We start from the raw sequence: 57,671 nt of genomic DNA, 5'->3' as shown, positions 1-57,671 counted from the left end.
ACTGATGTTGCGGCGGTAGGCCTCGATCAGATTCGCCACCAGCTCCTGCATGCGCTGTTTGGCCTCGGGCGGGAAATGTTCGGCGACATAGATTTTCGCCACCGCTTCGCCGAGCAGATCCTGCACCAGCGATACGCCGCGCTTCCAGCGCTCGCGATTCTCCTGGGCGCCGGTGAGAGTGCGCCCGTAGAAGTCGAAGCTCTCCTCGACCACGGCGGCGGTCAGGTACGGCGCCCGCGACCGCAGCACCCGCCAGCTCGCCCACGCCTGCCAGTCCTCGAGCGGCTCCGCGGACCACACCTGCGCGAAGGTGCGCGCGTAATCGGGCTGGCGCACAATCACTTCGGCGAACAACTCGGGCCCCGAGGCCGGGACGCCCTCGGCCAGCGCCTCGGTCCACGCGGTCCAGTCGAATTCGGGATTCGCGGCGGCGAGATCGGCGAAAGTGGTGAGGTTGTAACTCAATTCGGCATCGCGGCGGCGCACCACGTCCCAATGTCCCGCGGCCAGTTTGCGTTCCAGTTCGAAGACGCGCTGCGGGTCGTACTCGATCGCGGCCAGCTGGAACATGCGCCGGATGTGCTCGACATATTTGGTGCGGATCTCGGCGTAATCGTCGTTGCGATAATATGATTCGTCCGGCAGCCCGAGCCCGGACTGGGTCAGATTGATCAGATAGCGCTGCGAATTCTTGTCGTCGGTATCGACGTAGGCGCCGACCGCCCCGCCCACACCGGTGCGTTGCAGCCGGCCCAGCAGCGCGGCGAACTCGGCGCGATCACTCACCTCGCGCACCGCCGCCAATTCCGCGGCGATCGGGGTGAGCGCGGCGGCCTCCACCGCCTCCTCGTCCATGAAGCTGTTGTAGAGATCGGCGATCTTGCGCGCCTCTTCCTCGTCCGGCACCGAGGCCGCGGTTCCGGCCGCCAGATCCTGGATGATCTTCTTGACATCCAGTTCGGCCTGGTCGTAGAGGGTACGGAACGCTCCGTCGACCGCGCGATCGGCGGGAATGTCGTACGTGTCCAGCCATTTGCCGTTGACGTGCGCGAACAGGTCGTCCTGCACCCGCACAGCGTCGTCGCGATAGGTCAGATCGATGCCCGAGGGAGTCGTCACGTCGAAAGTCACGACCTCCAGTATGCCGACGACGGCGTCGCGCCGCCGCCGCATTCAGCCCTGCGCAGCGGTCGCCGCGGGGATGCGGTCGAATTCGCCGTCACGGGCGCCGGCCAGGAACGCCTGCCACTCACCGGGGGTGAAGGACAGCTGGGTGGTGCCGTGGACCAGTACCGCGGCACCGTCCGCGGCCGGGCGAACGTGCAGGTCACCCTCGCTGCCACCGTGCACGACCGTGCCGAGGAATGCCATCCAGGCGGGCGCGCCGACGGAGATCACCGGCTCGAGTGCGGGGCTGTTCGCGGGGTCGCGGCGGTATTTGCTGTCGCGGATCAGCACCGCGTCACCGTCGAAACGCACCTCGACACACTGATTGCCGTTGTTGGTACGCGTGGAGGTGAACCAGGACGTGACCTCCGGCCGGTACCTCGCGGGGGTGGGCATGGGCAGGAGTTTACACGGCTGCGTATTTCTCGATCAGCGCCAATGACTCTGTGCGAGTGAGGGATTGATCGAGTGCTCGCACGAATGCGAACGCCAGATCGTGCACCTGGTCGGGATTGTCGACCGGTGCGCCGAAGACGGCGCTCTCGGCCCAGCCGAAGGTCGGCAGGTACTCGGAGGCGAAGTCCAGCAGATGAAAACTCGCCCCGCCGAGGATCGCGCCGTCGGGAGCCGCGAACGGGATGACCCGGATGTCCACGTTCGGCCTGGTGCGCAACAACCCGGCCAGATACTCCAACTGAGCGCACAACACGGCCTGCCCACCGACCTGCTGCAACAGTGTCGCCTCGCCGACCACCGCGGTGAGCGCGACCGGGTCGTGTCCGTGCAACCGCTTGCGGCGCCGCATCCGCATCGCTACCAGCTGTTCGATCTGCGCCGGGCGGATCATCACATCCGCGGTGATCAGCGCCCGCGCATACGCCTCGGTCTGCAGCAGGCCCGGAATCACGAGGCTGTCGTAGCTGCGAATACGGTCCGCACCGTATTCCATCCCGTAGTAGCGCTGTAGTTCCGGCCCGATCAGACCCGATCGCGTCCACCAGCCGCGTTCTCGCCCGGCGGACAGCAAGGCGAGCAGTTCCGCGCGTTCCTGTTCGCCGACCGCGAGCAGATCCAGCACCGGGCCGATGGTGTTGGCGGTCAGCACCCGGCGGCCCTTCTCGACATGCGACCAATTGGCCGGGGTGAAGCCGACCGCGCGGGCGAAGCCGGCCGAGTCGAAGCCACGTTGTTCGCGAAGTTCGCGCAGGCGAAGGACCAATTCCCACCGAGCGACCACTGGCGAGGGAGGGGCCATGCGGGCAGATGCTACGCCGGCCGCCGCGACACGCCCGTGACTATTGTCATTTCAACTGTACGGCGATACGGTCTGCGTATCGGTGGCACTGCACTCGACGACGAGACGAGGTTCGCCATGAGCACGCGCGACCCGATGGCCGGCGCGATCGAACCGAATATCACCACCATCACCACCGCGCCGCGCGCTGTCACCCAGGAAGCGCTGGTCCGCTGTCGTCGCTACCGCAAAGAGAACGGGCTCTACGGGATCGTCGAACCGGTACGAGGTCGCATCCTGTTGGAAATAGGCCCGGTCGGCGCGATCACCGTGCCGGCCGCCCTCGGAGCCCCTATTCGCGAATACCTCACCGTGCGTGGACATCGCGGGCCGATCATCGGACATCCGCGATCGGCGCGATGGACGTTTCTCACCGGACACGTCGACGAATCGGCAACCGACGCCGCGATCGCTTCCGATATGTTCCATCGCTGCGCCGCACTGGTAGCCCCGGGCACCACCATCGTGCTGCCCTCACCCGCCGACGAACGCACCGGATACCGGGTGTGGATCGATTCGCCGCACAGCGACTACCGGCCGGAACTGGCCGAGGTGCTCACCGCAACCCGCCAGTGCCGGCCGGACCCGTACTGACCCGGCCGATCAGGAGGTCGGCCGCGGGCTCAGCGTCACGCTGTACTTGTTCTCCAGCGTCTGATTCCAATCACGTTGGCACTGATCGATCTTCGACTGATCGCCGTTGGCCTTGTTCACGCAGTCGAGGAAATCCTTGCCGCCGTTGTTGACGAAGAAGTTGACCCCGATCGCGGCGATCACGATTCCGGCGATGAGCCCCAGCAGGCCCAGGACCAGGCCGGCCATCGCCATACCGCCGCCGGCCGCGGTGCCGCGCCGAGCCTTGACCGTCGCGATGATGCCGAAGATCAGGGCGACCAGGCCGAACAGGATTCCGCCCACCACTGTCCAGCAGGTCAGCAGCGCGATGATGCCGAGGACCAGCGCCGTGATGGCCAGCCCCTTGCCCTTGGGCTGCTCCCACGTGCCCTGTCCCGGCGGGCCGGGGTAGCCGCCGGCCGGCGGCGGGGGATATCCGCCCGGATACTGTCCCGGCTGCTGGCCGTACTGCCCCGGCTGCTGGCCGTACTGACCGGGTTGTTGTGGGTACTGCCCCGGTTGCTGGGGATATTCGCCGGAGTGGCCGGGATACTCGCCGGAACGACCGGGGTACTCGCCCGAGCGTCCGGGTTGTTCGCCGCCCGACTGCGGATACGGTTCCGGCGGGGGATAGTTCCCGGGCGGTGGATTCTCGGTCATCGCTGTCCTCTCCTCGGACGCACGGGCCCTCGACGGCCGCGTCTGCCGACTCTATTGGCCGCCGAGACGTGCGTGCATTTCCCACACCAGGACTTCCGCCGGAACTTCGGCGACGATGCGCTGCCCGCCACTGCGCGTCATCCGCACCGCGTCGCCCTCGTAGAGGGTTCCGACCCCCTCCATCTCCACCTCGCCGCGGGCGACGAAGACATGCAGGTAGGGTGCCTCGGGCAGAGTGATGCCCTGCCCCTTACCGGTTCCCGCCGCGCCGGGCATGCGCCCAACGTGCAGGGCGGAATGGCTGCTGCTGATCGCGATCGCGGTTCGATCGCGGTAGCGCGGCATCCCCGTGGCGACCGTGATCAGGCCGCCGCGGTCCAGTTCGTCGTCGATTTCCAGTTGCTGATATCCCGGCGTAATTCCCGGCTCGTCCGGTACTACCCACATCTGCACGAAATGAACCGGTTCGGAATGCGGCGACGTGCCGCCCTGTTCGGGTGGGAGCCGCCACGAATCATTCTTTTCCGAATGCAGAATTCCGGTTCCCGCGCTCATTCGCTGCGCCAATCCGGGATAGATGACACCGGCATGTCCCAGCGAATCCTGATGCACCAGAGAACCATTCAGAACCCAGGTGACAATTTCCATATCGCGATGCGGATGAGTTTCGAATCCCTCGCCCGGCAACACGATGTCCTCGTTGTTCACCAGCAGCAGCCCGTGATGGGTGTTCTCCGGATCGTAATGCTCGCCGAACGAGAACGAATGCTTCGAATCCAGCCATGCCACACGGGTTTTCATGCGATCGCCGGCGCGATGAACATCGATGTGTGGTGTCGTGAGTGTGGACAACGGGGGTCCTCCTCTCGAGCTGCTGTCGAGGCCGCCGGGTAGATTCTACCGTGGCTGTGCACCGGCCCCGCACATTGATCCGGAGGTGAACCGAAATGCGACCCGACGCTGCGCGGCGGGCCGCCGTGGCCGCCGCCGTCCGCCGGCCCGGAATGCCGCGGCTGGCGCTGATCCGGTTCTCCGGACAGTTCGGCGACGGAATGTTTCAAGCCGCACTGTCGGGAGCGATTCTGTTCAATCCCGAACGTGCCACCGATCCGCTGGCGATCGCGGGCGGGTTCGCGGTGCTGCTGCTGCCGTATTCGGTGATCGGGCCGTATGCCGGAGCGATGCTGGACCGCTGGGACCGCCGGATGGTGCTGCTGGTCGCCAATGCGCTGCGCGCGGTGTTGATCGTGGTGACCGCCGTCGGACTGTGGGCCGGAATCCGGGATACGCCGCTGTTGCTGCTGGCGCTGGCGGTGGTCGGGATCAGCCGCTTCGTCCTGGCCGGGATCTCGGCGGCGCTGCCACGGGTGCTGGAACAGCGCTGGCTGGTGCCGATGAATTCGGTCCTGGCCACGGTGGCGTCGGGATGCGCCGGAGCGGGAGCCGCGGTCGCGGTGGCGATCATCGGCGCGATGGGAGCGGGCGATGTCGCGAGCGCGGTGGCGGTGGCGGCCAGTGCCTGCGGGTCGGTGATCTCGGTCGTGGCGGCGATCGGTTTCGCGCGACACCGACTCGGACCCGAACATCGCATAGAAACACCCGGGCGCAGTGCGGCCGCCGAATCCGTGCGGGCCGTGCTGACCGGTCTGCGCACCGGTGCCCGGGCGGTCGCCGAATCACGGGATTGCACCACCGCGATGATCGGCGTCGGCACCCACCGCATCGTCTTCGGTGCGAACACCCTGCTCATGGTGCTGGTTTTGCGTCGTCCCAACGAATCCGGGATGTCGGCCGGTTCGGGACTGATCGGCTTCGGGGTCGCGATCACCGCGGTCGCCGCGGGCATGCTGGCCGCCGCGGTACTGACGCCGCTGCTGATTCCGCGGCTCGGGCGCCCGCGCACGGTGGTCGCCGGTCTGTCGGCGGCGCTGCTGGTGCAGGCGACACTGGTCCCGCCGATCACCGTCGCCACCGGTGCGGCCGAACACCGTGCCCATCAACTGTTGCTGGTGGGCGCGTTCCTGCTCGGCCTGGCCGGGCAGATGGTGAAACTGACCGGCGACGCCACCCTGCAGATCGATGTCGACGACGCCCGGCGCGGACAGGTATTCGCCCTGCAGGACACGATTTTCAACATCACGTTCGTGGTCGCCGTCGCGGTGACGGCCCTGATCATTCCCGCCGACGGCCGTTCCCTCGGCGTGGTGGCGGCCGGCGCCGGACTGTATGCGCTGGGTATCGCGGCGATCGCGGTCAACAGTCGCCGGCGTGCGCCACGCGGTTCCGAACGATCGCACACGCATCCCGAGTGATCGGTTAGATTGTTAGCCGCTGTGCTCGGTCCCAGCTGATGCGGTGACTGACAGTGCATGTCACCAGCGGTGCGAGTGGTAGTCGAGGAGTGCGGTGTTCGGGAACAACGCGACGGGGAGAGCGGCTGCCGGTCGACCGGCGGCACCGCGCGGCTCCACCCGCACCGGAAAGCGCTGCGCCTCGGTGATTTTCACGCCCGCGGTCACCGGACTGCTGTTGTTCGGCGCGGTCGCCCCCGTCCCGGCCTCGGCCGAACTCGCGCCGTGGGCGCCACCGCCGAAGAATGCCTGCGGCGAAACGGGATTCGATCCACTGGCCCGCCAGCCCGATCCGAATGCGCCCGCGCCGCCGATCCTTCCGCCGCGAATCGACATTCCGGTGCCGGTGCCGGAGATCGTGCCGGTGCCGGTGCCGGGCCCGCGACCGGACAACACCCGCATCGTGCCGCAGCCTCTGCCCGCGGACCCGTGCCGCAACCCGTGCCCCGATATTCGCGATACACCGAAACCACCGGCCGAGGACCCTGCCGCGCCGGGCGAGCCCGCACCGGACTCCGGTTCGGCATCCGGCTCGAACAACGGCTCGGGCACCGGTTCCGGGTCCGGGTCCGGTACGGGCTCGGGGTCGAATTCCGGTCCGTTCAATCTGCCGAACATCAACATCAATCCGGAACCGGAACCGATTCCGATCCCGATTCCCGGGGGCGAGCCGCCCGCACCGGAGACCCCGCCGCATCCGGTGCACCCGTCGACCGACCCGGGCGCGGTCGTCGAAGCACCCGCACCGCGCACGGTCGAGAACGTGAAGCTGATCAATCAGGTGACCGGCCACGGCTCGGTCAACCGCACGGATATGCGCTGGCAGGTCGACGGGACCGACCTCGGCATCATGTGGGAGACCAAGCCCGGCCAGGTCGCGGTGCTGTTCGGCGACACCTTCGGCAAGGGCTGGGAGTACGGCCAGGCCGGCGGACCGGACTGGCGGTCGAACGTGCTCGGCTTCAGCTCCGAACGCGACCTGTCCAAGGGACTGATCATCGACGACATGGTGCAGGACAGCCGCTGCCACGCCGCCGAACTGCTGAACAGCCGCAAGATCAAGAACTTCGAGACCACCGTGATCCCCACCTCCGGATTCGCGCTCGGCGACCGGCAGTACATGAGCTACATGTCGGTCAATCACTGGAGCAAGATTCCGGGGATGTGGTGGACCAACAACGGTGGTCTGGCCTATTCCGACGACGGCGGCAGCACCTGGGTCAAGGATCAGTACGCCAAGTGGGACAACATGTTCGGCATCGATCGCTTCCAGGTCACGACGATGGTGCCGCACGGCGACTACGTGTACATGTTCGGCACGCCCAACGGCCGCATCGGCATGATCGGCCTGGCGCGGGTGCCGAAGAAAGAGGTACTGAACAAGTCCGCGTATCAGTACTGGGTCGACGGGACCTGGGCGCCGGCGCAGGAGAACCGCGCGACGCCGCTCATACCCGGCATCGCGGGCGAACTGTCGGTGCGCTACGACGAGTCGAGCAAACAGTGGCAGATGGTGTACCTGGACCCGGCTCGGCATGCGATCGTGCTGCGCACCGCGACCGAACCGCAGGGGACCTGGACCGACGGCACGCTGCTGGCCGATACGAACGACTACCCGAAGGCCTACGGCGGATTCATCCACCCCTGGTCGACGGGTAAGGACCTCTACTTCACGATGTCGGCCTGGGACAGCTACAACGTCTACCTGATGCACGCGACGCTGAACGACCCGGAACCCGCCGATCCGTAGGTCCGCGCCGCCGCCCGATCGGGAAATGTCACCCACATCCCCTGGCGTATTCACCGGCGGCCAGTACTCTCGAATCAATCATGGCCACCTATTTCGATCCCAAATCCTGGTCGCCGTTGCGCGCAGTGGACCTCGGCCGGCGGCTGTTCGACCCGGAGTTGCTGGATCAGTGGACGGCTTTCACCACCGCGTGGCTCGACCCGGTGGCGGATCTCGGCGCGGGAACGGTCACCGCGCTCATGCCGGATGTGCTGATGACGCTGCTCAGCGAGGGGATTCTGAGTCGCTTCGGCGGCCGGGAGGTCACCGCGACCCTGCTCGGACACGATCTGACCGCGATCCTGCAAACCCTCAAGGTGCGCCGCCGCGGCGCCCACTTCCAGACCAAAACGGTGCTGACCGAGCTGCGCTGGAACGGGCATCCGATCGAGGAGATGACGGTGATCGCGCACGGGGTGCGGCTGATCCCGGGCGTCCCGACGAAGGTGCGCACCGCGGGACTCGACGTCACCGGCACCGTGACCACCGCGGCCCTGGTCGAGTGGCTCAACGAGAAGCGGCTGGACTGGCGGTTCGAGGTGCATCCGAGCGGACTGATCAGCGCGCGTCATCGCACCCGGAAGTTCCAGGCGCTGGTCGACGCCGCGATCAGTGACAACCTCGTCACGATCGCGGTCCATCAGGCCGCCTGGTCGGGCGTCCGGGTGCCGCGGCGCTGGGTGACGGTGGCGCCCGTCACCCTCTCGGACCTGCCCAACGACGTACGCATCGTGCGGGCCGACCGGCAGGGCGACCGGGTGCATTTCCGTCTCGAACTGCCGCAGATCACCGGCTCGTTCGACCTCGGGCAGATGCGGGCGGCGATCGTCGCCGGCACGACGCTGATCGTGTTCTGAGGCGTTTCGGTCCGCCGATTCCGGACGCTACTGGCCGCCGGCGTTCCACCATTCGCGCAGCGCGGCCTCGGCCTCGTCGCGAGTGAGTGGACCGCGATCCAGCCGCAGTTCCTTCAGGTAGCGCCAGGCACGGCCGACCTGCGGCCCCGGCTCCAGGCCGAGCAGTTCCATGATCGCGTTGCCGTCCAGGTCCGGGCGCACCCGCTGCAGATCCTCCTCCTGCTGCAGGCGCTCGATCCGGGCTTCCAGATCGTCGTAGGTCGAGCGCAGCAGTGCGGCGCGGCGCTTGTTGCGGGTGGTGCAGTCGGCGCGCACCAATTTGTGCAGCCGCGGCAGCAGGTCGTCGGCATCGGTGACGTAGCGGCGCACCGCCGAGTCGGTCCACTGGCCCTTGCCGTAGCCGTGGAACCGCAGGTGCAGATACACCAGCCGCGCCACGTCCTCGGTGAACTGCTTCGGATATTTCAAGGCGCGCATGCGCTTTCGCACCATCTTCGCGCCGACGACCTCGTGGTGGTGGAAGCTGACCCCGCCGCCGGGCTCGTTGCGCTTGGTCGGTGGTTTACCGATGTCGTGCAGCAGCGCGGCCCAGCGCAGCACCAGATCCGGATCGCCCTGCTCCTGGTCGATGGCCTGGCGCAGCACGGTCAGCGAATGCTGGTAGACGTCCTTGTGTTGATGGTGTTCGTCGATCTCCAGTTTCATCGCCGGAACCTCGGGCAGCACGCGTTCGGCCAGCCCGGTCTCGCACATGATGTCGATACCGTCGGTCGGATGTTCACCCGCGATCAGCTTGTCCAGTTCGGTACGGACCCGCTCAGCGGTGATGCGGCGGATCTCGTCGGCCATCAGCGCGATCGCCACTCGCACCCGCGGCGCCACCTCGAAGCCGAGCTGGGAGACGAAGCGGGCCGCGCGCAGCATGCGCAGCGGATCGTCGTGGAACGAATCCTCCGGCGCCGCAGGCGTATCCAGCACTCCGGCCAGGAGCGCTGCCATGCCGTCGAGTGGATCGACGAATTCCAGTTCGCCGACCGCTCCGATACGGACGGCCATCGCATTGACCGTGAAGTCGCGGCGAACCAGATCGCCCTCGAGGTTGTCACCGAAGGTCACCTCCGGATTGCGGGAGACGCGGTCGTAGCTGTCGCTACGGAAGGTGGTGATCTCCAGCTGCCAGCCCGATTTCGACGCGCTCACCGTGCCGAACGCCAAACCGCCGGTGTCCCACAGGTTGTCGGCCCAGCCGCGCACGATCTCCTGCACGACCTCGGGCCGCGCATCGGTGGTGAAGTCCAGGTCGGTGCCGAGCCGGCCCAGCACCGCATCGCGCACGCTACCGCCGACCAGGTACAGCTCGTGGCCGCGCGCGGCGAACAGGCCACCCAGCGGAGTCAGCACATCCGAGAGCCGGCCCAGGGTGATCGCCGCCGCGGCAAGCAATCGCGTCCGGCGATCATGGTCGGGGTCGGACACGGCCCTTCCTTTCACTTGTGTGCCGTCCTCCACTTCTGCGTCAACGGACTTCGGCGAAACCACGGAAACGCAGCTTAGTTGGTACGCACCCGCCGGTACCCGCCCGGACCGGCCGGACGACACCACCGCGGTGCGGCATGACACTCGGCATCGAACACGTTCAGTGCATCGATCCGGCGCGGCTAGACTGACCCGGTGTCTCCGGCCGATCGCGCGAACAGTCGACGCCGCCAGCCCCGGCGCCGCGGTTCGGCCGGTAATGCGGCGAAACCTCGCATGCGCACCGTCCGGGAAACCTCCGCGGGCGGATTGGTCGTCGACGGACTCGACGGGCCCGCCGAACAGCGCTGCGCCGCGCTCATCGGACGCACCGACCGCCGCGGCCGGCTGCTGTGGTCGCTGCCGAAGGGCCATATCGAGGAGGGGGAGACGGCCGAACAGACCGCCGTCCGGGAGGTCGCCGAGGAGACCGGCATCAACGGCCGGGTGGTCGCGGAACTGGGAAGCATCGACTACTGGTTCGTCACCGAAGGCCGTCGGGTACACAAGACCGTGCACCATTACTTGATGCGGTCGTTGGGGGGTGAGCTCTCCGATGCCGACGTCGAGGTCACCAAGGTGGCCTGGGTGCCGTTGAGCGAACTCGATTCCCGGCTCGCCTACGCCGACGAGCGGCGTCTGGCCGAGGTCGCGAATCGGCTGATAGATCGGATGGAGAGCGGCAGACAATGACGCGTGCGAGTCGCAGTCGGCACCGCTGGGTGCTACTGCTCGTCTCGCTGGCGCTCGCCGTATTGAGCGTGCCGTCGGCCGGGTCGAGCCATGCGCAGCCCTCCGGGTCGGGAGGTTCGACCGCCGCGCCGAAATTCCTCAAGCTCACGCTCGATTCGGTGTCGCCGAGCACGATCACCACCACCAGCGATTCCGTCCTCGCGCTGACCGGCACGGTGACCAACATCGGCGATCGCGTGGTGGACGACGTCAGCGTGCGGGTGCAGCGCGGGACGGCCATCGCCGAACCCAGCGAATTGCGATCCACGCTGCGTCAGGATCAATCGAATTTTCCGGTCAGCGCGCAGTTCCAGGACGTCGCCGACCAGTTGGGGCCCGGGCAGCGCAAACAGTTCACGCTGCGGATCGGGGTGCGCGAGGGCATGTTCAACGCGGCCGCCAATCCGCCGGTCACCGACTCGCTCGGGATCACCGAACCGGGCGTGTATCCGCTGCTGCTGAATGTGAACGGCGAACCGGCCTACGGCAATCAGGCACATCTCGACGATGCGCGGTTCCTGCTGCCGGTGCTCGGCCTGCCGGCCCTGCCGAACGGCTCCGATGCCGCCGCGGAGGGCGCACAGCCGGTTCCGGCCGCGCCGCAGCCGCCGGTGGCCACCACCATGCTGTGGCCCCTGGCCGACCGGCCCCGCATGGTCGCGGGCATTCCCGGGTCGGTGGACGGCAGGGCGCTGCTCACCGACGACGAACTGGCCGGCGAACTCGCCGCGGGTGGCCGCTTGGATCAACTGCTCTCGGCGCTGGAGTCGGCCCTGCGGCCCGACCCGTCGCACGATTCCGGCCGCTCGGGCGCCGGGCTGGCCGGATCGCTGTGCCTGGCCGTGGACCCGGATCTGCTGCTCACCGTGTCGAGGATGACCGAGGGATACCGGGTGCTGGCCTCGCCGTCGGATCCGGACGGGCCGACGCGCGACGGAACCGGACCGCAGGCCGCGCGGACCTGGCTCGACCGGCTGCGTGCGCTGGCGCCGACGATGTGCACGGTGGCGCTGCCGTTCGCGCAGGTCGACCCGACCGCGTTGGCCGGCGTACACGATGCCGATCTGGTCGCCCGCGCGATCACCGCACCCGCGGATATCGTCGATTCGCTGCTGTCGGTCAAATCCGTGCGCGGGGTGAGCCTGCCCGCCTCCGGAGCCATCGGAGCCGATGCCGCGGCCATGCTGACCGAGCGCGGTTTCACCACCGCCGTCCTCTCCGGTAACGCCGTGGCCGAGGGCGGTTCCGTCAGCGCCGCAACGGGTTCCGGGCGCGGCGAGGCGACGGTGCGCAGTACCGCCTCCGTCGCCGCGGATATCGCACCGGTGGTGCCGGAGATGGTTCGCCTGCCGGCCGCCGCGCCGGCGAAGCCCGAACTCACGCCGCCGGCGCCCGATTCCGGGCTGAAGGTCGCCACCTTCGACATGTGGTCGGCGACCGCGCTGGCCGCGGTCGGATCGAATCCGCCGACTCCGGCGTTCACTCCCGACCGGGTCCGTTACGCGGTTACCAACGACTCCCGCACCGCTCGACTGCAGGACGCACTGGGCGCGCTGACCTGGCCGGTGCTGAATACGACCGAGACCCGCCCCCGGGCGACCCTGCTGATGCCGCCGCAACAGTGGGGCGCCGACCGCGACGAGGCCGGAGCGTTGCTCTCGCATCTGGAGCTGATGTTCCGCAGCGGTTTGGCCACGCCGCGTTCGTTCGCCGATCTGCTGGCCCAGCCGGTCGATCCGCGCCCGTACGACCTGGACTACTCCGGTGATGCGGTGGCGCAGGCGGTGCCGGACCAATTCGTCGCGCCGGTCGGGCAGCAGGAGCATCGGATCGACGATCTGATGAGCGCCCTGGTGGAGATCCCTCAGCAGGAGCCGACGCCGCGGACGTTCCTCACGCCGCTGCGCGACGATCTGATCCGGGTGCTGACGCTCTCGGATCGCACCGGCACCGATTCGCAAGCCGATACCGTCGCGCAACGACGACTCGAACAGACCACCCGGACCATGGACGGTTTGTTCTCCTCGGTGAGTGTGCTGCCGCCGGGCGGGGTCTACACGCTGGCCTCGGAGCAGAGCCCGTTGCTGCTGGTCGCGCGCAACGACCTGCCGGTCGCGATCCGGATCCGCTTCAAGATCGGGGTGCCCGCCGAGACGAATATCACCGATATCGGTGAGCAGCAGCTTCCGGCGGAGGGTACTCGATCGTTCCAGATTCCGACCAAGGTGAGCGACAGCCGTAACCTGGTGATTCCGATATCCCTTACCACACCGGCCGGAGTGCCTCTCGGCAATGCCACCTCGGTTTCGGTACGTTCGAACGCTTACGGTCAAGCGTTGGCGATAATTACCGCATGTGCCGGTGCACTGCTGCTCCTGCTCGCCGGTCGCCGCTTGTGGCGCCGCTTCCGAGGACAGCCGGATCCGGCCGACAAGGGTTTGGACCCCGGAAAACGACGCAGGCTGAACCGATACCTGCGCGCCCGCAAACGAGTACTGCAGGAAGAGGAGGCACAGTGAGCAACAATCGCGCAGCGGCTTACTGTGCCGACCGGGTGCGGGTGTCCCGCAGGTCACGCGGCACAGTGAGCGACCATCGCGCAGCGGCTCGTTGTGCCGACCGGGTAGTTCACGGGCCGGCCCGAATGCCGAGCAGACCGGAGGTCCGGTGACCGAGTACGACGGCCCCGTCGTGCCCGATCAGGCCGACGACGAGCAGTTCCCGCGACGCGCACCCGCCGCGCCGTGGGAGCGTGGACCGCGTCGGCTGAGTCCCGATCCCTCGATGCCGCCCTCGGGCGCCAACGGTGTCGTGCCCAACGGCGCGCCGCCGCATCGCTTGCCGAACGAGGCCCGCCCCGATCCGGCCGATCCGCGGCGGCCGCTCAGCGGCCCGATTCCACAGGTACCCCCGGCCGGCCGGATGCCCGGCCCGAACGGGGCCCGGCCGACACCGCCGCCGCGTCGGCAAACGCCGCCCAGCGCACCCATGCGCCCGATACCGGGTGCCGTCCCGCGCCAGGTTCCGCCGGGAGCATCGCCTCGTCCGGGACCGCCGAACCCGCCCGACGGGTCCCGGTATCCGGGCCCGCAGAATCCGCCGCGCCGGCAGAGCCCGCCGAGCGCGCCCATCCGCCAGACGCCGCCGAATGCGCCGCGCCCGCCGCTACCCCCGAACGCCCCGCCGAGCGAGCCGTTCCGTCAAGTGCCCCCGACGGATCCTCGCGGTGCTCGCCCGCAGCAGGACACCCCGCCGCCGGGACGTCCCCGTCCACCGCAGCGCGGCCCGCGCCCGCCGGTCGAGCCGTCCGACCAGGAATCCCGGTACCGGGCCCCTGAGTACCGCGACCCTCAGTATCGCGAGTCTCAGAATCGGGAGACCCAGCGCCGGGATGTGCCCCGTGCGGATCCCCGGCGGTCCTATCCGCCGGGCCCGCCGAGCGGTCCGGTCGACCGAGTCCCTCGCCCGCCCCGCGCGGAGCGGGCGATGCCGCGCCAGATCCCGCCCTCCGAGGCGGCCGAGCCGCGTCGCCGGTCGGCAGCGGAGCGTCCAGCTGCGGCGCGCCCCGACACGCCACGGCCGACACGCGCGCGCGGTGATTCGGCAGGTCCTCGTACCGCCCAGCAGGCCGTGATCGAGCAGGAACCGGAAGAGTCGTCGACTTCGCGATTGGTCCGCGATTCCGGGTCCATCGCAGTCGCCACGTTGGTCAGCCGTATCACCGGCTTCGTCAAGCAGCTGTTGCTCGTCACCGTGCTCGGCCCGGCCATCGCCAGTGCGTTCACGGTCTCCAGCACGATCCCGACCATGATCTCCGAGCTGCTGCTCGGCGCGGTGCTCACCGCCATCGTGGTGCCGACCCTGGTCCGTGCGGAGAAGGAGGACGCCGACCGCGGCGCCGCCTTCGTCCGCCGCTTGGTCACCGCGGCATTCACGGTGCTGGCCATCGGAACCGTCCTCGCCGTCGCCGCGGCGCCGGTGATGACCACCCACATCTTCCTGTCCCACGACGGCAAGGTGAATACCGCGCTGACCACGGCGCTCGCCTTTCTGCTGCTGCCGGCCATCCTCTTCTACGGGATGTCGGGCCTGCTCATGGCGATCCTGAACACACATCAGGTGTTCAAACCGGGTGCCTGGGCGCCGGTGCTGAACAACGTGGTCGTGCTGGCGATTCTGACCCTGTACGCGGTCACGCCGGGTGAGATCAGCCTCGATCCGGTCCGGATGAGCGATCCGAAGCTGCTGGTCCTCGGCGTCGGTGTGACCGTCGGTGTCATCGTTCAGATGGTTAGCCTGCTGCCGGCCATCCGGCGGCTGGGAATCGATCTGCGCCCGCTGTGGGGGGTGGACGCCCGGCTCAAGCAGTTCGCCGGAATGGGCGCGGCCATCATCCTGTACGTGTTCATCAGCCAGATCGGCTGGACCATCGCCACCCGGGTCTCCTCGCACGCCGATGTCGCGGGCCCGACCATCTATCAGAACGCCTGGCTGCTGCTTCAGCTGCCGTACGGCGTGCTCGGCGTGACCCTGCTGACCGCGATCATGCCGCGGCTGAGCCGCAATGCCGCCGCCGACGACAATCCGGCGGTCGTCGACGACCTCGGCGTCGCCACCCGTCTGACCATGATTTCGCTGGTCCCGGTGGTCACCTTCCTCACCATCGCGGGTCCGCAGATCGGCCAGGCGCTGTACGGATACGGCCATTTCGGTAGTTCGGATGCGGGCCGTCTGGGCGAGGCGGTCTCCTGGTCGGCGTTCACGCTGATTCCGTACGCGCTGGTGCTGATTCACCTGCGGGTGTTCTACGCGCGGGAACAGGCCTGGACGCCGACCTGGATCATCCTCGGCATCACCGGCGTCAAGATCGTGTTGTCGCTGCTCACGCCGGTGTTCTTCAGTGACGATCACGTGGTCATCGCCCTGGGCGTGGCCAACGGCCTGGGCTTCGTGACCGGCGCGGTGATCGGCGGCTGGCTGTTGCACCGCAGTCTCGGCGACCTGCGCATGGCCAACGTCGGCCGCACCGTCACCCGTGTCGTGCTGGCGTCGGTGGCCGGCGCGGCGGTGACGCTGATCATGGATCAGGTGCTGGGCCTGTCGCGGCTCGACGGCGGCCTCGCCTCGGTCCTGCGGGTCGGCCTGGACGCGATCGTCATGTTCGGCGTCGCATTCGGCCTGATGCGCCTCGCCGGAGTGCCGGAGATCGTCGCGCTCACGGTCGCGGTGTCGCGCCGCCTCGGTTTCACGCCGCCGGCGCCCGACCTCGGCTTGGACGACACCGCGGCCGATATGCACGACACGATGGTGCTGCCGCGCCCGGATCTCGCAGCTCCGTACTACTACCGCTACGACCCGTATACCGACGCCCAGACCATGGTGTTGCCGGTAATCCGTCCTGGTGCGGTTGACCGCACCGGTCAGGGCGAGTTCCCGTACCCTGTTCGGCAGAGAAACGCAAATGCCGGTGCTGCACCGGCGCAACAAACTTCGACATATCAGGGCGAAGGAGGAGCGAGGGTGAGCGACGACGCGGCGGAGGGTCAACCTTCCGCCGAGGCTGCCGACGCGGCAGGCGCAGTGCGCACCGACGACGTCCCACCCGGGAGTGTTCCGCCGGCCGACCGCACTCGGGACTCCGCATCCGACCATACGGAAGCGTCGAACGCCGCTGCGGCGCCCGACGCCGAGGCCGGTGTGCACGGGGATGCCCCCGACGCGCCGAACGCCGTGGACGCGGTGGGCGGCAACGGCGCGGAAGCAGTGCCGCCCGGAGCGGTGCCGCCGCGGGATCCGGCCTACGACACCGGCATGCTGCCGGTCGGTTCGCCGGAGATGCCCCCGATGCGGGTGGAACCACCGGCCCGGCGGGTGCCGCGCGGTCCCAAACTGATTCCGGGCGCCTCCGTGGCGGGTGGCCGCTATCGGCTGCTCGCCGACCACGGCGGCGCGCGCGGACTGCGGTTCTGGCAGGCCTTGGATGTGAAACTGGACCGCGAGGTCGCGCTCACCTTCGTCGACGCCGATCAGAAGGCCGCCGACAATCCCGGCCACGACGGCCCGCAGGCCATCCTCTCGCGCACGCTGCGCCTGGGCCGGATCAACTCGTCCGGCCTGGCCCGCGTGCTCGATGTGGTGCGCGGCAGTTCCGGCGGCATCGTGGTCGCGGAGTGGACTCCCGGCCGTTCGCTGCGGGAGATGGCCGAGACCCAGCCCTCGCCGATCGGCGCGGCGCGGGCCATCCGCGCCCTGGCCGCGGCGGCCGAACTGGCCCATCGCGGCGGCGGATCGCTCTCGATCGACCATCCGGACCGGGTACGCATCAGCGCGTCCGGCGATGCGGTGCTGGCGTTCCCGGGCACCTTGGCCGATTCCGACGCCCAATCGGATGTGCGCGGCCTCGGCGCGATGCTCTACGCGTTGATCACCGCCCGCTGGCCGATCCGCACCGGCGGTGTCACCGGTTCGGCGGCGACCGTCGGCGGGCTGAAGCTGGCCGATTTCGGAAGCGACGGCTCTCCGGTGGAACCGCGCCAGATTCGCCCCGAAGTGCCGTTCGAGATCTCCGCGGTGGCAGTCCGCTCGCTCGAGGCCGACAAGGGCGTGCGTACGGCGGCGACGGTGCAACACGTGCTCGAGCAGGCCTCGGTCGTGGACCAGAAGACCGACTTCATCCCGGTCCTGCGTCTGGGCCAGCGCGCGGTCGCGAATCCGGACGAAAGCCTCGCCGATCCGGAACTGCTCGCCGCCGAGCGCGAGCGGTCGCAGCGCATGCTGTGGATCCTGGTCGCTTTGGGTGTGCTCGCGGCGCTGGTCGTCGGCGTGATCATCTGGTGGCTGCTGAGTATCTTCGCGCCGGGTTCGGCCGACGAACCGCTCAACGAACAGCGCAAACTGGGCCTGACCACGGCCAGCGTCGCACCGACGACGCCGGCCGCGCAGTCGGCGGGACCCGCGCCGACCACGGCCGCCGGACTTCCGCTGCAGGCGACGGGCGTATCGGTGTACTCACCGGAAGGGACCCCGGACAGTCCCGGCAACGTGTCGGCCCTGCTGGACGGCAATCCGACCACCACCTGGCACACCGATCAGTACTTCCAGCAGTTCCCGGCCTTGAAGAAGGGGATCGGGGTGCTCGCGACGCTGCCCGGGCCCAGCAAGGTGAGCAAGGTCGTCATCGATTCCGCGTCGCCGGGCACGGTGGTCGAGGTGCGTACCTCGCCCACCGCGGTTCCCACCCTGGATCAGACCCAGCTCGTCGGCCAGGCCACCCTGGCCGACGGCACCACCACGATCCCGGTGCAGTCCGACCAGCCGGCCCGCTACATCCTGATCTGGATCACCCAGCTGGCCAACAACGGCGGCCAGTTCCAGTCGTCGATCGGCGACATTCACTTCGAGGCAGCTTCCTGATTCGTGCCGTCGCGGCCGGCGATTGTTCCGGCCCGTGATATCGCCTCGCTCTGGTTGCTACCGATTCGTAATAAACGTTATGATTCACAGCGCGCTCTCAGCAGGGGAGCTTCCTGGGATCTGGTGTCTCGGTCCTGGATGATGCGGAATTTGCGGCCGGTCCGGTGTAGGACTTCGTGCCGCCGTGAGCGCTGTCCAAGGGGTTTGTGTGTCGTTCGAAGCGATCGCCAGTGGGGGGACACCGGAGTCGTCTGCTGTTCGTCGTCGCTCGATCGATCCGGACGAAACCACCGATTTCGAATTGCTTTCCGCCCATGTCGCCGGAGACCGCGACGCTTTCGGCATTCTGTTCCGCCGCCATTACAGCCGGCTCTGGCAATTGGCGCTGCGCACCTGCCGAACTCCGGAGGATGCCGCCGATTCGCTGCAGGACGCGCTGCTATCCGCGCATCGCAATGCCGCCACCTTCCGCGGGGATGCGGAGGTACGCAGCTGGCTGCATCGCATCGTGGTCAACGCATGCCTGGATCGCATGCGGCGCAACAAATCCCGTCCCGCGACGTCACTGTCGGACGAATCGGTGGCCGAACCCGCAATGGAACGCGACGACATCGCGCAGCGCGAGGTGAAAATGGTCGTCGCCGCGGCCCTGTTCACGCTGCCGCCCGATCAGCGAGCAGCGCTGGTTGCGATCGACATGGAAGGGTATACCGTAGCGGAAGCGGCGCAGTTGCTGGGCGTCGCCGAGGGGACGATCAAAAGTCGCTGCGCCCGTGGCCGAAAACGGCTGGAACAGGAATTGGAATTCCTGCGAAATCCGGGGAACCGGACGTAGCCGAGAAGCGTCTTTACTAGCAGACGGACAAATATTCGTTGTGCCTGCCTCCGCATCGCTGCGATGACAGGCGCTACATCATGAGGCCGGACCCGGAGAGGCGATGGACGACAAGGGCGAATTCGCCGCGCGGCGACGCCGTTCCGGGGTGTGGGGCGACGAAGCGGACACAGGAGGTGTGATGGCAGCCCGTTCCGTGCCGCGCCCTCCGTTCTCCACCGATCTGCTGGCCGAGTTGCACGCCGACAACGTCCCTCCGGAGCAGGCCGAGCTGCTGTGGCCACAAGTTCGCCGGGACCCCGACGCCGTCCGTTTTCTGCACTCGCTCGACGGCGTGAGCGCCGAATTACGCGCGCTGAGCCTGGACGACCGCATCCTGCACCCGATACCGACCGAGGTCGCGGCTCGGCTGGACGCGCTGCTGGACGAGTTGTCCCGCGGCGAGCAGGCGCAACCGGTCGCCACCGTCCATCAGCTCCACCGTGACGGCTCGGACGGTGAGCCATCCTCGACCCGTCCGATGCCGGCTCTCGACGCGGTACCGCCGGAGCCGGTTCCCGAGGAGCCGCTGTCGCAGGACGCCGACGTCCTGGGCGCGGCGCCGCCGGACGAGCCGATGTCTCTGGACGGTCACCGCACGAAGCGATTGCGCTGGTTCACCGCGGCCGCGGCGGCGGTGGCCGTCATCGCCGGAACCCTGGTCGCCGTCGACGCGGCGACCGATCGCACGGTGAGGCCGAACGCACTGCCCGCCGAACACGGCACCAGCGTCGCCCTCGACGACGAGCTGTCCTCCGCGGCCGTACTCAGTGCCATGGGCCGCAACGACGTCACCGGCCCGCTGTCGGGCCCCGGCGCGATGGCCGGGTGTGTGAAGGCCGCGGTCCCGGACCGCACGGTGCTCGGCTCGACGAATGTCACGTATCGCGGCGAATCGGCCGTGTTGATTCTGCTCACCGGCCCGCGTCCGCCCAAGATCACCGCGCTGGTCGTGCGGACCGGTTGCAGCCCAGCGGATCCGCAGATCCTCGATATGCGTGATATCGGCTGACAGCGCGCGGCCTCGGCCACAGCCGGTCGGCGACGGGAACATCTACGTTTACCCTGTTGTTGACCGACACGCCTGTTGAACACACTTCGGAAGGGCATCATGAGCACGCCTGTACGCGATCTGATCATTGTCGGCTCCGGCCCCGCCGGCTACACCGCCGCGGTCTACGCTGCCCGGGCCGAGCTCGAACCTTTGGTGTTCGAGGGCACCCAGTTCGGTGGTGCGCTGATGACGACGACCGAGGTGGAGAACTTCCCCGGCTTCCGGGACGGCATCATGGGCCCCGACCTCATGGAAGAGATGCGTGAGCAGGCCAAGCGCTTCGGCGCGGATATCCGTACCGAGGATGTCGAGGCGATCGATCTCTCCGGCCCGATCAAGTCGGTCACGGTCGGCGGCGAGGTCTATCAGTCCTACGCGATCATCCTGGCCATGGGCTCGGCGGCCCGCTACCTCGGCGTGCCGGGGGAGCAGGAGCTGCTGGGCCGCGGGGTCAGCGCCTGCGCGACCTGTGACGGCTTCTTCTTCAAGGGCCAGGACATCGTCGTGGTCGGCGGTGGCGATTCCGCGATGGAGGAAGCGACCTTCCTCACCAAATTCGCCTCCAGCGTGACCATCGTGCATCGCCGCGAGGAATTCCGCGCCTCCCGCATCATGCTCGAGCGCGCGAAGGCGAACGAGAAGATCCGCTTCCGCCTGAACTCCGAGGTGGTCGAGGTGCACGGCGACACCGCCGTGACCAGTCTCACCCTGCGCGACACCAAGACCGGCGAAACCTCCGAGCTGGCGGCCACCGGCCTGTTCGTGGCGATCGGCCACGACCCGCGCAGCGAATTGGTCCGCGGCCAGGTCGATCTCGATGCCGAGGGCTACGTGAAGGTACGCGAGCCCGGCACCGCGACCTCGGTGGACGGCGTCTTCGCGGCCGGCGATCTGGTCGATCACACCTACCGCCAAGCCATTACGGCCGCCGGCACCGGCTGCCGTTCAGCGATCGACGCCGAGCGCTGGCTCGCCGAGAAGGGCGACATCACCAGCAACACGCTCGATCACGCCGGCAACCCGGTGGAAGTGACCGCCGGCTGATCCACCCCCGAAGCCTTTCGAATATCGCGTCATCGCACACCGCTAGGAGTTCCGCATGTCCGAAACAGCCACCAAGACCGTCACCGACGCCACCTTCGAACAGGATGTGCTCGGTAGCGACAAGCCGGTGCTCGTCGACTTCTGGGCCTCCTGGTGCGGTCCGTGCAAGATGGTCGCCCCCGTGCTGGAGGAGATCGCCGCGGCGCACGGTGACAAGCTGACCGTCGCGAAGGTCGATGCCGACGCCAACCCTACGAGCTCCCGTGACTACGGTGTGATGGCATTGCCGACGATGATCCTGTTCTCCGGTGGCAAGGAAGCCAAGCGCATCGTGGGTGCCAAGGGTAAGGCCGCCCTGCTGCGCGAACTCGAGGGCATCATCTGAGTCGTCCCATTCGAGGCCCCGGGTTACCGCACGTCGCGAGCGTGTCCGGCCCGGGGCCCCGATGCGGTTCGAACCAGGGGGGCACTCCGGGACCCGATGCTGTGTACTATTTCGGCACCCGGAGAATTGCCGAAATACGGCTCGGGTCTGAGACAATCGACCGACGCTCCGGTCGTGCGAGGGTGTGTGCCATCGCATAAGTGGGTACCCGGGTTGGCGGAAGGAAAGGGCTCTCACGCATGCACCGACTTCGTCACGGCGATACTGGTCCAGCCGTCGCTGAGGTCCGGAGCAACCTGGCAAGTCTCGGATTCCATCCACACCCGCACGGGACCGACCGGTCCGGTGGGCAGGGGGAGTACTGGAAGGATTCCGACGCCGTCTTCGATCGTGAACTCGATTCGGCCGTACGCGCTTTCCAGCAGCAGCGAGGCCTGTTGGTCGACGGCGTCGTCGGGCCCGCGACCTATCGCGCGCTGAAGGAGGCGTCCTACCGCCTCGGCGCCCGGACCCTGATCTATCAGCTCTCGGCGCCGCTGTACGGCGACGATGTCGCCACCCTGCAGCGGCGCCTGCAGGATCTGGGCTTCTACGTCCATCGCATCGACGGCTACTTCGGCCCGCATACCCACGATGCGCTCACGGCCTTCCAGCGCGAGATCGGCCTGTCCGCGGACGGCATCTGTGGTCCGGACACCCTGCGCTCGCTGGAACTGCTGGGAGCGCGGGTCACCGGCGGCAATCCGCATCGCATCGCCGAGGAAGAGGTCGTCCACCGGGCCGGCCCGCAGCTGACCGGAAAGCGCATCGTCATCGACCCCGGAATGGGCGGCGAGGACAAGGGTTTGGCCGTGCCGACGGAATTCGGCGACGTGTACGAGTCCGAGATCCTGTGGGATCTGGCGAGCCGCCTCGAGGGCCGGATGGCCGCCACCGGCATGGAGACGTTCCTGTCCCGCCCGTGGGGCGCCAACCCGACCGACGCCGAACGCGCCGAGACCTCCAACACCTTCGACGCGGATCTGATGATCTCGCTGCGCTGTGCGGCGAATCTCAGTTCGTCCGCGGGCGGCGTGGCCAGTTTCCACTTCGGGAATTCGCACGGTTCGGTATCGATGATCGGCCAGGTGCTGGCGGGATTCATCCAGCGCGAAATCGTGGCGCGAACCTCGTTGCAGGACTGCCGCACCCACGCCCGCACCTGGGACCTGCTGCGTCTGACGAAGATGCCGACCGTACAGGTCGATATCGGCTACCTGACAAATGAATACGACGCCTCGGTGCTGACCAATCCCCGGATGCGCGATGTGATCGCGGAAGCCATTCTGATCTCGGTCAAGCGGTTGTATCTGCTCGGCCAGGACGATCAGCCCACCGGCACTTACACCTTCGCCGAGCTGTTGGCGGAGGAATTGGCCGCGGCCGACCGGATGTAGTTCCCGTATACCGCGAGAAGGCGCCCCCGGAATCCGATTCCGGGGGCGCCTTCTTTTTCGTTCAGTGGCAGGGAACGCTTGGTTGGGCCTGCATGGCAGCGGCAGCCAGCAACTGGTCCAGGGCGCGCTCGACGTCTTCCTTCCACAGATGATCGCTGTCGAGTTCCAACCGCAGTCGCGGAAAACGATGGTGCTGCGCCACCACCGAGAATCCGACGTCCTCGAGGAAGTCCGCGTCGATCATGCAGCTCTCGGGAGAGCAGGCCCTGTTGGCCTTCGGCCGCGGGGCCGAGGCGATGCCGTGGCCCGGTGAGTCGATGCGCTCCATGAAGAACATGGATCGCACTCCGCGCGCCGGCAGCGCGGTCGCGGCCGGATCGGTGCGAATTCCGAAGGCCTCGATCGCTCGCACACCTCGGCGCATCAGATCGCCGACTACGGCCTGAATCAGCCGATGGGCAATGTCTCCATCGTTGTGCGGCGGTTCGGCCCGCAGCGTGGTCAGCAGGACCGCATCCGGGCTCACGGGGGAGGTGGGGAACAACGCCGCGCGCGGCACCACACTCGGCGGCGAATACAGCGCACATCCGGCCGGCTGGCCATCGACCAACGCGATCTGCCCACAGGACCCCCATTCGAGCATGACCGTCGACAACCACGCCTCTTTTTCGAAGACGGGATCGCTGAATTCACGAGAGTCTGCCGCCACGGCCGGGTCGATCTCCCAGAACACACATCGACGCGCATGTGCGGGAAGTTTGTCCAGTCCGCCGAGGGTTAGTGCGGTCACGCTGGTCGACACCGCTCTGCTCAGCCTCCAGCTTTCCGATTCATCTATGCTCACGCCGCATCAACATCTTCTCGCCAGCAAGAATATGCGATCAAAGCGAACGCCTCATTTCCCATCCCTTATCGATCGCGGCACATTCGGATCGGCGCGAAAAACAGCGGTGTCACAGTGACGTTTCTCGCCGAACCCCAGGGGTCTGTCTCGTCAGAGCTGTTGTTGCTCCATCAGCCCGACAATGCGCTCCAAATCGTCGACCGAACCGAACTCGACGACGATCTTGCCCTTCTTCTTGCCCATACTCACCGTGACCCTGGTGTCGAACGAGTTGGCCAATCGCTCGGCAACCTTGTCCAACCCCGGTGCGTAGATCTGCCGCCGCTTGGGGGTTGGCTTCACTTCTTCTTCGGGGTAGCGGTTCGCGAGAGTGACGGCCTCCTCGGTCGCACGAACCGACAACCCCTCGGCGACGATGCGTTCGGCCAACCGCTCCTGCGCCTCGGCGCCGGCTTCCAACCCGAGCAGCGCGCGAGCATGTCCGGCGGAGAGCACGCCGGCCGCGACTCGTCGCTGCACCGGAATCGGCAACTTCAACAGGCGAATCATATTCGTGACGACCGGTCGGGATCGGCCGATTCGGTTCGCCAGTTCTTCGTGGGTGACGCCGAATTCCTCCAGCAGCTGCTGATAGGCCGCCGCCTCTTCGAGCGGATTCAGCTGCACCCGGTGGATGTTCTCCAGCAGCGCATCGCGCAGCATGGCGTCGTCGGTGGTCTCCCGCACGATCGCCGGGATGGTCTCCAGGCCGGCTTCCTGGCAGGCTCGCCATCGCCGTTCACCCATCACCAGCTGATAGCGCGGAGCGGGGGAGGACTCCAGCACCCGCACCACGATCGGCTGCATCAGACCGAATTCCCGCACCGAATGGACGAGTTCGGCGAGCGCATCCTCTTCGAAGACCTGCCGCGGCTGCTTCGGATTGCGCTCGATCTGATCCGGCGGAATCTCCCGGTACACCGCACCGGCGCTCGACTCCTCGGCCGCATCGGGCACCCGATGCAGATAGGCCGACGCGGGATGCGGGCCGATCGGATCGAGTCCGATCACCGCATTGGCTGCCGCGCTTCCGAGCCCCTGCACATCGGCAGGACCGGTCGGAATCAACGCGGCTAGCCCGCGCCCCAAGCCACCCTTCTTCGCCTGACTCATCGGCCTACCGACCCCTTTCCTGTGCTGCACCAGCCGTACCGACCGACGCGCCTTCCTGGCCCGGCGACCCTGGGCTCTGGATGACGGCCGAGCGGGCCGCGATCTCCCGCCCCGCGTCGAGATAGCTCATCGCGCCGCGGGAACCAGGATCGTAATCGAGCACGGTCATGCCGTAGCCCGGCGCCTCGGAAACCTTGACGCTGCGCGGAATCACCGAGCGCAGCACCGCGTCACCGAAGTGGCCGCGGACCTCTTCGGCAACCTGGTCGGCGAGTTTGGTTCGGCCGTCGTACATGGTGAGGACGACGGTCGAGACGTGCAGCTCCGGATTCAGATGCGCCTGCACCAGACCGATATTGCGCAGCAGCTGGCCGACGCCCTCCAGCGCGTAGTACTCGCACTGGATCGGGATCATCACTTCCTTGGCCGCCACCATCGCGTTGACGGTCAGCAGGCCGAGAGAAGGCGGGCAGTCGATCATCACGTAGTCGATGTCGTAGCCCGCCAGGTTGGCCTCTTGAATGGCCGCTTTCAATCGGCCCTCACGGGCGACCATGGAGACCAATTCGATTTCGGCGCCAGCGAGGTCGATCGTCGCCGGAATGCACAGTAGGCGTTCGTTGTGCGGGCTTCGCTGGATCGCGTCCTGCACCGAGATCTCACCGATCAGCAGTTCATAGCTCGACGGCACGCCGGAGTGGTGCTCCACGCCGAGTGCGGTGCTGGCATTGCCCTGGGGATCGAGATCGATGACGAGCACCGTCATCCCCTGCAGTGCCAGCGCGGCAGCGAGATTCACGGCAGTCGTCGTCTTACCGACGCCGCCCTTCTGATTGGCGATGGTGATGATGCGTTGTTCGCGCGGCTTGGGGATGTTGAGTGAGCCGGGGTGCAGGACCTGGCTGGCGCGATGCGCTTCGGCCGCGATCGGAGTTTCCGCGGCGGAGATATTTCCGAATGCGGTCTTGGCGAATTCATCTCCCTCGAGGCCGCCGCTGTCCAGCATTCCGGGCACCCGGGATGTTGTTTCCCGTGAAACATTCGCCGGACGGTTCGACATACAGGCTCCTAACCCCGAGAACTTCAGACACGTGCCCAGGCAGCACCGGCGCCGCATGGCTCGAACAAGCAGAACGCGGAGCTGCCGGGAACCGCGAAACCGCGCGCTCACGCTCGACGACAACTAGCTTGCCAGCACCGGCCAGAATACGGAAGTTGAACCGCGGCAATCACTATCCGACACGCACGGAATGACTCGCTGCGGCCGTCTCGAGCGGCCTCGCGGGGCGTTGTTTCATGTGAAACAACGAAAGTTACTGTGCGCGCCGGGCGCGTCGACTCGCTTCCTTGTTCGCCCGCTTCTCCGCGCGGGGCACACGCTCGACACTGAGCACGACGGTCGGCGGCGACACGATGCCCACACCGCATTCGAGAATCTTCGCGTGGCCCGCACCCGCGCGCGCCAGTTCAACCTGATCCCGCTCGAGTTCCTCGGCGACGCTGGATCCCTTGAGCGCCAACATATGGCCGTGCTCGCGAACCAGCGGCAGGGACCACTTGGCCAATTTCCCGAGGGGAGCGACCGCACGGGAAGTAACGTAATCCGCACCGCCCGCTTCCTTCCGAACGTCCGGCTGTTCGGCGCGACCACGCACCACGGTGATCTCGAGCCCCGCCGATTCGACGAACTCCGCCAGGAACTTGGTGCGCCGCAGCAACGGCTCGACGAGTGTGATGCGCAGATCCGGACGCGCGATGGCGAGTGGAATTCCCGGAAGTCCGGCGCCACTGCCGATGTCGACGACGGAAGCTCCGAGAGGAATCAACTCGCCCAGCACCGCACAGTTGAGGATGTGGCGGTCCCAGAGCCGCGGCACCTCCCGCGGACCGATCAGACCGCGTTCGACGCCCGCGGTCGCCAGCGCGGCGCAGTACTGCTCGGCCAGCGAAAGACGATCGCCGAATACCTCGGCCGCCACCGCGGGCGGCGTCAGATCGACGGAGTCGCCGCCGGGGGAGTGCTGAGGAGTGGCACCCGCGCCTCGTTCCACGTGAAACATCCTTCCGGACCGTCGAAATCCATCACAACGCAACTCATCACACAGAGTAGGGCCCCCGGTTCGATGAACCGGGGGCCCTACCTTACCCATCGAATTTCTCAGGCCGGGATCACGACCACGTGCCGGTTGGGTTCGACACCTTCACTCTCACTGGCGGCACCGTCCACGGCCGCCACCGCATCGTGGACGATCTTGCGCTCGAACGGAGTCATCGGGGCCAGCGATTCGGGCTTGCCCGATTCCGCCACCCGCCGCGCCGCATCGGTTCCGAGCGCGCTGAGTTCCTCGCGACGCTTCGCCCGCCAGCCGGCCACATCGAGCATCAGGCGGCTGCGCACACCGGTCGCCTGTTGCACGGCCAGTCGGGTCAACTCCTGCAACGCGTCCAGAACCTCGCCGCGCCGACCGACGAGCTTCGACAGGTCCCGCCCGCCGTCGATGCTGACGACCGCCCGGTCGCCCTCGACATCCAGATCGATATCGCCGTCGAAGTCGAGAACGTCCAGCAGCTGCTCCAGATAGTCGCCCGCGATCTCACCCTCTTCGATCAACGCCTCTTCGGCATCGGTCGGATCCGGTTCGGTCGTCGCCTCATCGCGGTCGTCTACCGCTGACGCATCATCCTGCACACCGAGGGCCACAGTGGCGTCCCCTCCATCGGTCTCAACAGTCATATGTCGTTTCCTTCAATCTGAATCTTCCGTCGTATCCGGATCCGCTAGCGACGTCGCTTCTGATTCGCCCGACCTCTGTTGCCGGACCGCTTGCGATTACCCGGCCCGGGTGACTTACCGGACGAGCCCGACTTGCCGGAGGCCGAACCTGCCTTGGCCGAGGAAGTCGGAGTGGTGGACTCCGAAGTCGTGGAGGCGGAGGTGCCGTTTGTCGCGGCCGCGGGCTTGTCCCCGTCGGCGGCCGACGGCTCGGCGACGCCGGACTTCTTCTTGGCGGTCGGCTTGGCGCCGGGCTTCGGGGCGTTCTGCGCCTTCCGCTCGATCGCCTCTTCCTTCTTCTGCTGCTCTTCCTTGTCGATGCGCCCGAAGACCAGGTGCTGCTGCCCGTAGGTCCAGATGTTGTTGGCCACCCAGTAGAGCAGGATCGCGATGGGCAGGAAGGGGCCACCGACGACGACGCCGAGCGGGAACACCCACAGCGCCAGCTTGTTCATCAACGCGGCTTGGGGATTCGCCGCCGCCTCCGCACTCTGGCGTGCCACCGAGGCGCGAGCGTTGAAGTGGGTTGCGAGGCCGGCGATGATCATCAGCGGCACCGCGACGACGACCATATTCCACACGTGCGGAATGCCGCCGTAATCGGCGTACGCGTCCAGGGTCGCCTTGGGCGAGGTGATCGCGGCGGAGATCGGCGCACCGAAGATGCGGGCACTCAGGAACGACTGCACATCGTGCGCGCTGAACACGTAGTTCGGCGTCATCGCGTTCTGCTCGGGCGTCATGTGCAGCTGGCCGATACCACTACCGGTGCGGTTGAAGGACCGCAGCACGTGGTACAGACCGATGAACACCGGCACCTGAGCCAGCACCGGCAGACAGCCCATCAGCGGGTTGAAGCCGTGCTCCTTCTGCAGCTTCTGCATCTCGACGGCCATCTTCTGGCGGTCGTTCTTGTATTTGCGCTGCAGTTCCTTGATCTGCGGCTGCAGTTCCTGCATCTGCCGCGTGGTGCGCACCTGTTTGACGAAGGGCTTGTACAGCACCAGGCGCAGGGTAAACACCAGGAACACCACTGCCAGCGCCCAGGCGAACCCATTGCTGGCGCCCTTGTCGAAATCTCCGAGTCCGAAGACGAACCCGAAGATCCGGTGCCAGAACCAAAGGATCCAGGACACCGGGTAATAGATGAAGTCGAGCACGGCTCTATGTACTCCCGTCGGTCGTGTCGCCGGTCACCGCGCGCGGCGACCCTTTACAAGACTTGTGTTCGGCCGCCTCGTCGTGGGCCCGACTCGTCTCGTGAGCCGCTTCGGCAGCAGCCCGTTTCCGTTCCGGAACCGGGTCCCACCCACCAGGGTGCCAGGGCGCACATTTGGCCAGACGCACGGCCGTTAATCCGAGACCTACGAACAGCCCGCGAGTACGCAGAGCCGTCACCGCGTACTCGCTACAGGTCGGGGTGAATCGGCACACCGGCATGCGGGTGGGGGAGACGTACGTCCGGTACAACTCGATCAGAAAGATCAAGAGATTCGCCGGAAGCCGCGTCACTACGCGTAGGCGGTTCATGACGCATCACTCGAAGCCACCCGCGCGGCGGAGAGATCGAACGACATTTTCCGCAGCGCGGACCGCAACTGCTGATCCAGCTCCGCCGAGGTCGCCACCGCGGCACCCGGGAGGGCGCGGATCACGACATCGGCCTCCGCCGGTAGATCTGCGACGACCCCGGCGCAGATATGACGCAGGCGGCGGGCGACGCGGTGTCGAACCACCGCGGTGCCCACCGCCTTGCTGACGATCAATCCGAAACGAGGACCACCGAAGCGTGCGAGCGGCCTAGCCGCCGCATCGTCGGACCTCACGGCATCGTCGGATCTCGGCTCCTCCGACGCCGACGGCATCACCACATGCACGACGATGTCCCGTCTCCCGACTCGTCGGCCACGTCGCACCGTCCGGGAGAAGTCGGCACGATGATGCAGCCGGTACGGCTCAGGCAACACCCGAGTGTCCGACCACGTAACGGGTGAACGGAAGCAGCGAGACGATCGACGAGTCAGGCATGGCGGCGATGCCGATGCCGTGCGATCAGGCCGTCAGAGAGGCGCGGCCCTTGCGACGGCGCGCCGACACGATCGCGCGCCCGGCACGGGTGCGCATCCGGAGTCGGAAGCCGTGGACCCGCGCACGACGACGGTTGTTCGGCTGGAACGTCCGCTTGCCCTTGGCCACGGTCAACACTCCTCGAGTTGGTGGGCGCCAGGCGGCGCCCGAAGCTGTTCGGTGAAACGTATGTGGTCGCGATGAAAACTGGTCTTCATCGGCACAACGCCCATTGCGTGGTGGTCCCGCTGGATCGACGATTCGACCGGGCAGCGGGCAGCCAACACCACGTCAACGGGTGACTGTACGAGGGTACTGATCAGCCAGGAGAGGGTCAAACTCGGGGTCCCTCATGAGACGCCCGCCACTGCTTTCCGGGTCGACGATATTCGTTCGCTCCGCGCGACGCACCGAACGGCCGCGACGCGCCGTGCGGACGGCGCGGTCGTGAACCGCCCTTGTCACAGCCACCGCGGACGCACTACGATTCATAGCTAGAAGATAGCTGCAGAAGCGCAGGTCCAGGCGCTGAACCGGGGGGTTGTCGCAGCGAGCCACGTATCATCCGAGTTCTCCACATCTGTGGATAATTGTGTGGAAAGACCCCTGGAGTGGCATATTCGTATGGCTGACGGCCAGGCTTGTCAGTGGTCGCCGACCGTTGGAGCTCCTGTCGACTTGCTCCGGGGAGGAAATAATACGTGGACGACGAGCAGAACGTGTTGACCGCGGTCTGGCCCGAAGTGGTCGCCGAGCTCACCGCCGGCTCCACCGACGGAGCCATTCCGCCGGTGACCAACGCCCAGAAGGCGTGGCTCGGCCTGGTCAAGCCGCTGACGGTCGCACAAGGCTTTGCCCTGCTCTCGGTGCCTTCTTCCCTGGCCCAGGAGGCCATCGAACGCGATCTGCGCGAACCGATTCTGCGGTCGCTGGCCCGTCGGCTGGGCCCGCAGGTCGAGGGTCTGGGCGTCCGGATCGCCGCACCGGCCAATCCGCCGCCGGACCGTCCCGGCGCCGGCGCCCGCCATGCTCGCCTGACGTCGCGGCCGGAGCGGATGCGCGACAAGCCCCGTGAACCGGTGGGTTTCCCGGCGCCGCCGCAGTATCCCGACGCCGACGATTTCCCCACCCCACGCTATCTTTCCCCAGCCGACTACCAGGCCCGGACCGCCTATCCCCAGGGTGAATATCCGTCCGCGCCGATGGCCGGGGAATTGCCGGACAGCCTCGGACCGTCCTCCCCGCTGCGCCGGGACCCGGAAGCGCATCTGCACGACGAAGCGCTGGTCCGGCATCCGGAAAGTCTGCGTCGCGATCCCGACGATCTGCGCCGGGACGCCGAAGCCTTCCGCCACGACCCGGACGTACTCCGCCACGACCCGGACGTACTCCGCCGCGAAGCCGACGTCCTGCGGCGGGACCCGGACAGCCTGCCCGGCCGGGACGGCCTGCACGGTCCGGATTCGCTGCGGCGTGAGGCGGACGCCCTGCGCCGCGACCACGAACTGCATCCTCAGGAGGCGTTGCGCCGGGAGACCGAACCGTTGCGTCACGATCCGGAGCTGCCCCGGCCGGGCGGCCATCCCGGACAGGAGTCGCTGTTCGCGCCGGAGCCGGAGGTCGGTCAGCGGCCGGGCGCGGCCGAAGAGGCCGACGAACCGGTGGTGAGCGCGCGCAATTCCTGGCCGACGTATTTCACGAAGTCGCCGGAACCGCCGACGCCCGCCCCCGCGAACTCCTCGGCCAGCCTGAACGCCAAATACACCTTCGAGACCTTCGTCATCGGCGCCTCGAACCGATTCGCCCACGCGGCGGCGGTCGCGATCGCCGAGGCGCCGGCCCGTGCGTACAACCCGCTGTTCGTCTGGGGGGCTTCCGGTCTGGGAAAGACGCATCTGCTGCACGCGGCCGGGCATTATGCCCAGCGGCTTTTCCCCGGGATGCGCGTCAAGTACGTCTCGACCGAGGAATTCACCAACGACTTCATCAACAGTCTGCGCGACGACCGGAAGGTGGCGTTCAAGCGGCGCTACCGCGAGACCGACATCCTGCTGGTGGACGACATCCAGTTCATCGAGGGTAAGGAAGGTATCCAGGAGGAGTTCTTCCACACCTTCAACACCCTGCACAACGCGAACAAGCAGATCGTGGTGTCCTCCGACCGGCCACCGAAGCAACTGGCGACACTCGAGGAGCGACTGCGTACCCGGTTCGAATGGGGCCTGATCACCGACGTGCAGCCGCCGGAGTTGGAGACCCGAATCGCGATTCTGCGCAAGAAGGCGCGGATGGACCGCCTCGATGTGCCGCACGACGTGCTGGAATTGATCGCCAGCCGGGTCGAGCGCAATATCCGTGAACTCGAGGGCGCGTTGATCCGGGTAACGGCCTTCGCCTCCCTCAACGGGCAGCCGCTGGATCTGTCGCTGGCCGAGGTCGTCCTGCGCGATCTGATGCCGGACACCACCACGATCGAGATCACGGCGTCGACGATCATGGCCGTGACCGCGGAATACTTCAACACCACGCTGGAGGAGCTGACCGGTCCGGGTAAGGCCCGGCCGCTGGCCCAGGCTCGCCAGATCGCGATGTACCTGTGCCGGGAACTGACCGACCTGTCGCTACCGAAGATCGGCCAGGCCTTCGGTCGCGACCACACGACGGTCATGTACGCGGAGAAGAAAGTGCGCAAGGAGATGACCGAGCGCCGCCGGGTCTACGACCAGGTCCAAGAACTCACAGCCCGAATCAAACAGCGCTCGCGCTGAATCGCTACACAAGCCGATCCACCCGGTTGACCTGGGTGGATCGGCTTTTTCGTGTTGTGGATTCCTCGAGGAGTCCTTGTGGAGTCCTCGAGGAATCCCAGGTTTGTCCTCGAGGTTGCGCACAGTCGATGCGCGGGGCTGTGCACGCATTCGCTCACAGCCCTCGGTCCACAGTTCCCACAGCCGAATTCGTCCACGGGGTCCGAACTGCGAATACGGCCGAATCGGCATGTGGATTCCTCGAGGACTCCCTGTCAGGTCCTCGAGGAATCCCCCGGTAGTGCACCGATCGGCACACACGTGTGTACAACAGGTCTCGGGCCATGGAAGAACTCGAGGATGGCTCGAGGATGGAAGTTGAACAGTTTCGCGGCCTCCACAGCGGCCCACTGTTCATCCTCGAGTCACCCGCCGGACATCCCCACGCCGCCACGCCACCTGAGCTGGGCGGACGGGCCGCGTCCACAGAATCCACAGTGCCTACTACTACTTCAGTTCTTCTTCTTTAGATTTCTTCTTGAAAACAGGCTGTGTGGAAACTCGGCTCGGAGGCGGACGGATCGATTCGTGGCACTCCGCATCCGAACGAAGCAGGGAGCGGAACGGGTCCCGCCCATGCCGGCGGACGACGCACCGGGCGAGGGGGTGACGTAGTCATCGCCCGCATGCGCGGGTACGGTTTGATGTCGGTCGCCTGTGCCACACTGCGGTGCGTACGGGCGAGTCGTTTCGACCGCATTGCCGCGCGAACCACGCTGTTGTATGAACCACGCTGATCACCACGGCGTCGAACAGATCACGACCGATCGAGACTGGGAGAGGACATACCGAGCGATGGAGCTTGCAAGTATGAAGTTTCGGGTCGCTCGCGAGGATTTCGCGGAATCCGTCGCCTGGGTGGCCCGTAGCCTGCCGTCTCGCCCGCCCGTGCCCGTCCTGGGCGGTGTGCTGCTGGTGGCCGACGAGGACGGCCTCACGGTCTCCGGATTCGACTACGAGGTCTCCGCGCAGATGCGCGTCGCCGCCGAGGTGGCCGGCCCGGGACAGGTGCTGGTCTCCGGCCGCCTGCTGGCCGACATCACCAAGGCGCTGTCCAACAAGCCGGTCGACGTGTCGGTCGACGGCACACGGGTGCTGATCGCGTGTGGCAGCGCCAAGTTCTCGCTGCCGACCATGCCGGTCGAGGACTATCCCCAGTTGCCCGAACTGCCGCCGCAGACCGGCGAACTGGGTGTGGATCTGTTCTCCGAGGCCGTGGGCCAGGTGGCCGTCGCCGCCGGGCGCGACGACACGCTGCCGATGCTGACCGGCATCCGCGTCGAAATCGAGGGCTCCCAGGTGGTTCTGGCAGCCACCGACCGCTTCCGCCTGGCGGTGCGGCATCTGGAGTGGCAGCCCGGCCGCCCGGATGTGGAGACCGCGGTCCTGGTTCCGGCTCGCACGCTGTCGGAATCGGCGAAGACGCTCGGAGCCTCCGACGCGCCCGTCCAGCTGGCCTTCGGCACTGGAACCGACGGACTGCTGGGGATCGTCAACGGCGGCCGCCGGACCACCACGCGACTGCTCGACGCGGAATTCCCCAAGTTCCGCCAATTGCTCCCCAAGGAGCACACCTCGATCGCGACCCTGCAGGTGAGCGCACTGATCGAGGCCATCAAACGTGTGGCCCTGGTCGCCGAGCGCGGCGCCCAGGTGCGGCTCGAATTCTCCGACCAGGGCCTGCAGCTGTCCGCCGGAGGTGACGACGCCGGTCGCGCCGAGGAGTGGCTGGAGGCGGAGTTCCGCGGTGAGCCGCTGACCATCGCGTTCAACCCCAGTTACCTCAACGACGGCCTGTCGGCGCTGCATTCGGACCGGGTGACCTTCGGTTTCACCACACCCAGCCGCCCCGCGGTGATGTGCCCGACCACCGATGACGAGCCGGAGCCCTCGGAGTCCGGTGCGTTCGCGGCGCTGTCGAGCAACTACATCTACCTGCTGATGCCGGTTCGTTTGCCCGGCTGATCGATTCGGTTCCGATCCTCCCCGCCTCGCCGGCCACGATACGACCGGCGAGGCGGCACTCGTTCAACCCGACCTGTGGAGATGTTGATAAACCTGTGAAAAACCCCGGGCGCGTGTGCATTTCGACCCGTCCGTCACAAAGTGCCTGGTGACGGCGGGTTCATCCATGCACATTCGAACGCTCACGCTGCGCGATTTCCGCTCCTGGGAGCATGCGGACCTCGAATTACCCACAGGCAGAACCGTTTTCCTGGGTGCCAACGGCAACGGTAAGACCAACCTCGTCGAGGCCGTCGGTTATCTGTCCACACTCGGTTCCCACCGGGTTGCCGGCGATGCCCCGCTGATCAGGTTGGGGCAGCAGCGATCTCGGATCGGCGCCACCGTCGTCAACGGTGGCCGCGAACTGCGCATCGATGTGGAGTTGAATCAGGGCGCCGCCAATCGCGCTCAGATCAATCGGTCACCGGTCCGCCGCACGCGCGAGATCCTCGGGATCCTCCAGACCGTGCTGTTCGCGCCGGAGGATCTGGCGCTGGTCCGCGGCGACCCGTCCGAACGACGCCGTTTCCTGGACGAACTGGCCACTGCCCGGCTGCCGCGGCTGGCGGCGGTGCGCTCGGATTACGACCGTGTGCTGCGGCAGCGCTCCGCGCTGCTGAAAACAGCGGGGCGACAGGCGCGTTCGCGTTCGGGCGCGCCGGCCGAACTGAGCACCCTCGACGTCTGGGACGGGCATCTGGCCGCGCACGGCGCCGAACTGCTGGCGCAGCGGCTGCGGCTGGTGCACGAACTGCACCCCTATCTCGAGCAGGCCTACCGGTCCATCGCCCCGGAATCGCGGACCGCGGCCATCCGCTACCGCAGTTCCGCGCTGCCCGAGGAATTCCTCGATCCACAGCGTTCTCCACAGCCCGACGATGTCGAGGCGCTGGAGGCGAATATGTTGAGCGAGTTGGCATCCGCGCGCGGCAAGGAACTCGAGCGCGGGGTCTGCCTGGTCGGCCCGCATCGCGACGATCTGGATCTGATGCTCGGTTCGGCACCCGCGAAAGGCTTTGCCAGCCACGGGGAATCGTGGTCGTTCGCGTTGGCCCTCCGGCTGGGCGCCTTCGAACTGCTACGCAGCGCGGGTACCGATCCGGTCCTGCTGCTCGACGATGTCTTCGCGGAATTGGATCGGCGTCGTCGCACCGCATTGGCCGCGGTGGCCGCCGGGGCCGAGCAGGTGCTCATCACGGCCGCGGTGCCCGAGGACGTGCCGCCGGAACTCGAGGCGAATCCGGTCCGGGTCGAGACCGACGGCGTCGCGGACGGGCGGACCTCGCGCATCGTCGAGCCGCCGACTCTCGCGGACGAGACCCTCGCGGACGAGAGCGCCGAAGGCCGGCACATCGGCTGAAGCTGTCGGACCCAGCGGCTAGCCTTGCCGCAACGTAGTGACCGGAAGGGAAGGAGTCGAAGGTGGCCGCAGACCCCGGACGCGAAGACGGCTCCCCGCCGTCCACCGGCCCCGAACCGGAACTGCGTGGTGTGGACCTTGCTCGTCGTGCCCTGGAGGAGGCGCGCGCCGCGGCTCGTGCCAGCGGTAAGGCGGTCGGCCAGGGGCGCGCATCACCGCGTAAGGGCGGGGTACGAGCATTGCGTCGGCGTTCCGGCTGGTCCGGTGCGCGGCCCGACGACCGGGATCCGCAACTGCTGTCCGCAGTGGCCGGATCGCTCGCCAAGAGTCGCGGGTGGTCCGGAAAGGTCGCCGAGGGAATGGTTTTCGGCCGGTGGTCGGCCGTGGTCGGCGACGACATCGCGGCACACGCCGACCCGGTAACGCTCACCGACGGCGTGCTGAGTATCCAGGCCGAATCCACCGCCTGGGCCACTCAGTTGCGAATGCTGCAGTCGCAGTTACTGGCGAAGATCAATGCCGCGGTCGGTCAGGGCGTGGTCACCTCGCTGAAGATCAGCGGTCCCGCCGCGCCGAGTTGGCGCAAGGGTGAGCGTCATATCAAGGGGCGGGGTCCGCGCGACACCTACGGCTGATCCGCGGGCGCCGAGTTTCACGTGGAACCGGTGCGCAGTCCGGCGCCCGGGCGAACCACATCGGCGTAACTTCGCGCCGCGAGATCCGAGTGCCCGTCGCTTTCGCTGAGGCTCGCGGGAGCGGGTTCGCCCATAACCGGACCCGGCGGCGACCGATTTCACGCACTCACGACGCTCTCAGGGGTGTCATAGGTGCATCCTGTGCCGGGGGTACCAGTAGGATGGAAGAGTAACTAGCGGCGATACCTTCGGCGCGTTCCGTGCAGCACGCGCGAGGACCCGTAATTCTCGAGCAGTTCGAAATCTCGAGCAGAGGCCATACGGGGCTCGGGCTGTGTGTGTTGTCCGACGTCGCATCGAGGGATCAGCAAGTAAGGAGAGCTACCGAGCAGTGGCTGCCAACGACTCCAACGCAAGCGGCTCGTCCAAGGCGAAAGCGGGCAACAAGGACTACGGTGCCTCCAACATCACCGTTCTCGAGGGACTCGAGGCGGTCCGCAAACGCCCCGGTATGTACATCGGTTCCACCGGTGAGCGCGGTCTGCACCACCTGATCTGGGAGGTTGTGGACAACTCCGTCGACGAGGCGATGGCAGGCTACGCCAGCCGAGTCGACGTGACCCTGCTGGCCGACGGCGGTGTCGAGGTCGTCGACGACGGCCGCGGTATCCCGGTGGCGATGCACGCGACGGGCGTGCCCACCATCGAGGTCGTCATGACCCAGCTGCACGCCGGCGGCAAGTTCGACTCGGACGCCTACGCCGTATCCGGTGGTCTGCACGGTGTCGGTATCTCGGTGGTGAACGCGCTGTCCAGCCGGATGGTGACCGAGATCGACCGCGACGGCTTCCACTGGAGCCAGGAGTACAAGGACGCCAAGCCCGGCAAGCTGGTCAAGGGTGAGCCCACCGACCGGACCGGCACCACGCAGCGTTTCTGGGCGGATCCGGACGTCTTCGAGACCACGACCTACAACTTCGAGACGATCTCGCGCCGGCTGCAGGAGATGGCCTTCCTGAACAAGGGCCTGACCATCACCCTCACCGACGAGCGAGTGAGCGACGCCGAGGTCACCGACGAGGTGGTCAGTGAGACCGCCGAGGCGCCCAAGCACGACGAAGGCGCGGCCACGCCCGAGCACAAGGTCAAGACCCGGACCTATCACTACCCGGGCGGGCTCGAGGACTTCGTCAAGCACATCAACCGCACCAAGCAGCCGATTCACAACACGGTCGTCTCGTTCACCAGCAAGGGCACCGGCCACGAACTCGAGGTCGCGATGCAGTGGAATTCGGGTTACTCCGAATCCGTCCACACCTTCGCCAACACCATCAACACCCACGAGGGTGGTACGCACGAAGAGGGCTTCCGCGCGGCGCTGACCACCGTGGTCAACAAGTACGCCAAAGACAAGAAGCTGATCAAGGAGAAGGACGGCAACCTCACCGGCGACGACATCCGCGAAGGTCTGGCCGCCATCGTGAGCGTCAAGGTGAGCGAGCCGCAGTTCGAGGGACAGACCAAGACGAAGCTCGGCAACACCGAGGTGAAGTCGTTCGTCCAGCGCACCTGCAACGAACATCTGGCGCACTGGTTCGAGGCCAATCCGGCCGATGCCAAGACGATCGTGCAGAAGGCGGTGTCCTCGGCGCAGGCCCGCGTCGCCGCACGCAAGGCTCGTGAGCTGGTGCGGCGCAAGAGCGCGACAGATCTGGGCGGATTGCCGGGCAAGCTGGCCGACTGCCGGTCCAAGGATCCGAGCAAGTCCGAGATCTACATCGTCGAGGGTGACTCCGCCGGTGGCTCGGCAAAATCCGGCCGGGACTCGATGTACCAGGCGATCCTGCCGCTGCGCGGAAAGATCATCAACGTCGAGAAGGCGCGCATCGACAAGGTCCTCAAGAACAACGAGGTCCAGTCGATCATCACCGCCTTCGGCACCGGTATCCACGACGAGTTCGACATCTCGAAGCTGCGGTATCACAAGATCGTGCTGATGGCCGACGCCGACGTCGACGGCCAGCACATCTCGACGCTGCTGCTCACCCTGCTGTTCCGCTTCATGCGCCCGCTGGTCGAGCACGGTCACGTGTACCTCGCCCAGCCGCCGCTGTACAAGCTGAAGTGGCAGCGCTCCGAGCCGGAATTCGCCTACTCGGACCGCGAGCGCGACGGTCTGCTGGAGGCCGGTCTGGCCGCCGGCAAGAAGATCAACAAGGACGACGGTGTCCAGCGCTACAAGGGTCTCGGCGAGATGAACGCCAAGGAACTGTGGGAGACCACCATGGATCCGTCGGTGCGGGTGCTTCGTCAGGTGACGTTGGACGACGCGGCCGCGGCCGACGAATTGTTCTCCGTGCTGATGGGTGAGGACGTCGAGGCGCGTCGCAGCTTCATCACCCGCAATGCCAAGGACGTTCGCTTCCTCGACGTGTAGCCGGCGCTGCGCAGCACACTGCGCGCCCGTCCACATGCCGAGCCCTATGCACAGGCCCTCTAAGGAGACTTCATGACCGAGACCACGCTGCCGCCCAACGGTGGTGCGGGCGACCGGATCGAGCCGGTCGACATTCAGAACGAAATGCAGAGCAGCTACATCGATTACGCGATGAGCGTGATCGTGGGCCGCGCGCTGCCGGATGTGCGCGACGGCCTCAAGCCGGTGCACCGGCGCGTGCTCTACGCGATGTACGACAACGGCTACCGGCCCGACCGCGGCTACGTGAAATCCGCGCGCCCGGTCGCCGAGACCATGGGTAACTACCACCCGCACGGCGACGCCTCGATCTACGACACCCTGGTGCGCATGGCGCAGCCGTGGTCGCTGCGGTATCCGCTGGTCGACGGCCAGGGCAACTTCGGTTCCCGCGGTAACGACGGTGCCGCCGCCATGCGGTACACCGAGTGCCGGCTCACTCCGCTGGCGATGGAACTGCTCCGCGAGATCGATCACGAGACGGTCGATTTCACGCCGAACTACGACGGCCGCTCCCAGGAGCCCGTGGTTCTCCCCAGCCGGGTGCCGAACCTGTTGATGAACGGGTCCAACGGCATCGCTGTCGGTATGGCGACCAATATCCCGCCGCACAACCTGAACGAGCTGGCGGATGCCATCTACTGGGCGCTGGACAACTACGACGCCGACGAGGAGACCACCCTCGCGGCGTGCATGGAGCGCGTCAAGGGACCGGACTTCCCGACCTACGGCCTGATCGTCGGAAGCCAGGGCATCCACGACGCCTACACCACCGGTCGCGGTTCCATCCGGATGCGCGGTGTGGTCGAGATCGAAGAGGACAATCGGGGTCGCACCACGATCGTCATCACCGAGCTGCCGTACCAGGTCAACACCGACAACTTCATCAACTCGATCGCCGAGCAGGTCAAGGACGGCAAGATCGCGGGTATCTCCGATATCCACGACGAGTCCTCCGACCGCGCGGGTATGCGGATCGTGGTCACGGTCAAGCGCGATGCCGTGGCGAAGGTGGTGCTGAACAACCTCTACAAGCACACCCAGCTGCAGACCAGCTTCGGCGCCAACATGCTGTCGATCGTCGACGGCGTACCGCGCACGCTGCGGCTGGACCAGATGATCCGGCTCTACGTCGATCACCAGTTGGACGTCATCGTCCGGCGCACCCGCTACCTGCTGCGCAAGGCCGAGGAGCGGGCTCACATCCTGCGCGGCCTGGTCAAGGCGCTGGACATGCTCGACGAGGTCATCGCCCTCATCCGGCGTTCGGCCAACACCGACACCGCGCGCACCGGCCTGATGGAACTGCTCGAGATCGACGAGATCCAGGCGACCGCCATCCTCGACATGCAGCTGCGGCGCCTGTCGGCCCTGGAGCGGCAGAAGATCATCGACGAATTGGCCCGCATCGAGGCCGAGATCGCCGATTTGAAGGACATTCTGGAGAAGCCGGAACGTCAGCGTGCCATCGTGCGCGACGAACTGGCCGAAATCGTCGAGAAGTACGGCGACGACCGCCGCACCAAGATCGTCGCGGCCGACGGTGACGTCGCCGACGAGGATCTGATCGCTCGCGAGGACGTCGTGGTCACCATCACCGCGACCGGCTACGCCAAGCGCACCAAGACCGACCTGTACCGCAGCCAGAAGCGCGGCGGCAAGGGCGTGCAGGGCGCCGGCCTCAAGCAGGACGATCTGGTCAAGCACTTCTTCGTGACCTCCACCCACGACTGGCTGCTGTTCTTCACCAACCTCGGCCGGGTCTACCGGGCCAAGGCCTACGAGCTGCCCGAGGCCAACCGCACCGCGCGCGGCCAGCACGTGGCCAACCTGCTGGCGTTCCAGCCGGAGGAGAAGATCGCCCAGGTCATCCGGATCAAGACCTACGAGGACGCCCCGTACCTGGTGCTGGCCACCCGCAACGGCTTGGTGAAGAAGTCGAAACTGACCGACTTCGACTCCAACCGCACCGGTGGCATCGTCGCGGTGAACCTGCGCGATGGTGACGAATTGGTCGGCGCCGCACTGTGTTCGGCCGACGACGATCTGCTGCTGGTGTCCGCGCACGGACAGTCGATCCGGTTCACCGCCAACGACGAGGTGCTGCGTCCCATGGGTCGCGCCACCTCGGGCGTGCAGGGTATGCGCTTCAACGCCGACGATGAGCTGTTGTCGCTCAACGTGGTTCGGGACGGTACCTATCTGCTGGTCGCGACCGCGGGCGGATACTCCAAGCGCACCGCGATCGAGGAGTACACCGCGCAGGGCCGCGGCGGTAAAGGTGTGTTGACGATTCAGTACGACCCGAAGCGTGGCAGTCTGGTAGGAGCGCTCATCGTCGACAACGATGACGAGCTCTATGCCATCACGTCCGGCGGCGGTGTCATCCGGACGGCGGCGAATCAGGTACGCAAGGCGGGCCGGCAGACCAAGGGCGTGCGTTTGATGAACCTCGGCGAGGGCGATACCTTGCTCGCGATCGCGCGTAACGCCGATGAGCCCGACCAGGTTTCCGGGGAAGAAGAGGCCTGAGGCTCGGATTAGCGTTAGGTTCTGGAAGCGGTAATTTCTCCACAAGCAGCGGCGCCACGACGGATCGAAGGATTCTGCATTGACCACTCCGAATCAGCCGAACGACGAGCGAAACCACGCCAACGGTGTGACCGAGCGGATCGCACCGTCACCGATTCCGCCGCGGCCGGCGCCGCGGTCCGGGTCGTCGGCCGACAACGGCTCGGGTAGTTCGTCCGCAAACCCCGAGTCGCAGGGCGATTCCGCGAAATCCGGCGCTGCGGCGCCGGAGGCCGCCGAGGCCGGTGAGGGTCGTGGTGGTTCTCGCTTCGAGGAGGGTTGGTCGCAGCTGCCGCAGCGGGAGCCGCAGTCGAATCTGAATCGCCCCGGCCAGGCTCCCGTGCAGGGCCGGGCGAACCCCCAGACCGGACTCGGCGGCGGTGTGAAGAACGCCCGTACCACCACCGACCTCGCGGCCAAGGCGGCGCGCAAGGAAGCGGCGATGGTGAAATCCGTCGGCATCGACGGACCGACCCGCAGCATCGCCCGCCCGGAACTGATCAAGGATCTGCCCGATCTGTCGGATCTGCGGCATCCGCTGCCGCAGGCGGACGCCGGTGCGGCGCAGTCGGTTCCGATGGCGGTGAAGACCGCGGCGCCGACCGTCTCGCCGGCCGCGCAGGCGGCGGTCGCCCAGGCGGTGACCAGCGGTGAGCCGTTGCGCGCGACCGTGCAGGTGCGCCATATCGACCCGTGGTCGACGTTGAAGGTGTCGCTGGTGATCAGCGTCGCCATGTTCTTCGTGTGGATGCTGGCCGTCGGATTCCTCTACATCGTGCTCTCCGGCATGGGTGTGTGGGACCGCCTGAACAGCACCTTCACCGACATGGTGAACGACAACAACTCCTCGGCGACGACGATCATCGACGCCGGCAGCGTATTCGGATACGCGGCCGTCATCGGCCTGATCAACGTAGTGCTGTTCACCGCGCTCTCGACGGTGGGTGTCTTCATCTACAACCAGTGCACCGATCTGGTGGGCGGCGTGCAGGTGACGCTGGCCGATCCGGACTGACGCTGCGCGACGAACGGCCGGCCGGTTCTCACCGGACCGGCCGTTCGTGCTTTACGGGTGCTTTGACCAGGCGTTTTGGAGAGCAATCGGGGGGTTGTGTAGTCTCTACCGAGTCAGTCACGACAGCATGTCGAGTCGAGACGAACACTACGGGCCTATAGCTCAGGCGGTTAGAGCGCTTCGCTGATAACGAAGAGGTCGGAGGTTCAAGTCCTCCTAGGCCCACATTCGTATACCTGGTCGTCGATGACGGCCGAGGGGGCCTTAGCTCAATTGGCAGAGCACTGCCTTTGCAAGGCAGGGGTTAGGGGTTCGATTCCCCTAGGCTCCACTTCTTCTTCTCACGATCCGGGGGGATCCGATCCATCTCTCGCCGGTTCCTGTCGCGCCGATCCGCCTCACGCAATGCCGCCGGTACCGCGTCGTCGGTGCCGGAAGCCGTGGCTGCCGGGGCGGTCGCGGCACAGTAGGGTGGACGGCATGAAACTTCTTCTGACGATCGGTGCCATTGCCGCAGTTGTCTTCGCCGTCACCAAGGTTCGCAAGCGAAGCGAAGCGGATCTGTGGCACGAGGTGACCGCGCGCTGAGCCGCCACGCTCACCGGGGCCTTAGCTCAATTGGCAGAGCACTGCCTTTGCAAGGCAGGGGTTAGGGGTTCGATTCCCCTAGGCTCCACAAATCCCCAGCTCCACAAGTTCCACAAATTCACGGCCGGGCCAGCAGGTCGATGACCGCCTGCACTTCCTCCGGCGTCGGGGTCGGCAGATTGTCGCGGCCGTGGATCAGCCCGATCCCCAGATACACCATCGCGCCCGCGCGCAGCCGCGCCTGGACCGGCTCGAAACCCAGATCGAGCATCGCCGTCTGCACGGTCCGGAAGACGCGCTGATCCAGCGCCCGGACCGCCGCCGCGACGGTGTCGTCGGTGCGTGACCACTCCCGCACCGAGGCCTCCACCATCCAGTGCTGCGGATCCACCAGCATGGCCGCCATCTGTTCGATGCGGGACTCGACCGGAATCGAATCCAAGGCCGCGAGGGCCCGGACCGCCTCGCTCTGCATTTCGCCCCACCGGTCGGCCATCGCGGCCATCAGTTGTTCGAGATCGTCGAAATGCCAGTAGAAACTGCCCTTGGTGACGCCCAGTTCCTCGCAGAGCCGGGGAATCCGGATCGCGGTCACACCCTCGCGCGCGAGGAGATCCAGTGCGCCGTTCACCCAGTCGTCGTACGACAGCCGCGTCGTCTGGCGGCGGTTGCGATGCTGTGCCTCCGCTTTTCTGGAGACCGCCTTTCCGGACACCGCCCTCTTGGACGTGACCGGGGCCTTCTTCGGTGCCGTCATCCATTCACCGCCGAGCCGCCCAGGTCCATAACCCGATCGTAGGGGAGCCGGCCTGCTGTGGATTCGACATGCGCACGGCCCGCCTCCTCGCACCGTTCAAACGAGTACCGTTCACTGTACTCAATGGTATGGTCGCTGCGACGGGTGACGATCGATGTCACCTCGGAAGGTGCGAGGGATGTATCGACCGATCGGCCGCCGTGCGATGCTGCGCGGTATCGGCGCAGGTCTGACGGCCGCGGTGGCCGGGCGCGCGGCGACAGCGACGGCCGATCCCGCGCCGGGCGGATTCGAGAGTCCGCTGCTGTTCCACTCGCCCCCGATGCGGCCCTTCGTGGACGAACTCCCGCGCCCGCCCGTCGTCACCGGCAGTCACCTGGACCTCGTCGCGACCACCACCAGCCATCGTTTTCACCGCGATATGCCCGCGGTGCCCGCCTTCGGATACAACGATCAGACCTATCTGGGCCCGACCGTCCAACACGAAACCGGCCGACCGCTGACCGTCCGGTTCCACAACCGGCTCGGCGCTCATCCGTTCGCGGCCGATATCGACACCACCCTGCACGCGGTGCCGGAGAGCTACCGGACCACGGTTCCCGCCTCGCTGCATCTGCACGGCGGAGTGACTCCACCCGCCAGTGACGGGCACCCGGAACAACTCGTCATGCCGGGACAGCACCTCGATCACGACTTCCCGCTGCGGCAGTCGGCCGGTCACCTCTGGTACCACGACCACGCGATGGGCATCACGCGGGCGAACGTGTACGCCGGATTGACCGGCATGATGCTGCTGCGCGACGAATTCGACACGGGAGCTCCGGATAATCCGCTCGGACTGCCGGCGGGGGAGTTCGAGATACCCCTGGTGCTGCAGGAGAAGTTGTTCACACCCGACGGCCGCCAGAGTCTGCGCTCGACCGCGGTGGTGCCACCGGGTTCGTGGGAAGGCGGTGCGGTCGGCGACGTCGGAGTGGTGAACGGGGTGGTGTGGCCACAGCTGCCGGTCGCGCGCGGGCTGTATCGGTTCCGTGCGATCAACGCCGCCTCGTTCAGTACGTGGAATCTGTTCTTCGGCAATCGGATGCGGTTCTGGGTGATCGGAAACGACCACGGACTGCTGGATGCGCCGGTGCCGGTGCGCAATCTGCGACTCGCTCCGGCCGAACGGGTGGATCTCCTGGTGGATTTCGCCGATCTCGCACCGGGGGAGACGGTCGAACTGTGCAACGACGAACCACCGGTGTTCCAGGCGTCGATTCTGGGCGAGGTCGCGATGCCGGTGTTCTGCCGCTTCCGCGCCGAGGATCGCACGGGGTTCCGCGGGCCGGTCCCGCAGACGCTGCGCGGTGGACCGCGACAGCCCGCGCTGCTGCCGCCGGTGCCGGTGCCGACTCTGTCGCGGACGCTCACGGTCAGCCAGCCGTACGAACTGCGGATGCCGCCCGCGATCATGTCGCTGAACAACCTGCGCTATTCGGATCCGGATATCGAAATGCCGCGGCAGGGCACGACCGAGGTGTGGAACATCGTCAACATCACGCCCGATCCCCATCCCATCCACATCCACCTGGTGGATTTCCGCATCCTGAGCCGTACGCCGCTGCGCACTGTGGATTACCAACTCGCCCATCCCCAACCGGCGATCGGCACCCGGTGGACTCCCGATCCGGAGGGCTTCCTGGCCGGGCCGCCGCAGCCGCCGGCGCCGTGGGAGAGCGGACGTAAGGATGTGGTGCGAGTCGACGGCGGCACCGTCACCCGAATCGTGGTGCGATTTCCGACCGCCGACGAACTCGGATTCGATCCCGACGCGCCCTTTACCGGACTCACCGCGCCCATGCCGGGTGCGGCGCATTCGGCGGAGCATGCCGCGCATCGGGATTCGGATCTGCGCGGCTTCGTCTGGCACTGCCATCTGCTCGATCACGAGGACCACGACATGATGCTGCGATTCCGAACGGTGCGGTGAAATGACGACACAAATACGAACCCTGAAATGCCCCAGCGCTTTCCGGTATTGGGAGGCGAAGCAGCAGCCCGCCGTCCAGCGCTTGGAAGCGATCGTGCGGAAAGTGACCGGGGCAGAGCTCTTTCCCACCGACGAGCAGGCCCGGGCTCTCACCGAGGATCTGTTCGCCGGTGATCCGGTCGCCGAACGATTCGTCGCCGAGGTGATGCACGGTCCCGGTGGTTCGGCACAGGGCCGCGCACTGCTGGACCGGGCCTTGGCCGAGGGAATCGATGCCGTTCCCGAGGCGCCGGATTCGATGCGCGAACTGTTCGCCGAATTCGACACCGTGCCCGAGTGGGTGCGTCCCGAATTGGTCGAACAGGGTGCGGCCATCTGGCGGCGCTGGGGCACCATGCTGTTCAGCTTCGCGGGTGCGGAAACACTGGAGATGTACACCGAATCGGCGGTCGCCACCCCGCTGTCGCTGGCGGGCGGATATGCCGGAAACAGTGCGTTGCGCAGGTATTTGGAGACCTGCCGATTCTGGATGGACGTCTCGCAGCCGAATGCGCTGCTCACCCCGGGGTCGACCGGGCGCGCCACCGCACTGAAGGTCCGCGTGATGCACGTGTCGGTGCGGGCGCGGGTGGCCGGCCATCCCGAATGGGATATCGACAAGTGGGGGCTGCCGATCAGCCAGACCTATCAGTTGCTAACCCTGATCGCGGGCAGTGTGACACCCGGCCTCGGGCTGTGGGCGCTGGGATATCAGACGACGCCGTCGGAAATCCGTGCGCTGCTGCACTTTCAGAAGTACATGGGATATCTGCTGGGCGTGCGGTTGCAGTGGCATCCGGAAACCGTGGTCGACTCGCTGCGGGTGCTGGCGATGACCATCGCCTCGCGTTCCTACGACGCCGGTGCGCACGGCGCGGAATTGATCGAGTCCTATCCCGCCGCGTTCGCTCCCCGCCCCGAACACCGCGGCGTGAGCCGGCTACGCGCCGCCTACAACTACCGCATCAACTCCGTGTATTCGGCGATGTACATGGCGCCCGGCACGCGGCGCAAATACCGTATGCCCCCGGCCTTTCCCTGGTTGCTGATTCCGGTACTGCGGTTTCCGCTCATCACCGCGATGGAATTCGTGCGCCGGATACCGCCGGTCGGGCGGGTGCACGAGAAGGTGATGGTGCGGCACCGGGAGAACTGGTACCGGGCCCAGATGCAGGGCAGAGAAGCGGAATTCGATGCGAGCGGAGCGTTGCGGCGATGAACGACACAGCCATTGTGGAGGCATGGAACGGTCCCGGCCGCCGGGACGGTGAACTCACCACGGTCGAACCGCGCCACAACGCACTGCATCCCGCGGCGAGTTCGCTCGCCTTCGAGCACTGGTATTTCGACGCACATCTCGACAGCGGGCATACCGTCGTCGGCTTCCTCACCAAACGCCGCCCGGAGGATTTCCCGCACGCGCGTCCCTGGGTCGAGCTGATGGTCTACGAACCGGACGGCACCCGCCGGCAGGTCTCGCGGAAATATCCCCGCAAGCAGGCGTCGTTCGACGCGCAATCGTGTGATGTGCGGATCGGAGACAACCGGGCCTACACCGAATTCCGGCCCGACGGATTGCCGACGCATCACCTGAGACTGGCCGAGGACGGTTTGGTTTTCGACCTGCGCTTCGACAACGAACTGCCGAGCTGGATGCCTGGGAAAGGGGAGACGCATTTCGGCGGCGGTGATTCCTTCGGCTGGGTTGTCGGCGCGCCGCGAGCACGGGTGAGCGGCACCGTGACCATCGACGGCGTCGAGCGGTCCGTCACCGGTCGCGGGTACGCCGACCACAACTGGGGCGTCGGCGATATGCGCAAGATCATCGAGCGCTGGCACTGGGGGCGGCTGTATGTCGAGGACTATTCGCTGCTGTTCGCCGACGTGCTGACCCAGCAGCGACGCGGCGCGCACGAGATCGCGCCGCTCATGCTGGCCCACCACGACCGCATCGTTCTCTCGACCGGCGAAACGACACTGCGCGAGGGACCGGCGCGTTTCGACGCGACCGCCGGGCGCGGCTATCCGGAGTGGATCGAACTGCGCGTACCCGATCGGGTCGAATTGCGGCTGACCGTGGATCGGGTGATTCACGCCCACGATCTCCTCGACGATATTCCACTGGTGGGCACCCGGCTGCTGAAACCGCTGGCGCACAGGTTGATCGGACATCCGGGCTATTTCCGATTCGAATCCACCTTCGAACTGACCGTGCTCGGCGGTGCGGAACCGGTCCGCCGCACCGGCACCACCTTGCACGAATTGGTGGCGCTCACCTGAGACCTGCGCGGTTCGCGCATCCGCCGCGGCGGCGCCGTGGCAGGACCGGATCCGGATCGTCACGGCGAAGCCGTTGGACGCCTCGGACGCGCCCGGCTCCCGCGATGCGTCCGGCGTGCTCGTCCGTCCGGACGGCTACGTCGCCTGGGCCGCCACCGACGGCACCGAAGGTTTGACGACCGCGCTGACCCGCTGGTTCGGCCGGTGAGCGCGGTTTCTCATCGGCTGGTCGCTGGGCGGCGCGCTCGCGATGATCGCCGCGGCGGCACATGCGGATCTGCCGGTCGCATCGGCCACCGGCCTGGCCACGCCGTTCGACCAGGATGGAAGCGGTCGACCGCTTCATGGCGTCGATGCCCGGTTATCCCGGCCGTTCGCTGTGGCAAATCTATCGCAGTCTGGTGTTGCGAAACGAGCTGGCGGACGGCGTGATTCGACTGCGCTCGGATCTCGATTCCGATCAGATCAAACCGAGCTCGCGCGCCCGCGCGATGGCCTCGGCCCGGGAACCGCTGCCCAGCTTGTGATAGATCCCGCGCAGGTGTGTTTTGACGGTGTTGATCGAAACGCCCATGCCCTCGGCGATATTGAGCGTCGTCATCCCGGACGGCAACTGGCGCAACACCGACATCTCGGTTTCGGTCAATCCTGGATTGTGCGCCGCGCCGCGGGCCGACGGGTGAGACCGGATCAGATCGACCAGCCGGTCGTGGTGACCGAAGCGGCCGACCGAACCATCCAGTAGCGCAACGGTTCCCGGCACGTCCAGGAACGGGCGCACGATCCGGTCGTCGGCGGCGTGAGTCAGCGCCTGCGCCACCGCCTCGTAGGCCTTGACCGGGCGGTCCAGATGGGCGGACGCGGAGGCATACAGGAGCCAGGCCGTGACGGCGGTGAGCGGGGGCAGTCCGTCGGTCCGGCGCAGCAGTGGCTGGAGCAGTTCGAGTGTCGTCGACGAGGTCTGCGCATACTCCGACAGGCATGCCTGCGCCAGCACGACCTCGGGCGTATGGCCCAGTACCGCGCCCGCTCGCTCGACCAGAGTCTGTGCGCCGACGCGGGATTGGATCCGCAGCAGGGCGAGGACCGTATGCAGGACCAGATTGCCCGAGGAACGCGCCGGTGTCGGTTCGGCGAGCATGTCGAGCAGCTGAATCCGCAGCGTATCGGCAGCCAGGAAACGATCTGTGGCGGAATCGAATTCGATCAGCCGCAGAATCGCCTGCGCCTGACGGTCGGCGGCCGGCGCGGGAGAGAGGCCGCTCGTCGTGGCGGGCGGTAGCTGGCCGTGCACATCGATCGGATCGCCCTGCAGATAGCGGGTGTACGCGATCATCGCCTGTGCGTGCGTCATCGCGGAATGTGTTCGCAGTCCGTATTTCTCGGCGAGCTCCACGGCATGTTCGGCCCGCTTGCACATCACCGTGAGATGACCACCGATACCGCCGCACAACGCCAGTCGCGTCGCCGCCGGTACGACGAAGCGACCCAGTCCGGCATGTTCGGCCAGCGCGAGCGCCTGCCACAGCCCGGATTCCGCGCGCGCGACATCGCCGCGGTGCAGGTGCGCGTTGGCCAGCTGCAGGATGATGTAGCAGTCCAGTTCGGCATGCCCGGTCGGAGTGGGCGCCGGCGGATCGGGAGCGGCGGGTTCGGCGCCCGTCAGCACCGCGACATCGGCGACCACGGCGCAGCGCAGCGCGGTCAGCCAGGACGCGGGCACCAGTGCGGACGCCGAACAGGGTTCTGCTTCGAGGCGATCCAGGTAGGCCGTGCAGGCCGCCACGTCTCCGCGGCCCACGGCCTCGGCGATGCGCAGCAGTTGGACGAATTGATCGTCGGCGAGTTCGCCGACGTCGTCCAATCGGGCGAAGAAGGACGGCCCGTCCCCGCCGAACACCAACCTCGGGCCGTGTTCGCGGATGAACCGCGACAGCTGGGGATGTCCCGGCACCGCGAGGACGTGATGCAGTGCGGCGGAGGGCATCCGGGCATCGATGAACCACTTCGAACAGCTGCGGTGAATGCGCTGCAGCCGGTCCGGAAGCGAGCGCGCGGCTTCGGCGAGCAGATAGGCGCGCAGCATGGGGTGGTAGCTGTGCCACAGTTCGCCGTGGCGGGCGACGCAGGTGATCGGCAGATTGTTGCGCAGCAGATATTCCAGCGTGGCCGGGGCGGATTCGCCGACCAGCTCCGTGGCCAGCGCGACACTGAACTCCTCGGGCACCGCGGTGGCGAGCAGGAAATGCAGCGCATCGTCCGGCAACGCCCCCAGCAGCTCGCCGACGAGGAAGTCGCTGATGGCATGCGGCGCGCGGGCCAATGCCGCCAGGGCGGTGGGCCGGTCCTGCGGATTCGCGGCCAGATAGATCGCGGCTATTCGTACCAGCGCGGCCCAGCCGCAGGTCAGTCGCTGAATGCCGGCGATATCGGCCGCGTTCAGGTGGAGGTCGTGCTGATCGAGCAGGGCCGCGGTGTGTTCGTCGTCGAGCGCGAGTTCGCGCGCCGTCAGCCGGGTGAGCCGGCCACTCAGCTCGAGGCCGTGCCATCGCAGCGGCGGATCGAACCGGCCCGTGACGATGGTTGTCAATGTGGGCGGTGCGTTTTCGACGACGTATTCCAATCCCGCGAGGGCCAAGGGGTCGGTCAGCAGGTGGGCGTCGTCGAGCACGAGAACGGTCGGTTCGGCTCGGTCGGTCAACCGGTCCACCAGTGTCGCCGGTTCGGCGAGGGGGCCGGTGGGGTCCCGGTCGGGTGATCCGACGGGTAGGTCGAGCACTCCGGCGATCGCACGCCACAGATCGGCCGACTCACCGCGGCGGCCGGTGAAGGTCAGCCAGCCCACCCGGCAGGCGGAATGCCGGGGTGCCAGTCGCGCCACCCAGTCGGCGGCCAGGACGGTCTTGCCGGTTCCCGCGGGGGCGCAGATCAATACGGTCTGGCCGGCGCCGGTCGTCGCCGCCTCGTCGATGCGAGCGTGGGCAGCGGGAAGCGACAGCGGTACGAAGGAGAGTTCCGGCACGCCGAGTTGGAGGCCACTGCGAATGGCGGCAACGTTCAAGCTATCGGCTAGCGATCGCGTTGTTCTGGGCGAAGCGTTCAAAGCGCCTCCCGGAGCTGTGCCTTCGCCGAAGGCGGTGTCGGTGAAGCCTGCTTTCTCCAAACTGAAACGTACACTAATCATTTGCTGAATTCGGTCAAAATGTACGTCCCATCATGATTTCGAATCGGTCTCGGGCCTTCGAATTCGGCCGTGGCGCAGGACGTAACGGGCCGGTCGGAGCCGTAGTGTCGGTCGGAGAATCGACACACCGGTCTGCGGCGGCGAGGTAATTCCGATGCAATTGCGACGAGATCGGCCCCCGCGGGCCGAGCGAAAAGCTCCGCCGCCCGCGTCCGGAGCGACATGGTCGCTACCGCGCGGTCTGATCGTGATGCTTTCGGTCGCCGGGGCCGTGGTGGCCGTCATGGGTATGAAGGCGTTCGCCGGCGTGCTCGGTCCCACCTTCCTGGCGCTGATGCTGACCATGGCCGTTCAGCCGGTGCAGACCTGGGTGCAACGGCGCGGCTGGCGGCCGTGGATCGGGATGGTGGCGGCCCTGTTCCTGGTCGTTCTGATTCTGCTCGTACTGATCGGGGCGCTGGTGCTCTCGGTCGCGCAATTGGCGTCCGAACTACCGAAATACTCCGACAAACTCGACGACATGCTCAACGGTGTGCGGGGTACGCTCGCCGATTTCGGGGTGGACACCGAGCAGATCCACAACGCCCTCAACGGTCTGGATGTGGGCAAGGTCGTCGATCTGCTGTCGGTCGCACTGAGCAACGCGCTCGGAATCTTCTCGAATCTGTTTTTCGTTCTGGCACTGCTGCTGTTCATGGCGATCGACGGCATGATGATCGATCGAAAATTGGCGGTGGTGGCCAAGACGCGGCCCGAAATCGCTTATGCGCTGGGTGTATTCGCCATCGGCACCCGGAAATATCTGGTGGTTTCCACGGTCTTCGGCTTGATCGTCGCCATCTTCGACGGCGGCGCCCTGTGGTTGATGGGCGTGCCGCTTCCGGTGCTGTGGGCGCTGCTCTCCTTCATCACCAACTACATTCCGAATATCGGCTTCGTCATCGGCCTGATTCCGCCGGCGCTGCTGGCGCTGCTCGACAGCGGCCCGATGCTGATGCTGTGGGTGATCGTCGTCTATTCGGTGATCAATTTCGTGATCCAGTCGATCATCCAGCCCAAATTCGTGGGTGATGCCGTCGGCCTCAGCGTGACCGTGACGTTCCTGTCGCTGGTGTTCTGGTCATGGGTCCTGGGCGCGCTCGGTGCGCTGCTGGCGATTCCGCTGACGCTGCTGATGAAGGCGCTGCTGCTCGATATCGATCCGACCACACGGTGGGTCAACGTCCTGATCCAGGACCGGGCGCCCGATCCGGACGAGGAACCGTAGGCGGCGGCGACCCCACCCGAGGACCCCCCGACGAGTTCAGCCGGCGGAGTCGGGCAGTTGCGCCATTCCCAGCAGTGTCAGCCCGAGCGAGTCGATGCGTGCCAGCACGCCACGCATGGCCGTGGTGTCGGAGAGGGTGCCGAACAGTGTGGTCGTCCCGGCCGAGGAATGATCACTGCGGCGCAATTCCGGAAATGCGGCCAGCGCCCGTTCGGACAATTCACCGTCGATGACGAACTGGTAGCGGATCGACAACGACCAACTCACCTCCTCGGCCGGGGTGCATGCGCGTCTCCAGGCTCGGGCACAACCGCTGGTAGTCGCCTCATCCGCCCGGGATGAGCTCGAGATCCGGCCGCGAACCGGTCCTGCGGGGCGACGGCGTCCGACACTCACCCGCCACGGGTGAAGCCATTGCGCACCGCACTGGGCACATTCAGGGGAAGACCTCTCGGCTGGGAAGGAGTTCTGCCATGACCACAACCCCGCAGGAGCATCCCGTACGTCAGGGCATCGCCGCCGGAACATCGATCGGCGCGGCGATCCTGCTGATCACCGTCGGTGTGCTCTCGATCCTGGAAGGAATTTCGGCGGTCGCCAACGACAACCTCTTCGTCGTGGGCATCGACTACGTCTACCAGTTCGACACCACGACCTGGGGATGGATCCACATCGTGCTGGGGATCCTGCTGGTCATCGCCGCCCTCGGTCTCATGGCCGGCACCACGTGGGGCCGGATCGTGGCGATCACGTTGGCGGCGTTGTCCATCCTCGCGAACTTCCTGTGGCTGCCCTATTACCCGGCATGGTCGATCCTGGTGATCGCGTTGAATGTCGTGGTCATCTGGGCGGTCGCCACCTGGCAGCCCGGCCCGGACCGCGTCTGACCCCCGCTTCGCCGGGCTGTGACAACCGGCTGTGACAAATCATCAGCCGGCGGCCCGGCCTCGGCGGGATCCGTATCGTCGGAATTATGGCCTCTCCGGAGCTGTCGAAGCTGGTTCAGTCGGTGGTCGAGCCCTATCTACTGGAGGGATCTCGCCGCTACAACCGGGTCGAGGTCGCGGAACTGTCGGGCGTACCGGCCGATCTGTCGCGGCGGCTGTGGGTTTCGCTCGGATTCCCGGCTCACGAGGACGACGCCGCGGTCGAATTCACCGACGGCGATGTCAACGCGGTCCGGAACTTCAGAAGTCTCGACGCGCTGGCCGGCGCCGATGTGCGCCGGCAGCAGGCGGCCGCGCGCACCCTCGGGCAGTCGATGGCGCGGCTGGCGGAATGGCAGGTCGATCTGGTCGCGGAGGAGATCGCCGACCGGATCCGTTCGATCACGGCGGGCGATCCCGCGGTGGACCAGGACAAGGTGGCCCGGGAGGCGACCGCCGAGGTGGTGTCGGCGCTGCAGCAACTGCAGGCCTACGCGTGGCGGCGCCATCTCGCGGCGGCGCTGACGCGGTCGCTGGCCGGTGACGGCACCGGAGAAACGTTGCGGGAGTTGGCCGTCGGATTCGCGGACATGGTCGGCTACACCCGGCTGACCCGGCATCTGGAGGCCGACGAACTGGACGATCTGCTGGAGTCGTTCGAATCCGTCACCACGAACGCGATCACCGCGAACGGCGGCTGGACGATCAAGAATGTCGGCGACGAGGTGATGTTCGCGGCCGAATCGGCGGTGGCGGCCGCCCGGATCGCATTGGCGATCCAGGAGGCCACGACGAGTGCCGGAACCACCCCTGAACTCCGGGTCGGGCTGGCTTACGGCCAAGTGTTGCAACGTTTCGGTGATCTCTACGGGTCGGTGGTGAATACCGCGGCGCGGCTGACCGGAGTCGCCCGGCCGGGCACGGTCCTGGTGGACGACGGCGCGGCAACACAATTGGCGGACGAGCCCGAGTTCTCGCTGCGGCATCTGCGCACTGTGCGGGTGCGCGGAATCAACCGTTTGGGTTCGCACGTGCTGCGGCGGAACGGTAGCTGACCGCATCTGTCGTCGGATCCGAAAGCGCTGTCGCACAAGGGTCGAGGCGGCGCAGACGCCGACCGGAAAAGTCCCGGAATTGGAAGCGGGCCTCGGCGAAGGGGGGGAGTTAGCCGAGGCCCGCGTAGGGTCGGCCCGGGGGGGAGGGGCCGACGTGACTGATCCTACGCGACGATTCTCGTTTGTGTCTGCATGAAGGGCGCTAGTTTCGGAATTTTTTTCTCTGGCGTGTTGCGGGGCGCGTCGTCCGGTTTGCCGGAGGGTTGACAGTCGGCGGAGAGGCATTCGTGAATTACGTTGTAACGCAAAGGAATAAACTTGTTCCACGTGAAACGATCGGCCGTGCCGGGCCACCTTCGCGAGCGCCGAATTCGGTAGCTGTGCGGGTGTGGCGGCGCCCGACGGTGGGCGTTTTCACACCCTCGGGGCCCCGTGAGCGCCACGGCAGGTAGCCGTGCGGGCCGTACTCGAGTAGCGCGCTACTCGCGACCTTCGGGGCCGGGCGCGGGAGTATCGAGTCGGTCGCATCCCGCCGGCACCCCCGAGCACCGCCGGATCCCCGGGATGCGACCACCTCCGCCCTCTGCCCGATCGAGGCTTCCCGCTCGGTCGATGTCCGATATGGGTTTATTCGGATGAACTTGTCGGTGGTGTGGGCAATACTGCACGGCAAGTAGCGAACCTCACATCCACATCGAACGGCAGGGGAAAAGCATGCCCGACGCCATCATCGCCGAGGGTTTGGTCAAGAAGTACGGTCGGCTCATCGCTCTCGACGGGCTCGACCTAGCGGTTCCCGAGGGGACGGTGACCGCACTGCTCGGCCCCAACGGATCCGGGAAGACCACGACGGTCCGGGTGCTCACCACACTGCTCACCCCCGATGCCGGCCGCGCCACGGTCGCCGGTATCGATGTGCTGCGGGAACCGCAGCGGTTACGCGCCCACATCGGTGCCTCCGGTCAGTACGCGGCCGTGGATGAATATCTCACCGGCTTCGAGAATTTGGAGATGGTGGGGAGGCTGTACCACCTGGGCATTCAGCGCAGTAAACAGCGTGCCCGGGAACTGCTCGAGCGCTTCCGGCTCAGTGAGGCGGCCGATCGGCCGGTGAAGGGTTACTCCGGCGGCATGCGGCGCCGCCTGGACCTGGCCGGAGCCCTGGTGGCGAATCCGCCGGTGCTGTTCCTCGACGAGCCGACCACCGGGCTCGATCCACGGGCCCGGATGGACCTGTGGGATGTGATCGAGGAACTCGTCGCCGGCGGTACCAGCCTCCTGCTGACCACGCAGTACATGGAGGAGGCGGACCGGCTGGCCGACACCATCGTGGTGATCGATCACGGCTCGGTCATCGCGCGCGGCACCGCCGACGAGCTGAAGGCTACGGTCGGGGGCGATCGGATCGAGTTGACGGTCGAGCATGCCGACGTCCTCGCCGTCGCCCAGCAGGCACTCGCCGGTCTGGCGGTCGGCGATATCCACGTCGAACCGGGGTTGCGGCGGCTCACCATTCCCGTCGACGACGGCTCGCAGGCCCTGGTCGACACCATCGAGCGGCTGTCCGCGCACCGGGTGCGCATCCAGGACGTCGGCCTGCGACGGCCCTCGCTCGACGACGTCTTCCTCACCCTGACCGGGCACGAGGCCGCCGACTCCGTCGACTCGGCCGATGCCGCGCAGACCCTCGAACAAGCCACGGAAGGACAGAGCAGATGATCACCGCCGCGGCCGACACCCGCAGACCGACCCTGGCCGAACGCGCGGCCACCGTGGCCGGGGACAGCCTGACCATTGCCAAGCGCAATGTCATCAAGATCAAACGAGTGCCCGACGTGCTGATCTTCTCGACGCTGTCGCCGATCATGTTCGTCCTGTTGTTCGCCTACATCTTCGGCTCGGCGATCAGCGTGCAGGGCACCTCGTACCGCGAATTCCTGATCGCCGGCATCTTCGCCCAGACCTCGGTCTTCGGCGCCACGTTCACCGGCACCAGCCTGGCCGAGGATATGCAGCGCGGAATCATCGACCGGTTCCGCTCACTGCCGATGGCACCGTCGGCGGTGCTGGTCGGGCGCACCGTGGCCGACGTCGCCATCAACGTGGTGAGCCTGGTCGTGATGTCGGTGACCGGTCTGCTCGTCGGCTGGCGCATCCACGGATCCTTCCTCGAGGCCGTGCTCGCCTATGCCTTGCTGTTGCTGTTCGCCTACGCGATTTCCTGGATCATGGCCGTGGTCGGTTTGCTGGTGCGGGCGCCGGAAGTGTTCAACAACGCCAGTTTCATGGTGATCTTCCCGCTGACCTTCATCGCCAACACCTTCGTGCCCAGCGAGGTGCTGCCGACGCCGCTGCGCGTCGTCGCGGAATGGAATCCGGTATCGGCGGTGACGCAGGCGACGCGCGACCTGTTCGGCAACACGAGTCCGACGAATCCGACGCCGGATGTGTGGTCGCTGCAGCATCCGGTGGCGACGACATTGATCTGGGTGGTGGCGATTCTGGCGATCTTCGTGCCGCTGGCGCTGCGTCAGTTCAAGCGGTCCGTCAGCCGGTGAGCCTCTCACCTGGCGCTACTGCGGGCGGCCCGTGCCTGTGACAGCATGGTGCCATGCAGTTGGGGAGTTCCCGGAAATCCGGTCGGTTGCGTAATCGGCTCATCGCGGCGGGCGTTGCCGCCGCCGCGGGCGGTGCCGCATGGGTGGCCGCC

At 66.8% G+C, this 57,671-nt stretch carries 47 protein-coding genes, 3 tRNA genes and 1 pseudogene (1 of these 51 running past the window's edge); 33 read left to right on the top strand and 18 right to left on the bottom strand.

Translation table 11 applies throughout. The features are described 5' to 3' along the window. The 3 genes in view from NE2_RS11895 to NE2_RS11885 are tightly spaced (at most 10 nt apart) and all read right to left on the bottom strand, a layout consistent with a single transcriptional unit that may run on beyond the window. Positions 1 to 1,173, bottom strand: partial view of a M13 family metallopeptidase gene (locus tag NE2_RS11895; protein WP_084493976.1) — the 5' portion only. Its footprint begins 858 nt before the window's first position; the window shows 1,173 of its 2,031 coding nt (coding positions 1–1,173); it begins with the start codon at positions 1,171 to 1,173; its stop codon lies off the left edge, out of view. Further along, a complete protein-coding gene (locus NE2_RS11890; RefSeq protein WP_063025987.1) occupies positions 1,174 to 1,563 on the bottom strand; it encodes a DUF397 domain-containing protein in 390 nt (129 codons plus the stop codon). 10 nt (positions 1,564 to 1,573) lie between these two features. Next, positions 1,574 to 2,422: a helix-turn-helix domain-containing protein gene (locus NE2_RS11885; RefSeq protein WP_063025986.1), complete on the bottom strand. Its 849-nt coding sequence runs from the start codon at positions 2,420 to 2,422 to the stop codon at positions 1,574 to 1,576. A 117-nt stretch (positions 2,423 to 2,539) separates the two neighbouring features. Between NE2_RS11885 and NE2_RS11880 the strand changes: the two genes are divergently transcribed. After that, on the top strand, positions 2,540 to 3,055 hold the full coding sequence (locus NE2_RS11880) for a hypothetical protein (RefSeq protein WP_036507404.1): 516 nt from the start codon (positions 2,540 to 2,542) through the stop codon (positions 3,053 to 3,055). A gap of 9 nt (positions 3,056 to 3,064) precedes the next feature. Here NE2_RS11880 and NE2_RS11875 read toward each other — a convergent pair whose 3' ends face one another. Both NE2_RS11875 and NE2_RS11870 read right to left on the bottom strand, forming a co-directional pair. Then, positions 3,065 to 3,736, bottom strand: a complete 672-nt coding sequence (locus tag NE2_RS11875) for a DUF4190 domain-containing protein (protein WP_082940712.1) — start codon at positions 3,734 to 3,736, stop codon at positions 3,065 to 3,067. A gap of 51 nt (positions 3,737 to 3,787) precedes the next feature. Next, positions 3,788 to 4,588, bottom strand: a complete 801-nt coding sequence (locus NE2_RS11870; protein WP_106958494.1) for a pirin family protein — start codon at positions 4,586 to 4,588, stop codon at positions 3,788 to 3,790. Positions 4,589 to 4,683: 95 nt separating this feature from the next. Here NE2_RS11870 and NE2_RS11865 point away from each other — a divergent pair, with 95 nt between their 5' ends. The 3 genes from NE2_RS11865 (at position 4,684) to NE2_RS11855 (ending at position 8,733) form a co-directional block, all read left to right on the top strand. Further along, the gene (locus NE2_RS11865) at positions 4,684 to 6,048 is read left to right on the top strand and encodes an MFS transporter (protein ID WP_063025984.1); all 1,365 of its coding nucleotides are present in this window, start codon (positions 4,684 to 4,686) and stop codon (positions 6,046 to 6,048) included. 184 nt (positions 6,049 to 6,232) lie between these two features. Further along, positions 6,233 to 7,837, top strand: a complete 1,605-nt coding sequence (locus NE2_RS11860; protein ID WP_063025983.1) for a DUF4185 domain-containing protein — start codon at positions 6,233 to 6,235, stop codon at positions 7,835 to 7,837. Positions 7,838 to 7,917: 80 nt separating this feature from the next. Further along, a complete protein-coding gene (locus tag NE2_RS11855; protein ID WP_063025982.1) occupies positions 7,918 to 8,733 on the top strand; it encodes a hypothetical protein in 816 nt (271 codons plus the stop codon). Positions 8,734 to 8,760: 27 nt separating this feature from the next. On the opposite strand, the gene NE2_RS11850 is transcribed toward NE2_RS11855, so the two are convergent. Next, the gene (locus tag NE2_RS11850; protein ID WP_063026049.1) at positions 8,761 to 10,209 is read right to left on the bottom strand and encodes a CCA tRNA nucleotidyltransferase; all 1,449 of its coding nucleotides are present in this window, start codon (positions 10,207 to 10,209) and stop codon (positions 8,761 to 8,763) included. Positions 10,210 to 10,404: 195 nt separating this feature from the next. Here NE2_RS11850 and NE2_RS11845 point away from each other — a divergent pair, with 195 nt between their 5' ends. From NE2_RS11845 to NE2_RS11810, 8 genes are all read left to right on the top strand, one after another. After that, positions 10,405 to 10,941, top strand: coding sequence for an NUDIX hydrolase (locus tag NE2_RS11845; protein ID WP_064923396.1), 537 nt, complete (start codon positions 10,405 to 10,407; stop codon positions 10,939 to 10,941). After that, on the top strand, positions 10,938 to 13,499 hold the full coding sequence (locus tag NE2_RS11840; RefSeq protein ID WP_063025981.1) for a DUF6049 family protein: 2,562 nt from the start codon (positions 10,938 to 10,940) through the stop codon (positions 13,497 to 13,499). The genes NE2_RS11845 and NE2_RS11840 overlap by 4 nt, the downstream gene beginning before the upstream one ends. A gap of 967 nt (positions 13,500 to 14,466) precedes the next feature. Further along, the gene (gene murJ / locus NE2_RS11835; RefSeq protein ID WP_063025980.1) at positions 14,467 to 18,393 is read left to right on the top strand and encodes a murein biosynthesis integral membrane protein MurJ; all 3,927 of its coding nucleotides are present in this window, start codon (positions 14,467 to 14,469) and stop codon (positions 18,391 to 18,393) included. A gap of 271 nt (positions 18,394 to 18,664) precedes the next feature. Continuing rightward, entirely contained in the window at positions 18,665 to 19,228 is a 564-nt protein-coding gene (gene sigM / locus NE2_RS11830; RefSeq protein WP_030514058.1) for an RNA polymerase sigma factor SigM, read from the top strand. Positions 19,229 to 19,409: 181 nt separating this feature from the next. Then, on the top strand, positions 19,410 to 20,279 hold the full coding sequence (locus tag NE2_RS11825; protein WP_146165232.1) for an RsmA family anti-sigma factor: 870 nt from the start codon (positions 19,410 to 19,412) through the stop codon (positions 20,277 to 20,279). 99 nt (positions 20,280 to 20,378) lie between these two features. Next, positions 20,379 to 21,365, top strand: a complete 987-nt coding sequence (gene trxB, locus NE2_RS11820) for a thioredoxin-disulfide reductase (RefSeq protein WP_063025978.1) — start codon at positions 20,379 to 20,381, stop codon at positions 21,363 to 21,365. Between the two features lie 55 nt (positions 21,366 to 21,420). Continuing rightward, complete coding sequence (gene trxA, locus NE2_RS11815) at positions 21,421 to 21,750, top strand: thioredoxin (RefSeq protein ID WP_030514055.1); 330 nt, start codon at positions 21,421 to 21,423, stop codon at positions 21,748 to 21,750. Positions 21,751 to 21,989: 239 nt separating this feature from the next. Further along, on the top strand, positions 21,990 to 23,186 hold the full coding sequence (locus NE2_RS11810; protein ID WP_030514054.1) for an N-acetylmuramoyl-L-alanine amidase: 1,197 nt from the start codon (positions 21,990 to 21,992) through the stop codon (positions 23,184 to 23,186). Positions 23,187 to 23,247: 61 nt separating this feature from the next. Here NE2_RS11810 and NE2_RS11805 read toward each other — a convergent pair whose 3' ends face one another. The 9 genes from NE2_RS11805 to rpmH all read right to left on the bottom strand — a co-directional run bounded on the left by NE2_RS11805 (position 23,248) and on the right by rpmH (position 30,151). Further along, positions 23,248 to 23,988, bottom strand: coding sequence for a hypothetical protein (locus NE2_RS11805; RefSeq protein ID WP_030514053.1), 741 nt, complete (start codon positions 23,986 to 23,988; stop codon positions 23,248 to 23,250). Between the two features lie 192 nt (positions 23,989 to 24,180). After that, positions 24,181 to 25,182: a ParB/RepB/Spo0J family partition protein gene (locus tag NE2_RS11800; RefSeq protein ID WP_063025977.1), complete on the bottom strand. Its 1,002-nt coding sequence runs from the start codon at positions 25,180 to 25,182 to the stop codon at positions 24,181 to 24,183. 4 nt (positions 25,183 to 25,186) lie between these two features. Beyond that, complete coding sequence (locus tag NE2_RS11795) at positions 25,187 to 26,188, bottom strand: ParA family protein (RefSeq protein WP_063025976.1); 1,002 nt, start codon at positions 26,186 to 26,188, stop codon at positions 25,187 to 25,189. Positions 26,189 to 26,495: 307 nt separating this feature from the next. Next, the gene (gene rsmG / locus NE2_RS11790) at positions 26,496 to 27,242 is read right to left on the bottom strand and encodes a 16S rRNA (guanine(527)-N(7))-methyltransferase RsmG (RefSeq protein WP_063025975.1); all 747 of its coding nucleotides are present in this window, start codon (positions 27,240 to 27,242) and stop codon (positions 26,496 to 26,498) included. A gap of 98 nt (positions 27,243 to 27,340) precedes the next feature. Then, positions 27,341 to 27,916 carry a Jag family protein gene (locus tag NE2_RS11785; protein ID WP_030514049.1) on the bottom strand — a complete coding sequence of 192 codons (576 nt, stop codon included), beginning with the start codon at positions 27,914 to 27,916 and terminating at the stop codon, positions 27,341 to 27,343. A 44-nt stretch (positions 27,917 to 27,960) separates the two neighbouring features. After that, positions 27,961 to 29,115, bottom strand: coding sequence for a membrane protein insertase YidC (gene yidC / locus NE2_RS11780; RefSeq protein WP_063025974.1), 1,155 nt, complete (start codon positions 29,113 to 29,115; stop codon positions 27,961 to 27,963). 4 nt (positions 29,116 to 29,119) lie between these two features. After that, positions 29,120 to 29,485 (bottom strand): membrane protein insertion efficiency factor YidD, encoded by a 366-nt coding sequence (gene yidD / locus NE2_RS34925; protein ID WP_081879322.1) that lies wholly within the window; start codon positions 29,483 to 29,485, stop codon positions 29,120 to 29,122. After that, complete coding sequence (rnpA, locus tag NE2_RS11775; RefSeq protein ID WP_082940710.1) at positions 29,482 to 29,922, bottom strand: ribonuclease P protein component; 441 nt, start codon at positions 29,920 to 29,922, stop codon at positions 29,482 to 29,484. The genes yidD and rnpA overlap by 4 nt, the downstream gene beginning before the upstream one ends. Before the next feature lie 85 nt (positions 29,923 to 30,007). Then, positions 30,008 to 30,151, bottom strand: a complete 144-nt coding sequence (gene rpmH, locus NE2_RS34920) for a 50S ribosomal protein L34 (RefSeq protein WP_006550910.1) — start codon at positions 30,149 to 30,151, stop codon at positions 30,008 to 30,010. A gap of 572 nt (positions 30,152 to 30,723) precedes the next feature. On the opposite strand from rpmH, the pseudogene NE2_RS37795 reads away from it, so the two are divergent. From NE2_RS37795 to NE2_RS11725, 12 genes and pseudogenes are all read left to right on the top strand, one after another. Continuing rightward, positions 30,724 to 31,015, top strand: a pseudogene (locus NE2_RS37795) (chromosomal replication initiator protein DnaA); the annotation flags it as partial. A gap of 62 nt (positions 31,016 to 31,077) precedes the next feature. Continuing rightward, positions 31,078 to 32,790 (top strand): chromosomal replication initiator protein DnaA, encoded by a 1,713-nt coding sequence (gene dnaA, locus NE2_RS11770; RefSeq protein WP_507755541.1) that lies wholly within the window; start codon positions 31,078 to 31,080, stop codon positions 32,788 to 32,790. Positions 32,791 to 33,624: 834 nt separating this feature from the next. After that, on the top strand, positions 33,625 to 34,794 hold the full coding sequence (gene dnaN, locus NE2_RS11765; protein WP_063026048.1) for a DNA polymerase III subunit beta: 1,170 nt from the start codon (positions 33,625 to 33,627) through the stop codon (positions 34,792 to 34,794). A gap of 166 nt (positions 34,795 to 34,960) precedes the next feature. Continuing rightward, entirely contained in the window at positions 34,961 to 36,196 is a 1,236-nt protein-coding gene (recF, locus tag NE2_RS11760) for a DNA replication/repair protein RecF (protein WP_063026047.1), read from the top strand. Positions 36,197 to 36,258: 62 nt separating this feature from the next. Next, positions 36,259 to 36,831, top strand: coding sequence for a DUF721 family protein (locus tag NE2_RS11755; protein WP_063025972.1), 573 nt, complete (start codon positions 36,259 to 36,261; stop codon positions 36,829 to 36,831). Between the two features lie 391 nt (positions 36,832 to 37,222). Continuing rightward, the gene (gene gyrB / locus NE2_RS11750) at positions 37,223 to 39,268 is read left to right on the top strand and encodes a DNA topoisomerase (ATP-hydrolyzing) subunit B (RefSeq protein WP_063025971.1); all 2,046 of its coding nucleotides are present in this window, start codon (positions 37,223 to 37,225) and stop codon (positions 39,266 to 39,268) included. A gap of 72 nt (positions 39,269 to 39,340) precedes the next feature. Beyond that, complete coding sequence (gene gyrA / locus NE2_RS11745; RefSeq protein WP_063025970.1) at positions 39,341 to 41,839, top strand: DNA gyrase subunit A; 2,499 nt, start codon at positions 39,341 to 39,343, stop codon at positions 41,837 to 41,839. Between the two features lie 79 nt (positions 41,840 to 41,918). After that, positions 41,919 to 42,893 (top strand): DUF3566 domain-containing protein, encoded by a 975-nt coding sequence (locus NE2_RS11740; RefSeq protein ID WP_063015274.1) that lies wholly within the window; start codon positions 41,919 to 41,921, stop codon positions 42,891 to 42,893. A gap of 151 nt (positions 42,894 to 43,044) precedes the next feature. Further along, positions 43,045 to 43,118 (top strand) — tRNA-Ile (locus NE2_RS11735). A 33-nt stretch (positions 43,119 to 43,151) separates the two neighbouring features. Then, positions 43,152 to 43,224: transfer RNA gene (locus NE2_RS11730), tRNA-Ala, on the top strand. Between the two features lie 149 nt (positions 43,225 to 43,373). Next, positions 43,374 to 43,481 (top strand): DLW-39 family protein, encoded by a 108-nt coding sequence (locus tag NE2_RS36695; protein ID WP_218018595.1) that lies wholly within the window; start codon positions 43,374 to 43,376, stop codon positions 43,479 to 43,481. A 15-nt stretch (positions 43,482 to 43,496) separates the two neighbouring features. Next, positions 43,497 to 43,569, top strand: a tRNA-Ala gene (locus NE2_RS11725). 30 nt (positions 43,570 to 43,599) lie between these two features. Here the strand turns inward: NE2_RS11725 and NE2_RS11720 are convergent. Next, on the bottom strand, positions 43,600 to 44,238 hold the full coding sequence (locus tag NE2_RS11720) for a TetR/AcrR family transcriptional regulator (RefSeq protein WP_063909367.1): 639 nt from the start codon (positions 44,236 to 44,238) through the stop codon (positions 43,600 to 43,602). 178 nt (positions 44,239 to 44,416) lie between these two features. Between NE2_RS11720 and NE2_RS11715 the strand changes: the two genes are divergently transcribed. From NE2_RS11715 to NE2_RS37655, 4 genes are read left to right on the top strand one after another with little or no spacing between them, the layout of a single operon-like run. Further along, positions 44,417 to 46,210: a multicopper oxidase family protein gene (locus NE2_RS11715; RefSeq protein ID WP_063025968.1), complete on the top strand. Its 1,794-nt coding sequence runs from the start codon at positions 44,417 to 44,419 to the stop codon at positions 46,208 to 46,210. A 1-nt stretch (position 46,211) separates the two neighbouring features. After that, a complete protein-coding gene (locus NE2_RS11710) occupies positions 46,212 to 47,468 on the top strand; it encodes an oxygenase MpaB family protein (RefSeq protein ID WP_063025967.1) in 1,257 nt (418 codons plus the stop codon). Beyond that, positions 47,465 to 48,529, top strand: a complete 1,065-nt coding sequence (locus tag NE2_RS11705) for a lipocalin-like domain-containing protein (protein WP_063025966.1) — start codon at positions 47,465 to 47,467, stop codon at positions 48,527 to 48,529. Before NE2_RS11710 ends, NE2_RS11705 begins: the two co-directional genes overlap by 4 nt. Beyond that, complete coding sequence (locus NE2_RS37655) at positions 48,471 to 48,737, top strand: aromatic-ring hydroxylase C-terminal domain-containing protein (RefSeq protein ID WP_373862244.1); 267 nt, start codon at positions 48,471 to 48,473, stop codon at positions 48,735 to 48,737. The genes NE2_RS11705 and NE2_RS37655 overlap by 59 nt, the downstream gene beginning before the upstream one ends. Before the next feature lie 252 nt (positions 48,738 to 48,989). Here NE2_RS37655 and NE2_RS36690 read toward each other — a convergent pair whose 3' ends face one another. Continuing rightward, positions 48,990 to 51,551, bottom strand: a complete 2,562-nt coding sequence (locus NE2_RS36690) for a winged helix-turn-helix domain-containing protein (protein WP_063025964.1) — start codon at positions 51,549 to 51,551, stop codon at positions 48,990 to 48,992. Between the two features lie 412 nt (positions 51,552 to 51,963). Here NE2_RS36690 and NE2_RS11690 point away from each other — a divergent pair, with 412 nt between their 5' ends. After that, the gene (locus NE2_RS11690) at positions 51,964 to 52,980 is read left to right on the top strand and encodes an AI-2E family transporter (RefSeq protein WP_228818395.1); all 1,017 of its coding nucleotides are present in this window, start codon (positions 51,964 to 51,966) and stop codon (positions 52,978 to 52,980) included. A gap of 36 nt (positions 52,981 to 53,016) precedes the next feature. Here the strand turns inward: NE2_RS11690 and NE2_RS11685 are convergent, their stop codons facing one another. After that, positions 53,017 to 53,247: a DUF8691 family protein gene (locus NE2_RS11685; RefSeq protein ID WP_063025962.1), complete on the bottom strand. Its 231-nt coding sequence runs from the start codon at positions 53,245 to 53,247 to the stop codon at positions 53,017 to 53,019. Between the two features lie 206 nt (positions 53,248 to 53,453). Here NE2_RS11685 and NE2_RS11680 point away from each other — a divergent pair, with 206 nt between their 5' ends. From NE2_RS11680 to NE2_RS11665, 4 genes are all read left to right on the top strand, one after another. After that, positions 53,454 to 53,867: a DUF7144 family membrane protein gene (locus tag NE2_RS11680; RefSeq protein WP_030516695.1), complete on the top strand. Its 414-nt coding sequence runs from the start codon at positions 53,454 to 53,456 to the stop codon at positions 53,865 to 53,867. Positions 53,868 to 53,953: 86 nt separating this feature from the next. Next, positions 53,954 to 54,961, top strand: coding sequence for an adenylate/guanylate cyclase domain-containing protein (locus NE2_RS11675; RefSeq protein ID WP_063015281.1), 1,008 nt, complete (start codon positions 53,954 to 53,956; stop codon positions 54,959 to 54,961). A 714-nt stretch (positions 54,962 to 55,675) separates the two neighbouring features. Next, entirely contained in the window at positions 55,676 to 56,680 is a 1,005-nt protein-coding gene (locus NE2_RS11670; RefSeq protein ID WP_063025961.1) for an ATP-binding cassette domain-containing protein, read from the top strand. Further along, positions 56,677 to 57,519, top strand: coding sequence for an ABC transporter permease (locus NE2_RS11665; RefSeq protein WP_081879640.1), 843 nt, complete (start codon positions 56,677 to 56,679; stop codon positions 57,517 to 57,519). Before NE2_RS11670 ends, NE2_RS11665 begins: the two co-directional genes overlap by 4 nt. Positions 57,520 to 57,671 lie beyond the last annotated feature (152 nt).

It is taken from the genome of Nocardia elegans NBRC 108235 (assembly GCF_001612845.1).
In the GTDB taxonomy this organism is placed as follows: domain Bacteria; phylum Actinomycetota; class Actinomycetes; order Mycobacteriales; family Mycobacteriaceae; genus Nocardia; species Nocardia nova.
This window is presented reverse-complemented; position numbering and strand designations above follow the sequence as displayed.

Bases quoted from the DNA above. Each gene is read 5' to 3' on its own strand.
- NE2_RS11810 (WP_030514054.1), top strand. From the start codon at position 21,990: ATGCACCGACTTCGTCACGGCGATACTGGTCCAGCCGTCGCTGAGGTC.
- recF (WP_063026047.1), top strand. From the start codon at position 34,961: ATGCACATTCGAACGCTCACGCTGCGCGATTTCCGCTCCTGGGAGCAT.
- NE2_RS11670 (WP_063025961.1), top strand. From the start codon at position 55,676: ATGCCCGACGCCATCATCGCCGAGGGTTTGGTCAAGAAGTACGGTCGG.
- NE2_RS36695 (WP_218018595.1), top strand. From the start codon at position 43,374: ATGAAACTTCTTCTGACGATCGGTGCCATTGCCGCAGTTGTCTTCGCC.
- NE2_RS11840 (WP_063025981.1), top strand. From the start codon at position 10,938: ATGACGCGTGCGAGTCGCAGTCGGCACCGCTGGGTGCTACTGCTCGTC.
- NE2_RS11680 (WP_030516695.1), top strand. From the start codon at position 53,454: ATGACCACAACCCCGCAGGAGCATCCCGTACGTCAGGGCATCGCCGCC.
- NE2_RS11710 (WP_063025967.1), top strand. From the start codon at position 46,212: ATGACGACACAAATACGAACCCTGAAATGCCCCAGCGCTTTCCGGTAT.
- NE2_RS11880 (WP_036507404.1), top strand. From the start codon at position 2,540: ATGAGCACGCGCGACCCGATGGCCGGCGCGATCGAACCGAATATCACC.
- NE2_RS11865 (WP_063025984.1), top strand. From the start codon at position 4,684: ATGCGACCCGACGCTGCGCGGCGGGCCGCCGTGGCCGCCGCCGTCCGC.
- NE2_RS11825 (WP_146165232.1), top strand. From the start codon at position 19,410: ATGGCAGCCCGTTCCGTGCCGCGCCCTCCGTTCTCCACCGATCTGCTG.
- NE2_RS11705 (WP_063025966.1), top strand. From the start codon at position 47,465: ATGAACGACACAGCCATTGTGGAGGCATGGAACGGTCCCGGCCGCCGG.
- trxA (WP_030514055.1), top strand. From the start codon at position 21,421: ATGTCCGAAACAGCCACCAAGACCGTCACCGACGCCACCTTCGAACAG.
- NE2_RS11885 (WP_063025986.1), bottom strand. From the start codon at position 2,422: ATGGCCCCTCCCTCGCCAGTGGTCGCTCGGTGGGAATTGGTCCTTCGC.
- rsmG (WP_063025975.1), bottom strand. From the start codon at position 27,242: ATGTTTCACGTGGAACGAGGCGCGGGTGCCACTCCTCAGCACTCCCCC.
- NE2_RS11795 (WP_063025976.1), bottom strand. From the start codon at position 26,188: ATGCTGGACAGCGGCGGCCTCGAGGGAGATGAATTCGCCAAGACCGCA.
- gyrA (WP_063025970.1), top strand. From the start codon at position 39,341: ATGACCGAGACCACGCTGCCGCCCAACGGTGGTGCGGGCGACCGGATC.
- trxB (WP_063025978.1), top strand. From the start codon at position 20,379: ATGAGCACGCCTGTACGCGATCTGATCATTGTCGGCTCCGGCCCCGCC.
- NE2_RS11855 (WP_063025982.1), top strand. From the start codon at position 7,918: ATGGCCACCTATTTCGATCCCAAATCCTGGTCGCCGTTGCGCGCAGTG.
- NE2_RS11785 (WP_030514049.1), bottom strand. From the start codon at position 27,916: ATGACTGTTGAGACCGATGGAGGGGACGCCACTGTGGCCCTCGGTGTG.
- NE2_RS11690 (WP_228818395.1), top strand. From the start codon at position 51,964: ATGCTTTCGGTCGCCGGGGCCGTGGTGGCCGTCATGGGTATGAAGGCG.
- NE2_RS11715 (WP_063025968.1), top strand. From the start codon at position 44,417: ATGTATCGACCGATCGGCCGCCGTGCGATGCTGCGCGGTATCGGCGCA.
- NE2_RS11675 (WP_063015281.1), top strand. From the start codon at position 53,954: ATGGCCTCTCCGGAGCTGTCGAAGCTGGTTCAGTCGGTGGTCGAGCCC.
- NE2_RS11890 (WP_063025987.1), bottom strand. From the start codon at position 1,563: ATGCCCACCCCCGCGAGGTACCGGCCGGAGGTCACGTCCTGGTTCACC.
- NE2_RS11665 (WP_081879640.1), top strand. From the start codon at position 56,677: ATGATCACCGCCGCGGCCGACACCCGCAGACCGACCCTGGCCGAACGC.
- yidD (WP_081879322.1), bottom strand. From the start codon at position 29,485: ATGAACCGCCTACGCGTAGTGACGCGGCTTCCGGCGAATCTCTTGATC.
- NE2_RS11875 (WP_082940712.1), bottom strand. From the start codon at position 3,736: ATGACCGAGAATCCACCGCCCGGGAACTATCCCCCGCCGGAACCGTAT.
- NE2_RS11720 (WP_063909367.1), bottom strand. From the start codon at position 44,238: ATGACGGCACCGAAGAAGGCCCCGGTCACGTCCAAGAGGGCGGTGTCC.
- NE2_RS11800 (WP_063025977.1), bottom strand. From the start codon at position 25,182: ATGAGTCAGGCGAAGAAGGGTGGCTTGGGGCGCGGGCTAGCCGCGTTG.
- murJ (WP_063025980.1), top strand. From the start codon at position 14,467: ATGCCGCGCCAGATCCCGCCCTCCGAGGCGGCCGAGCCGCGTCGCCGG.
- dnaA (WP_507755541.1), top strand. From the start codon at position 31,078: ATGCGCGACAAGCCCCGTGAACCGGTGGGTTTCCCGGCGCCGCCGCAG.
- dnaN (WP_063026048.1), top strand. From the start codon at position 33,625: ATGGAGCTTGCAAGTATGAAGTTTCGGGTCGCTCGCGAGGATTTCGCG.